Source organism: Micromonospora narathiwatensis (assembly GCF_900089605.1).
Taxonomy (GTDB): Bacteria; Actinomycetota; Actinomycetes; order Mycobacteriales; family Micromonosporaceae; genus Micromonospora; species Micromonospora narathiwatensis.
Genome location: NZ_LT594324.1, coordinates 1,314,686 through 1,370,543 on the forward strand (window position 1 = coordinate 1,314,686; position 55,858 = coordinate 1,370,543).

At 74.6% G+C, this 55,858-nt stretch carries 51 protein-coding genes and 3 pseudogenes (1 of these 54 only partly in view); 28 read left to right on the forward strand and 26 right to left on the reverse strand.

The features are described 5' to 3' along the window. Nucleotides 1-49: 49 nt before the first annotated feature. From GA0070621_RS05805 to GA0070621_RS05840, 8 genes are all read left to right on the forward strand, one after another. Nucleotides 50-466, forward strand: coding sequence for a 3-hydroxyacyl-ACP dehydratase FabZ family protein (locus GA0070621_RS05805; RefSeq protein ID WP_091192163.1), 417 nt, complete (start codon nt 50-52; stop codon nt 464-466). Continuing rightward, nucleotides 459-941 (forward strand): 3-hydroxyacyl-ACP dehydratase FabZ family protein, encoded by a 483-nt coding sequence (locus GA0070621_RS05810; protein ID WP_091192165.1) that lies wholly within the window; start codon nt 459-461, stop codon nt 939-941. Before GA0070621_RS05805 ends, GA0070621_RS05810 begins: the two co-directional genes overlap by 8 nt. A gap of 35 nt (nt 942-976) precedes the next feature. Then, entirely contained in the window at nt 977-1,234 is a 258-nt protein-coding gene (locus tag GA0070621_RS05815) for an acyl carrier protein (RefSeq protein WP_167666638.1), read from the forward strand. Nucleotides 1,235-1,317: 83 nt separating this feature from the next. Then, a complete protein-coding gene (locus GA0070621_RS05820; protein ID WP_091192168.1) occupies nt 1,318-2,130 on the forward strand; it encodes an alpha/beta fold hydrolase in 813 nt (270 codons plus the stop codon). 20 nt (nt 2,131-2,150) lie between these two features. Further along, complete coding sequence (locus GA0070621_RS05825) at nt 2,151-2,774, forward strand: 2-hydroxychromene-2-carboxylate isomerase (RefSeq protein ID WP_091192169.1); 624 nt, start codon at nt 2,151-2,153, stop codon at nt 2,772-2,774. Beyond that, the gene (locus GA0070621_RS05830) at nt 2,771-3,238 is read left to right on the forward strand and encodes a cobalamin B12-binding domain-containing protein (protein WP_167666639.1); all 468 of its coding nucleotides are present in this window, start codon (nt 2,771-2,773) and stop codon (nt 3,236-3,238) included. Before GA0070621_RS05825 ends, GA0070621_RS05830 begins: the two co-directional genes overlap by 4 nt. A gap of 17 nt (nt 3,239-3,255) precedes the next feature. Beyond that, a complete protein-coding gene (locus tag GA0070621_RS05835) occupies nt 3,256-4,548 on the forward strand; it encodes a methylaspartate mutase (protein ID WP_197673946.1) in 1,293 nt (430 codons plus the stop codon). A gap of 167 nt (nt 4,549-4,715) precedes the next feature. Further along, a complete protein-coding gene (locus GA0070621_RS05840) occupies nt 4,716-6,314 on the forward strand; it encodes an FAD-dependent oxidoreductase (RefSeq protein WP_091202059.1) in 1,599 nt (532 codons plus the stop codon). Between the two features lie 60 nt (nt 6,315-6,374). Here the strand turns inward: GA0070621_RS05840 and GA0070621_RS05845 are convergent, their stop codons facing one another. The 3 genes and pseudogenes from GA0070621_RS05845 to GA0070621_RS05855 all read right to left on the reverse strand — a co-directional run. After that, a complete protein-coding gene (locus GA0070621_RS05845; protein WP_091192173.1) occupies nt 6,375-6,806 on the reverse strand; it encodes a VOC family protein in 432 nt (143 codons plus the stop codon). 24 nt (nt 6,807-6,830) lie between these two features. Continuing rightward, nucleotides 6,831-7,274, reverse strand: a complete 444-nt coding sequence (locus GA0070621_RS05850) for a helix-turn-helix domain-containing protein (RefSeq protein ID WP_167666640.1) — start codon at nt 7,272-7,274, stop codon at nt 6,831-6,833. A 184-nt stretch (nt 7,275-7,458) separates the two neighbouring features. After that, nucleotides 7,459-8,679, reverse strand: a pseudogene (locus GA0070621_RS05855) (PucR family transcriptional regulator); the annotation flags it as partial. 83 nt (nt 8,680-8,762) lie between these two features. On the opposite strand from GA0070621_RS05855, the gene GA0070621_RS05860 reads away from it, so the two are divergent. Continuing rightward, nucleotides 8,763-9,845: a ferredoxin reductase gene (locus GA0070621_RS05860; protein WP_091192177.1), complete on the forward strand. Its 1,083-nt coding sequence runs from the start codon at nt 8,763-8,765 to the stop codon at nt 9,843-9,845. Between the two features lie 15 nt (nt 9,846-9,860). After that, a complete protein-coding gene (locus GA0070621_RS05865; protein ID WP_091192179.1) occupies nt 9,861-11,003 on the forward strand; it encodes a fatty acid desaturase family protein in 1,143 nt (380 codons plus the stop codon). A 40-nt stretch (nt 11,004-11,043) separates the two neighbouring features. On the opposite strand, the gene GA0070621_RS05870 is transcribed toward GA0070621_RS05865, so the two are convergent. Continuing rightward, entirely contained in the window at nt 11,044-12,219 is a 1,176-nt protein-coding gene (locus GA0070621_RS05870) for a glycosyltransferase (RefSeq protein ID WP_091192180.1), read from the reverse strand. A 10-nt stretch (nt 12,220-12,229) separates the two neighbouring features. Further along, a complete protein-coding gene (locus GA0070621_RS05875; RefSeq protein ID WP_091192182.1) occupies nt 12,230-13,294 on the reverse strand; it encodes a glycosyltransferase family 2 protein in 1,065 nt (354 codons plus the stop codon). Nucleotides 13,295-13,618: 324 nt separating this feature from the next. Here GA0070621_RS05875 and GA0070621_RS05880 point away from each other — a divergent pair, with 324 nt between their 5' ends. The 6 genes from GA0070621_RS05880 to GA0070621_RS05905 all read left to right on the forward strand — a co-directional run bounded on the left by GA0070621_RS05880 (nt 13,619) and on the right by GA0070621_RS05905 (nt 21,769). Next, nucleotides 13,619-14,995 (forward strand): glycosyltransferase, encoded by a 1,377-nt coding sequence (locus GA0070621_RS05880; protein ID WP_167666641.1) that lies wholly within the window; start codon nt 13,619-13,621, stop codon nt 14,993-14,995. Next, nucleotides 14,992-16,593 (forward strand): glycosyltransferase family 2 protein, encoded by a 1,602-nt coding sequence (locus GA0070621_RS05885; RefSeq protein ID WP_091192183.1) that lies wholly within the window; start codon nt 14,992-14,994, stop codon nt 16,591-16,593. Before GA0070621_RS05880 ends, GA0070621_RS05885 begins: the two co-directional genes overlap by 4 nt. Nucleotides 16,594-16,895: 302 nt before the next feature. Then, nucleotides 16,896-18,068 carry an alanine--tRNA ligase-related protein gene (locus tag GA0070621_RS05890; protein ID WP_091192185.1) on the forward strand — a complete coding sequence of 391 codons (1,173 nt, stop codon included), beginning with the start codon at nt 16,896-16,898 and terminating at the stop codon, nt 18,066-18,068. A 178-nt stretch (nt 18,069-18,246) separates the two neighbouring features. Next, the gene (locus GA0070621_RS05895; protein ID WP_091192187.1) at nt 18,247-20,064 is read left to right on the forward strand and encodes an acyl-CoA dehydrogenase; all 1,818 of its coding nucleotides are present in this window, start codon (nt 18,247-18,249) and stop codon (nt 20,062-20,064) included. A 150-nt stretch (nt 20,065-20,214) separates the two neighbouring features. Beyond that, nucleotides 20,215-20,673 (forward strand): DUF2690 domain-containing protein, encoded by a 459-nt coding sequence (locus tag GA0070621_RS05900; protein ID WP_091192188.1) that lies wholly within the window; start codon nt 20,215-20,217, stop codon nt 20,671-20,673. A gap of 178 nt (nt 20,674-20,851) precedes the next feature. After that, nucleotides 20,852-21,769: a serine hydrolase domain-containing protein gene (locus GA0070621_RS05905; protein ID WP_157739867.1), complete on the forward strand. Its 918-nt coding sequence runs from the start codon at nt 20,852-20,854 to the stop codon at nt 21,767-21,769. Between the two features lie 38 nt (nt 21,770-21,807). Here the strand turns inward: GA0070621_RS05905 and GA0070621_RS05910 are convergent, their stop codons facing one another. The 6 genes from GA0070621_RS05910 to GA0070621_RS31070 all read right to left on the reverse strand — a co-directional run bounded on the left by GA0070621_RS05910 (nt 21,808) and on the right by GA0070621_RS31070 (nt 28,106). Continuing rightward, entirely contained in the window at nt 21,808-22,119 is a 312-nt protein-coding gene (locus tag GA0070621_RS05910) for a hypothetical protein (protein ID WP_157739868.1), read from the reverse strand. A gap of 159 nt (nt 22,120-22,278) precedes the next feature. Continuing rightward, entirely contained in the window at nt 22,279-23,796 is a 1,518-nt protein-coding gene (locus GA0070621_RS05915) for an FAD-binding oxidoreductase (RefSeq protein WP_091192193.1), read from the reverse strand. 279 nt (nt 23,797-24,075) lie between these two features. Further along, on the reverse strand, nt 24,076-24,576 hold the full coding sequence (locus GA0070621_RS05920) for a GNAT family N-acetyltransferase (RefSeq protein WP_091192194.1): 501 nt from the start codon (nt 24,574-24,576) through the stop codon (nt 24,076-24,078). A gap of 49 nt (nt 24,577-24,625) precedes the next feature. Next, a complete protein-coding gene (locus GA0070621_RS05925; protein WP_091192196.1) occupies nt 24,626-27,154 on the reverse strand; it encodes an FtsX-like permease family protein in 2,529 nt (842 codons plus the stop codon). Between the two features lies 1 nt (nt 27,155). Then, entirely contained in the window at nt 27,156-27,944 is a 789-nt protein-coding gene (locus GA0070621_RS05930) for an ABC transporter ATP-binding protein (protein WP_091192197.1), read from the reverse strand. 30 nt (nt 27,945-27,974) lie between these two features. Continuing rightward, the gene (locus GA0070621_RS31070; protein WP_269455434.1) at nt 27,975-28,106 is read right to left on the reverse strand and encodes a hypothetical protein; all 132 of its coding nucleotides are present in this window, start codon (nt 28,104-28,106) and stop codon (nt 27,975-27,977) included. 139 nt (nt 28,107-28,245) lie between these two features. Between GA0070621_RS31070 and GA0070621_RS05935 the strand changes: the two genes are divergently transcribed. Further along, nucleotides 28,246-28,503 carry a heavy-metal-associated domain-containing protein gene (locus GA0070621_RS05935; protein WP_157739869.1) on the forward strand — a complete coding sequence of 86 codons (258 nt, stop codon included), beginning with the start codon at nt 28,246-28,248 and terminating at the stop codon, nt 28,501-28,503. On the opposite strand, the gene GA0070621_RS05940 is transcribed toward GA0070621_RS05935, so the two are convergent. The 3 genes from GA0070621_RS05940 to GA0070621_RS05950 form a co-directional block, all read right to left on the reverse strand. Further along, nucleotides 28,500-31,481: a BTAD domain-containing putative transcriptional regulator gene (locus GA0070621_RS05940; RefSeq protein ID WP_091192200.1), complete on the reverse strand. Its 2,982-nt coding sequence runs from the start codon at nt 31,479-31,481 to the stop codon at nt 28,500-28,502. The two genes, GA0070621_RS05935 and GA0070621_RS05940, sit on opposite strands and share 4 nt — an antisense overlap. Before the next feature lie 172 nt (nt 31,482-31,653). Then, on the reverse strand, nt 31,654-32,724 hold the full coding sequence (locus tag GA0070621_RS05945; RefSeq protein ID WP_091192201.1) for a flavin-containing monooxygenase: 1,071 nt from the start codon (nt 32,722-32,724) through the stop codon (nt 31,654-31,656). Between the two features lie 22 nt (nt 32,725-32,746). Continuing rightward, the gene (locus GA0070621_RS05950) at nt 32,747-32,944 is read right to left on the reverse strand and encodes a heavy-metal-associated domain-containing protein (protein WP_091202065.1); all 198 of its coding nucleotides are present in this window, start codon (nt 32,942-32,944) and stop codon (nt 32,747-32,749) included. A gap of 207 nt (nt 32,945-33,151) precedes the next feature. On the opposite strand from GA0070621_RS05950, the gene GA0070621_RS05955 reads away from it, so the two are divergent. Then, nucleotides 33,152-36,391 (forward strand): heavy metal translocating P-type ATPase, encoded by a 3,240-nt coding sequence (locus tag GA0070621_RS05955; RefSeq protein WP_091192203.1) that lies wholly within the window; start codon nt 33,152-33,154, stop codon nt 36,389-36,391. Between the two features lie 93 nt (nt 36,392-36,484). Here the strand turns inward: GA0070621_RS05955 and GA0070621_RS05960 are convergent, their stop codons facing one another. Further along, nucleotides 36,485-37,198 (reverse strand): polyamine aminopropyltransferase, encoded by a 714-nt coding sequence (locus GA0070621_RS05960; RefSeq protein ID WP_091192205.1) that lies wholly within the window; start codon nt 37,196-37,198, stop codon nt 36,485-36,487. Nucleotides 37,199-37,393: 195 nt separating this feature from the next. Here GA0070621_RS05960 and GA0070621_RS05965 point away from each other — a divergent pair, with 195 nt between their 5' ends. After that, nucleotides 37,394-38,398: a zinc-binding dehydrogenase gene (locus GA0070621_RS05965; RefSeq protein ID WP_197673989.1), complete on the forward strand. Its 1,005-nt coding sequence runs from the start codon at nt 37,394-37,396 to the stop codon at nt 38,396-38,398. A 123-nt stretch (nt 38,399-38,521) separates the two neighbouring features. Here the strand turns inward: GA0070621_RS05965 and GA0070621_RS05970 are convergent, their stop codons facing one another. The 4 genes and pseudogenes from GA0070621_RS05970 to GA0070621_RS05985 all read right to left on the reverse strand — a co-directional run bounded on the left by GA0070621_RS05970 (nt 38,522) and on the right by GA0070621_RS05985 (nt 40,854). Next, nucleotides 38,522-39,130 (reverse strand): class I SAM-dependent methyltransferase, encoded by a 609-nt coding sequence (locus GA0070621_RS05970; protein ID WP_091192208.1) that lies wholly within the window; start codon nt 39,128-39,130, stop codon nt 38,522-38,524. Further along, nucleotides 39,069-39,970, reverse strand: a pseudogene (locus GA0070621_RS30375) (sulfite exporter TauE/SafE family protein). Before GA0070621_RS30375 ends, GA0070621_RS05970 begins: the two are co-directional and overlap by 62 nt. Continuing rightward, nucleotides 39,967-40,528: pseudogene (locus tag GA0070621_RS30380) on the reverse strand (rhodanese-like domain-containing protein). Before GA0070621_RS30380 ends, GA0070621_RS30375 begins: the two co-directional pseudogenes overlap by 4 nt. A gap of 56 nt (nt 40,529-40,584) precedes the next feature. Next, a complete protein-coding gene (locus tag GA0070621_RS05985) occupies nt 40,585-40,854 on the reverse strand; it encodes a metal-sensitive transcriptional regulator (RefSeq protein WP_091192209.1) in 270 nt (89 codons plus the stop codon). A gap of 157 nt (nt 40,855-41,011) precedes the next feature. Here GA0070621_RS05985 and eccB point away from each other — a divergent pair, with 157 nt between their 5' ends. Further along, nucleotides 41,012-42,394 carry a type VII secretion protein EccB gene (gene eccB / locus GA0070621_RS05990; protein WP_091192211.1) on the forward strand — a complete coding sequence of 461 codons (1,383 nt, stop codon included), beginning with the start codon at nt 41,012-41,014 and terminating at the stop codon, nt 42,392-42,394. 56 nt (nt 42,395-42,450) lie between these two features. Here the strand turns inward: eccB and GA0070621_RS05995 are convergent, their stop codons facing one another. The 4 genes from GA0070621_RS05995 to GA0070621_RS06010 are packed head-to-tail and all read right to left on the reverse strand — an operon-like array spanning nt 42,451 to nt 47,222. After that, on the reverse strand, nt 42,451-43,056 hold the full coding sequence (locus GA0070621_RS05995) for a class I SAM-dependent methyltransferase (RefSeq protein ID WP_091192212.1): 606 nt from the start codon (nt 43,054-43,056) through the stop codon (nt 42,451-42,453). A gap of 49 nt (nt 43,057-43,105) precedes the next feature. After that, the gene (locus GA0070621_RS06000; RefSeq protein ID WP_091192214.1) at nt 43,106-43,708 is read right to left on the reverse strand and encodes a phosphatase PAP2 family protein; all 603 of its coding nucleotides are present in this window, start codon (nt 43,706-43,708) and stop codon (nt 43,106-43,108) included. Between the two features lie 31 nt (nt 43,709-43,739). Further along, nucleotides 43,740-45,893 carry a molybdopterin-containing oxidoreductase family protein gene (locus GA0070621_RS06005; protein ID WP_091192215.1) on the reverse strand — a complete coding sequence of 718 codons (2,154 nt, stop codon included), beginning with the start codon at nt 45,891-45,893 and terminating at the stop codon, nt 43,740-43,742. A 9-nt stretch (nt 45,894-45,902) separates the two neighbouring features. Next, nucleotides 45,903-47,222 carry an aminotransferase-like domain-containing protein gene (locus GA0070621_RS06010; RefSeq protein ID WP_091192216.1) on the reverse strand — a complete coding sequence of 440 codons (1,320 nt, stop codon included), beginning with the start codon at nt 47,220-47,222 and terminating at the stop codon, nt 45,903-45,905. 99 nt (nt 47,223-47,321) lie between these two features. Between GA0070621_RS06010 and GA0070621_RS06015 the strand changes: the two genes are divergently transcribed. The 3 genes from GA0070621_RS06015 (at nt 47,322) to GA0070621_RS06025 (ending at nt 49,898) form a co-directional block, all read left to right on the forward strand. Next, nucleotides 47,322-48,584: an MFS transporter gene (locus GA0070621_RS06015; protein ID WP_091192218.1), complete on the forward strand. Its 1,263-nt coding sequence runs from the start codon at nt 47,322-47,324 to the stop codon at nt 48,582-48,584. A gap of 111 nt (nt 48,585-48,695) precedes the next feature. Further along, nucleotides 48,696-49,088, forward strand: a complete 393-nt coding sequence (locus GA0070621_RS06020; RefSeq protein WP_091192220.1) for a DUF2267 domain-containing protein — start codon at nt 48,696-48,698, stop codon at nt 49,086-49,088. A gap of 72 nt (nt 49,089-49,160) precedes the next feature. After that, nucleotides 49,161-49,898, forward strand: coding sequence for a thioesterase II family protein (locus GA0070621_RS06025; protein ID WP_091192221.1), 738 nt, complete (start codon nt 49,161-49,163; stop codon nt 49,896-49,898). 14 nt (nt 49,899-49,912) lie between these two features. Here GA0070621_RS06025 and GA0070621_RS06030 read toward each other — a convergent pair whose 3' ends face one another. Both GA0070621_RS06030 and GA0070621_RS06035 read right to left on the reverse strand, forming a co-directional pair. Continuing rightward, nucleotides 49,913-51,148: a hypothetical protein gene (locus tag GA0070621_RS06030; protein ID WP_091192223.1), complete on the reverse strand. Its 1,236-nt coding sequence runs from the start codon at nt 51,146-51,148 to the stop codon at nt 49,913-49,915. A gap of 55 nt (nt 51,149-51,203) precedes the next feature. Beyond that, on the reverse strand, nt 51,204-51,722 hold the full coding sequence (locus GA0070621_RS06035; protein ID WP_091192225.1) for an NUDIX domain-containing protein: 519 nt from the start codon (nt 51,720-51,722) through the stop codon (nt 51,204-51,206). A 54-nt stretch (nt 51,723-51,776) separates the two neighbouring features. Here GA0070621_RS06035 and GA0070621_RS06040 point away from each other — a divergent pair, with 54 nt between their 5' ends. From GA0070621_RS06040 to GA0070621_RS06050, 3 genes are all read left to right on the forward strand, one after another. Next, nucleotides 51,777-52,514, forward strand: a complete 738-nt coding sequence (locus GA0070621_RS06040) for a class I SAM-dependent methyltransferase (RefSeq protein WP_157739870.1) — start codon at nt 51,777-51,779, stop codon at nt 52,512-52,514. Between the two features lie 107 nt (nt 52,515-52,621). After that, entirely contained in the window at nt 52,622-53,116 is a 495-nt protein-coding gene (locus GA0070621_RS06045) for a type II toxin-antitoxin system PemK/MazF family toxin (RefSeq protein ID WP_091192228.1), read from the forward strand. Nucleotides 53,117-53,127: 11 nt separating this feature from the next. After that, nucleotides 53,128-54,132, forward strand: a complete 1,005-nt coding sequence (locus GA0070621_RS06050) for a phosphotransferase enzyme family protein (RefSeq protein WP_091192229.1) — start codon at nt 53,128-53,130, stop codon at nt 54,130-54,132. A gap of 12 nt (nt 54,133-54,144) precedes the next feature. On the opposite strand, the gene GA0070621_RS06055 is transcribed toward GA0070621_RS06050, so the two are convergent. After that, nucleotides 54,145-54,795: a GGDEF domain-containing protein gene (locus tag GA0070621_RS06055; RefSeq protein ID WP_091202066.1), complete on the reverse strand. Its 651-nt coding sequence runs from the start codon at nt 54,793-54,795 to the stop codon at nt 54,145-54,147. 267 nt (nt 54,796-55,062) lie between these two features. Between GA0070621_RS06055 and GA0070621_RS06060 the strand changes: the two genes are divergently transcribed. Both GA0070621_RS06060 and GA0070621_RS06065 read left to right on the forward strand, forming a co-directional pair. Further along, entirely contained in the window at nt 55,063-55,323 is a 261-nt protein-coding gene (locus tag GA0070621_RS06060) for a DUF397 domain-containing protein (RefSeq protein ID WP_091192231.1), read from the forward strand. A 106-nt stretch (nt 55,324-55,429) separates the two neighbouring features. Then, a protein-coding gene (locus GA0070621_RS06065) for a helix-turn-helix domain-containing protein (protein ID WP_091202067.1) crosses the window boundary here: on the forward strand, nt 55,430-55,858 show its beginning. It continues 459 nt past the right edge of the window; the window shows 429 of its 888 coding nt (coding positions 1-429); it begins with the start codon at nt 55,430-55,432; its stop codon lies off the right edge, out of view.

Genomic DNA, 55,858 nt, shown 5'->3' on the forward strand with positions numbered 1-55,858 from the left:
TCGAGCCGACCCCGGTGCAATACCGCCAGCGGACCAGAGGAGGAGGGCCATGAGCCGCAGTTTCGCCGCGCCACTGGACGCGGTCGACGAGGTGGAGCCCGGCACGGACGGGGTCACCGCGACCAAGCGGATCGTGGCCACCGACCCGTACCTGGAGGGGCACTACCCCGGCTTCCCCATCTACCCGGGGGTGTTCACGCTGGAGTCGGTCTTCCAGGCGGCCCGGCGGGCGGTCGAGGCCGAGCGCGGCCCGGACGTCGGGGTGTCGGTGGCCGCCGTGCGGTCGGTGCGGTTCAAGGCGCCGCTGCTCCCCGGTGACGTGCTCACCGTCTCCTGCCGGCTGAGCGACGACCCGGACGACCCGGGGCGGGTCCGGGCGGTCGCCGACTGCCGCCGCCGCGACGGCGCGGCCACCGCGAAGGTCACCCTGGAGCTGCGGGTGGGGGCGGGGTCGGCCGATGCTTGAGTACGCCGACCTCACCGCGATCCTGCCGCACCGGCACCCGATCCTCCAGGTCGACCGGGTGCTCGAGGTGGAGCCCGGCCGCCGCATCGTGGCGATCAAGGCGGTCAGCGGCAGCGAGCCGTGCTTCGCCGGGCTCGCCGACGGCCTGCCGACGGCCGCGTACGCCTATCCGGCGTCGCTGATCGTGGAGTCGCTCGGGCAGGCCGGGGCGGTGCTGTGGATGCTCTCCGCCCGGGCCACCGGCGAGACCACGGAGGGCACCCTCGTGTTCGGCGCGGCCCGGGACTTCGAGTTCCTCGGCGCCGCGTACCCGGGCGACGTCATGCGCCACGAGGTGGTCGTGGAGTCGCTCAAGCCCAACAGCGCGGTCATGCGCGGCGAGACCTGGGTCGGTGAGCGGCGGATCGCCGTCGTCGGCTCGATGCTCGCGGTCGCCCGGCCGGACACCGAACTGGCCGCCGGGCCTACCGGCTGAGCCAGCAACCACACCCAGAGAAGGGAAGCAGCACGATGACCCAGGTCATGAGCAACCGGATGAACGAGTTGCGCGAGGTCGTCGCCGAGGTGCTCGAGGTCGAGCCCGAGGAGATCACCGAGACCAGCCACTTCGTCGACGACCACGACGCGGACTCGCTGCGGGCCATCGAGATCCTGGCCCGGCTGGAGAAGATGTACAAGATCGAGATCCCGCAGACCGAGCTGCCCAAGATGGAGAACCTGCGCGCCGTCCACGACGTCGTCAAGCAGTACGCCGGCTGGCAGGACTGACCCACACATGACCGCCCCGGTCCCGCCGCGGGGAGCCGCCACGAGCTGGCGACCCCGCGGCGGGCGAGGCTCGGAGGTACGCCGTGACCTGGTATCCCGTCGTCGAGGTGGAGCGCGACGGCGAAACCCTCGCCGTGCACCGTGGCCCGGGCAGCGGCCCGCCGCTGGTGCTCGTCCACGGCCTGGAGGACTCCTGGCACACCTGGCAGCCGTTCGTCGACGCGCTGCGCGGTGACGTCCCCTTCACCCCGTACGCCCTCGACCTGCCCTGGCGGGCCGGCGCCGCGTACGCCTGGGTGCACCGCACCGTCCCGGCGGCCCTGCTGCGGCACGCCCTCGCGCTGCTCCCGGAGCCGCCCGCCCTGCTGGTCGGCCACTCGTTCGGGGCGAACGCGCTGCTGGAACTCCTCGCCGAGGCGGACCGCCCGACACCAGAGGCAGCGGTGCTCCTCGCCCCGTACTTCCGACCTCCCGACGACCCGGTCGACTGGCGGCTCTACGACCGGGAACTCGCCCGGTTCCGCGCGGTGATCGGGGAGGGGATCCGGCTCAAGCTGGGCGAGCGGCGGCGCACGCTGGACCCGGAACTGGCCGACACCATGGTCGCCAAGGCCCTCGACCGGGTCGGCCCGCTCGGCTTCGTCGCCCTGCTCCGCCAGTTCATCACCACCACCGACCTGCCGCTCGACACCGTCACGGTGCCGACCCTGGTGATCAGTGGTGCCACCGACGCCGCGCTCGCCGGCGCCCGCACCGACGCGTTCCGCCGGGCGATGCCGGTGGCGACCGTGCACACCAGGTCCGACGGCGGGCACTTCTGCCACCTGGAGCAGGCCGCCGCCGTGACCGCCGAGATCCGGCGCTTTCTCGCGGTGCCCGTACCGACCGTCGCCTGAACCCGAGGAGACCCCCGACAATGCGTAAGCCGCCCCGGCTCTACTTCTCGTTCCGCAGCCCGCGCAGCTGGCTCGCCGTACGCCAGCTCACGGAACGCTGGCCGGAAGCGCCGGACGCCATCACCTTCGTGCCGCACTGGGTACCGGATGACGGGCTGCGCGCCGCGCTGGCCGAGGCGAACTCGGACTTCCTGGACACGCCGATCAGCCGGGCCAAGCACGAGTACCTGCTGGCCGACACCAACCGGCTGGTGGAGCGGTTCGGCTACCGGATGGTGTGGCCGGCGGACATGGACGTCGACTGGGCGGTGCCGCACCTGGCCTGGCTGTACGCCCAGCAGCAGGGGCGCGGCTGGCCGTTCTACCAGGCGGCGGTGCGCGCCCGCTGGGAACGTGGCGAGAACATCAGCGACCCGGTGGTGCTGGCCGGCATCGCGGCCGAGGCGGGGATCGACCCGGACGCGGCGAACGCCGCCGTGGCCGACCCGGTCCTGCGCGAGGCGGCCGTGCGGGCCCTCGCCAGCGCGTACGACGACGACATCTTCGCCGTGCCGTACTTCATGGCCGGCCGGCACCGGTTCTGGGGCCTGGAGCGCCTCGACGGGTTCCTCGACGCCCTGGCCACCGCCGGGGTACGCCGGTGACCGTGCCGGCACCGGCCCGCCCGGCCCCGGCCGGCGGTGGCCGTACCGTGCTGCTCGGCACGGTCTCCTCCGACGCGCACACCTGGAATCTGGTGTACCTGCAACTGCTGCTGGAGGAGGCCGGGCACCGGGTGATCAACCTCGGCGCCTGCGTGCCGGAGGAGCTGTTCGCCGCCGAGTGCCACCGACACGACCCGGACCTGGTGGTGGTCTCCAGCGTCAACGGGCACGGCTGCACCGACGGCAAGCGGCTGGCCGCCGTGCTGCGTGCCGACCCGGCGCTGGCCGACGTGCCGATCGTCATCGGCGGCAAGCTCGGCGTCGCCGGCCGGTTGACCGGTACGCAGGTCGACGAGCTGTTCGCGGCCGGCTACACCGCCGTCTTCGACGACGGCGCCGACCGGGACCGGTTCCTGGAGTACCTCGGCCGCCTCGAACTTCCCGTGGCCGGACGGGCGGCGTGAGCGCCGGGGGAGCCGGCGTGCCGCGCGGACCGTTCGCCGCGGCCGTCGCCGCCGCCCGGGCCCGGGGCGAGCTGGTCGTGCAGCCCCGGATGGGCTTCGGCGACCCGGCCGCGATGCGGGCCGGGCTGACCGCGGTGGCCCGGGCCCGGGCGACGACCGCGGGCACCGTCACGCTGGACAGCTACACCCGGGTCGGGGACCAGGCGGCGGCGGTACGCGCGCTGGCCGACGGGTCACCCCTGAACGGCTATCCGATCGTCGCGCATCCGGTGGAGGTGACCCGCTGGGTGCTCGCCGCCGCGCAGCGGTACGGCATGCCGGTGCAGGTACGACACGGTTCGGCGCTGCCCGAGGAGATCTTCGCCGCGCTGCTGCGTACCGGGGTGGACGCCACCGAGGGCGGCCCCGTGTCGTACTGCCTGCCGTACAGCCGGGTGCCGCTGCGCGACGCGGTCGACAGTTGGGCGCGCTGCTGCGCCGCCTACACCCGGCTGCGCGACGTCGGCGTCGAGCCGCATCTGGAGAGCTTCGGCGGCTGCCTGCTCGGGCAGCTCTGCCCGCCCAGCCTGCTGGTCGCGGTGACCGTGCTGGAGGGGATGTTCTTCCGGCAGCACGGGCTGCGCAGCGTGTCGTTGAGCTACGCCCAGCAGACCTGCCCGGAGCAGGACGAGGAGGCGCTGGCCGCGCTGCGCCGGCTGGTCGACGAGCTGCTGCCCGAGCTGGACAGCCACATCGTGCTCTACACCTACATGGGGGTGTATCCGCGTACCAGCGAGGGGGCGCTCGGGCTGCTCGGCGCCGCCGCCCGGCTCGCCGTACGCGGGGGAGCGGCCCGGCTGATCGTGAAGACCCCGGCCGAGGCGCACCGCATCCCGACGATCGAGGAGAACGTGGCGGCGCTGGAGCACGCGGCCCGGGTCGCCGCCGCCGAGCCGCCGGCCACGACCGGCGTCGAGGACACCGGGATCTACGCCGAGGCGCGGGCGCTGATCGAGGCGGTGCTGGACCTCGGTTCGGACGTCGGGGTGGGCCTGGTGCGGGCCTTCGAACGCGGCCACCTCGACATTCCGTACTGCCTGCATCCGGACAACGCGGGCCAGGCGCGCGGCTACATCACCGCCCGGGGGCGGCTGGCGTGGGCGCGGGCCGGCCGGATGCCGGTCCGGGTCGACCGGGCGGCCGGGGGACGGCCGGCGGAGATGACCAGCGACGGCCTGCTCACCGCGCTGTCGTACGTGGCCACCCGGTACGACCAGGCGGCACCGCCGGCCGTCGGGCCCGCGGAGTCCGTCCCGGCGCTGCCCCGCTGAGCCGCCCGCTCGCCGATCTGGATCCTCGACGGGTTGAACCGCAGGTCAGGGCGTCGTCACAACAGGTGAAACGCGCCAGATCGCTACGAAGGTGACGACTCCGGGTCGGAGGATCAGCGGGGGAGATGATCGCCTTCTCCGGGGCGTCTCTGGTGGGAGGCACTGCGATGATCAACAGGCGTGGCGTACTGCGGGCCGGCACCGTGGGGGCCCTGGGTACCGGGATGGTGGGCCTGCTGTCACCGCCCGCCGCCGCCGCGCCGCCGGCCGAGGCGGTGGAGCGGGTCAGCCGGCGGGACTGGGCGCGGCTGGCTGACGCACTGTCGCCGCGTTCCACCCTCTACCTGCCGGTGGACTCCGGCTACCCGCCGCTGGCGCTTCCGTTCAACCATCGGTACGCCGGGATCCGTCCTGCCGGAATCGTGGCCTGCGCCACCACCGGGGACGCCCGGGAGGCGATCCGCTGGGCCCGCTCGGTGGGGTTGCCCGCCGTACCCCGCTCCGGGCTGGGCCACAACTACGCCGGCTACTCCGCCACCACCGGCCTGCTGCTCAACATGGCTCGGATGAAGAGGATCGTCTCCGCCCCGCTGCCGGGCGCCCGCTCCCGGACCCGGAGCTACGGACCGATCAAGGTCACCCATGGCGCGGGTACCGTCACCGTGGGAGCCGGGGTCACCAACGCCGACCTGCACCCGTTGCTGGAGGACCTGGGCAGGTTCGTGCCGACCGGCCGCTGCCCCACGGTCGGGGTGGCCGGGCTGGTGCTCGGCGGTGGCATCGGCTTCAGCGACAAGATGTTCGGCCTGACCTGCGACCGGCTGGTCTCGACGACCGTGGTGCTCGCCGACGGCCGCGTGGTGGAGGCCAGTCAGGACGCGCATCCCGACCTGTTCTGGGGCTGCCGTGGCGGCGCGGGGAACAACTTCGGTGTCCACACCTCCTTCACGTTCCAGTACGAGCAGTTCCAGGGCAACGTCGGCTTCTACCAGTTGCGCTGGAGTCTGGACTCCGTCCTGCCGGTGCTCGCCACCGCGCAGCGGATCGCCGTGAACACCCTGCACGACAAGCGGTTCCACCTCCGCGTCGGTATCGGAACCCACGGGACCACCCGGGACCAGATCCACGCCAACGCCAACGTCAACGCCATCGGCCAGTACTACGGCCCCCTCGACGGGCTGCTCGCCATCCTGGCTCCGCTGCTCGCCATCGGCACGGCCGAGGAGCGCGCCGGCAACAGCGCGTCCGTCCGTGAGGTCACTCCGGGGCAGGCGAGCGTGCTGTTGAGCGCCACCACCCCGGTGGAGAAGTTCGCCGCCAAGTCGGCGGTTCTGCACTCCCGGACGCTCCTGACCGACGAGCAGGTCGGTGCCGCCGCCGAGCGGCTGCTGGACTGGCCGGGCAGCGACAACCCGGACGGGGCCGGGTTCGCGATGTTCGCCCTCGGCGGCGAGATCAACCAGGTGCCGTCGGGCGCGACGGCGTTCGTGCACCGGAACGGTGTGTTCATCCTCGCTGCCGAGACCTCCTGGGCGGACTATGACCCGCCCTGCGTCGCCACGGCGAACCTGCACTGGCTCCGCGAGTTCTACCACGACATCTACGGCGACACGCCTCCCCGGGACTCGTACCAGAATTTCCCGGATCCGACGTTGAAGGACTGGCGGCGGGCCTACTACGGCGCGAACTACGACCGGCTGGTCCGGGTGAAGCGGAAGTACGACCCGACCGACTTCTTCAGCTATCCCCAGGGGATCGGCTCCTGACCTCACCGCGAGCCCGCCCCGGACCGAACGGCGGCGCGGTGCGTCGCCGGCCGGTCGGGGTCAACCCATGGCGGCGGGGTCGAACCCGCGACGCTCGACCAGGACCAGCCAGTTGCCCGAGTTGTCGCGGGCGACCGCCTCCACCCCGTACGGCCGCTCGGCCGGCTCCTGGATGAACTCGACGCCCTTGGCGCGCAGTTCCTCGTAGGTCTTGCGGCAGTCGTCCACGTCCAGCCCGAGGCCGAACAGGCTGCCCTCGTCCTGGGCGCGCCGCAGGGTGGCCGCCACCTCCGGCGAGTACGGCGGGCCGGGCAGGGTCAGTTGCACCTGCAGTTCCGGCTGGGTCGGGTGGGTGATCGTGCACCAGCGGTAGGCGCCGCCGCCGACGGTGATGTCGGTCTGCTCGACGAACCCGAGCACGTCGAGGTAGAACGCCTTGGCCGCGTCGATGTCCTTGACCAGCAGGCTGATGATCGAGATGTTGGTAATCATGCGACCAGGCTAGGAAATGGCTGGTCAGGCCGCCTTCTCTTCGCTTGCGGAGCGGCGTCGCTCGGTGAGCCCCCACATCAGCAGGAAGCATCCCGGGATCCGCGGCGCCCCGGTCGCGGACCAGCGGCGCTGGAACTCGCTCGGTGTCTCCCCGACCAGATCACGGAACCGGCTGCTGAACGAACCGAGGCTGGCGTATCCGACGGCGTGGCAGATCTCGGTGACGGTGAGGTTGGTGGCGCGCAGCAGGTCCTGCGCCCGCTCGATCCGCCGGCGGGACAGGTACGCGGCGGGGGACAGACCGTACGTGACGGTGAAGAGCCGCTGGAAGTGGTACTTGCTGACCCCGGCCACCGTGGCGACGGCGGCCAGGTCCAGCGGCTCGGCGTAGTGCCGGTCCATGTGGTCCCGGGCCCGGCGCAGGTGGACCAGCAGGTCGGCCGGGGCGCGGCGCGGCGGGATGCTCATCGGGACCGAGGGTAGGCGGTCGGCGGCGTCCCGCGTTCCTCCGGGCGGCCGTGCCGGTTCATGTCGGCGACGGCCAGCCCGGTCACGGTCGCGCCTCCGGGTGGCTCGTCCCCCGTTGGCCCGGCCGGGGGCGGACGGTGGGGGAGAGCGCCGGCGGGACGGTGACCTGCGGGTCCGCCGTGGCGGCCTCCGGCGGGGCGGGCGGTACGGCCAGGGCGAGGATGAGGTCGAGGACGGTGGCCGGGTCGTGCAGCCGGTCGCCGTACAGCTCGCGCAGCTTGCCCATCCGGTAGCGGACGGTCTGCGGGTGCACGAACAGGTCGGCCGCCACGTCGTCGCGGCGGCCCTGGTGCAGCAGCCAGGACCGCAGCGTCTCGGCGAGCCGGTGCGCGGTGGCCGGGGGCAGCGACGCCAGCGGGCGCAGCGCCTGGGCGCGCAGGTCGGCCAGCCCCTCCGGGTCCATGCTGAGCAGCAGCTCGGCGAGGTGCTGCTCGGTGTCGACCGGGCCGGCGTCCGGCTCGCCGAGGCCGAGCGCCAGCGCCCGGGTGGCCCGCTGGTAGGAGGCGGCGACCCGGTGCCACGGCCGGGCCGGGCCGAGCACCGCCCGGTGCCCGGGCAGCAGCCGGGTGAGCTGCCGGCGCCGGCCGCCGTGCACGTCCGGCACCAGCAGGACGGCCAGTTCCTCGACCGGGTCCATCCCGGGCAGGTCCTCGCCGCTCTCCAGGGTGTGCGAGCTGAGCAGGGCGAGCACCGCGCGCAGGTTCCGGCGGGGCAGCAGTACGACGGTGAGCGTCTGCGGCAGCGGCCAGTCGGCCCGCTCGGCGCTGCGCCGCAGGATCTCCTCCGGCTCGCCGGCGAGCAGTTGCTGGGCGAGGCGCTCCAGGTTGCGACGTCGGGCCCGGCCCGCGCTGGCCAGTTCGTCCGCGTGCCCGGCGACGCTGGCCGCCGACAGCTCGTCGATGTACGCGAACATCAGCTCGGCGAACTCGGCCACCGTCCCGGCGGCCAGCCCGCTGCGTACGCTGGTGGTGGAGACCTCCCGCCAGGCCACCCGCGCACCCACCCGGTACGCGGCCAGCAGCGCGTCCATGCTCCGCCCGGAGCGGGCCTCCCCGCTGCCCAGGGCGTACGCGGCCTCCAGTGCGGGGGTCAGCGGGGTGCTCGGGTCGGTCGACTGCGCCCCCTCGATGAGCTGCAGGAACGTGCCGAGGGCGATGCGGACGGCCTTCTCGATCTTCTCCCGCATGGCGCCCTTCAGCGCGCCGGAGTAGGCGGGCACCTCGCCCGTGATCGCGCTGACCGTCCGCTCGGCCACCACGGGGAGGCGGTCACGGAGCCGGGCTGCGACCCGTTCGTCCAGTTCGAGGTGGCCAGCGTGACGCGTCGTCCCGGACTCGTCCAGCATCTTGTTCTCTCCGCACAAAAACCTGTGGTTGATTCACCTTTGTCGGACAAGATGTTATGCGATCACGTAGCCACCCTGGTCACATGACCACAACCGCCCGCCCGAGGGTCTCCTTCCGGCACCGGCTGCTGCGACTGGCCGAGACGGTCACCACCCCGCTGCTGCCGGAGGACTACCTCGACATGGTCGCGCCGCTGCGGGCCGGTGCCGCCCTGCGCGGCCGGATCGTCGCGGTACGCGCGGAGACCCCGGACGCCGCGACCGTGGTCATCGAGCCCGGCCGGGGCTGGCGTGGTCACCGTCCCGGGCAGTACGTGCGCCTCGGCGTGGACGTCGACGGGGTACGCCAGTGGCGGGCCTACTCGCTCACCTCCGTGCCCGGCGGCGCGGAGCGTCGGATCGCCGTCACGGTGAAGGCGATCCCGGACGGCAAGGTCAGCAACCACCTCGTCCGCCGGGTCCGGCCCGGCACGATCGTCCAGCTCGACCAGGCGCAGGGCGACTTCGTGCTGCCCGAGGCGACCCCCGAGCGGATCCTCTTCCTCACCGCCGGCAGCGGCATCACCCCGGTCATGGCGATGCTCCGCGCCGGCCTGCCGGCCCGGGCCGACGTCGTGCTGGTGCACTCGGCACCCACCCGGGACGACGTCATCTTCGGCACGGAGCTGCGGGCGCTCGCCGCACGCGGTGCGCTGCGGCTGGTCGAGCGGCACACCGAGACCGACGGGCTGCTCGGCGTCCACGAACTGGACGACCTCGTGCCCGACCACACGGGGCGCCGGACCTGGGCGTGCGGGCCGGTCGGCCTGCTGGACGCGGTAGAGGCGCACTGGGCGGCCCGGGGCGTGGCCGACCGGCTGCACACCGAACGGTTCCGGCCCACGGTGATCTCCCCGGGGGACGGCGGCACGGTGACCTTCACCCACGCCGGCGTGACCGCCACGGCCGACGGGGCCACCTCGCTCCTGGACGTCGGCGAGAACGCGGGGGTGCTCATGCCGTCGGGGTGCCGGATGGGGATCTGCTTCGGCTGCGTGCTGCCGCTGCGCCAGGGCGCGGTCCGCGACCTGCGCAACGGCGACCTCACCACCGCCGTCCCCGGGGACGGCGTGCTCATCCAGACCTGCGTGTCGGCGGCCGCCGGTACCTGCGACATCGAACTCTGACAGGAGGCCACCGGCATGACCGCGATCCAGAATAAGGCCGTCAACCCGATCGCCCACCTGACCGCCGAGGACATCGAGATCATCGGCAAGGAGCTGGACGCGATCCGGGACCGGGTGATCGCCGACCGGGGCGAGCGGGACGCCCGCTACATCCGCAGGGTCATCAAGACCCAGCGGACGCTGGAGATCAGCAGCCGGGCGGTGCTGCTCTTCTCACTGTTCCCGCCGGCCTGGATCCTCGGCACTGCCGGCCTCGCGGTGGCCAAGATCCTGGACAACATGGAGATCGGCCACAACGTTCTGCACGGGCAGTGGGACTGGATGCGCGATCCGAAGATCCACTCGACCACCTGGGACTGGGACCACGTCTCCCCGGCCGACCAGTGGAAGCGCTCGCACAACGAGCTGCACCACCGGTACACCAACGTGCTGGGCAAGGACAACGACCTCGGCTACGGCATCATGCGGGTCGACGAGGACCAGCCGTGGAGCCGGGGCCACCTGGGCCAGCCGTTCTACAACCTCCTCAACGCCTGCTTCTTCGAGTACGGCATCGCCGCGTACGACCTGGAGCTGGGCGAGAACCTGCGCAACGGCGGGCACAAGACCCCCGAGTTCCGGGCCCGGGCCCGGGCGGTTGGCCGCAAGATCCGCCGCCAGGTGCTCAAGGACTACGTGGTGCACCCGCTGCTGTCCGGCCCGTCGTTCCTGACCACGCTGGCCGCCACCTTCACCGCGAACCTGATCCGCAACGTGTGGAGCCACTCGGTGATCATGTGCGGGCACTTCCCCAGTGGGGTGGAGACCTTCGAGAAGACCTCCATCGAGGGCGAGACCAAGGGCGAGTGGTACCTGCGGCAGATGCTCGGCTCGGCCAACATCAGCGGCAGCCGGCTCCTGCACATCATGGCCGGCAACCTGTCGCACCAGATCGAGCACCACCTCTTCCCCGACCTGCCGAGCAACCGCTACGGGGAGATCGCCCCGCAGGTCCGGGCGCTCTTCGACCGGTACGGGCTGCGGTACACCACCGGCTCGCTGCCCAAGCAGGTCGCCTCCGCCTGGTGGAAGGTGATCCGGCTGGCGCTGCCGAACCGGCGCGGCAAGGCACCGGAGCGGCTGACCCCGGCGCCCCTGGTCGGCTCCGCCGGCGCCTGACCGCGCCGCGCGTCGGGTGGGCCGGGCGGCCCACCCGGCCTCACGGCTTGACCGACGCCACGTCCGCCGCGCGCCCCGGGCCCCGGCCGTCGGTCGTCGGCACCGCCGCGGCGCGCACGGCGTCGTACAACTCCTCCAGCCGCCCGGTCTGCCGGTGCAGGTCGAAGTGCTCGGCGACGTGCTCGCGGGCGGCCGCGCCGAGGCGGGCCCGCAGCGCCTCGTCGCCGAGCAGCGTGGCCAGGTGCTCGGCCAGCGCGGCCCGGTCGCGTTCGGCGCCGAGCAGGCCGGTCTCGCCGTGCCGTACCGCCTCGGGGATGCCGCTGTGGTAGGTCGCGACGGCCGGCAGGCCGGCGGCGCCGGCCTCCAGGATGGTGGTGGGCAGCCCTTCGCAGTCGCCGTCCGGGGCGGTCCGCGACGGCGCCGCCAGGAGCCGCGATTCGGCCAGGTGACGGCGGACCGCCTCCGGGCTCTGCGCGCCCAGGAAGGTGGCGTCCAGGTCGAGTTCGGCGGCGCGGTGCCGGGCCGCCGCCTCCAACGGCCCGCTGCCGATGAAGAGCAGCCGGGGCCGGCGTCCGGCGGGCAGCATCCCCGCCGCCTCGACCAGGTCGTCGACGCCCTTCTTGGCCACGAACCGGCCGATGAAGATCACGTCCCACCGCTTCGGCGTCGCCGGGGCCGGGGGCGGGATCGGCACGCCGGTGTGGTGCACCCGCACCCTGGCCGGGTCGGCGCCGAGGGCGACCGCCCGGTCGCGGATGAACTCCGACACCGCGATGATCAGGGCCGCCCGGTCGAACGCCTGGCGCAGGTGCCGCCGGGTGCGGGCACCCCGCGCCCCGGGCTGCGCCGGTTGCCGGGTGACGTCCTGCCCGTGCAGGGTCACCACCAGGGGTACGCCGAGCCGGTGCGCGCTGCCGCTGACCAGCCAGCCGTCGCCGCCGAAGTGCGCGTGCACCAGGTCCGGCCGCAGTCCCGCCAGCGCGGCGTCCAGCCGGGCCGACCGGCCGGTGAGCTTGAGCAGCAGCAACTCGGCCCGGCCGCGCGGATCGTCCGCGAAGGCGACGACGTCGCTGTCCCGGGCGACCGGGGAGGCCACCTTGACGGCACCCAGGTAGTGGGGCCGCCACCGGGTCAGCGCGTCGCCCTGGCCGCGGATGAAGGTCTCCGATCCGGGCAGCAGGTGGCTGCGCCAGATCACCGCCCTGGTCCCGGACATGACCGTGACCCTACTGCCGGCCGGCGCCGGCCACCGGGTCCGGCTCCCCGACCACGGACGGGACCGGCTCGGCGTGGGCGGCCCGCTGAGTGCCCGGTACGGCGTCGGCGCGGCGCGCGTCCGGCAGCGACGGCTGCCCGCCGCGGCGGCGGTTGAGCACCCGGTCGCGCAGCCGGTGCCGCAGGTCCGGCGGGATCAGCCAGATCTGCAGGTAGGTCACGTAGTCGATGACGCTCGGTCGACCGTGCCGGCGGGCCTCCGCGAGCAGCACCCGGAACACCCGGAAGCTGCGGGTGGTGGCCGCCATCGAGCTGATCACACTCATCGCCAGCGCCGCGTACGCCCGGGGCGTGAGCAGCGGGCGGGTGGCCCGCAGCCACTCGAACTGCGCCTCCCAGGGCGACTCCAGGCTGATCCGCGGCCGGTCCTCGTCCTGGTGCCAGACGACCAGCGGCTCGGCGGTCATCACCAGCTCGACGTCGGGGTGGCTGACCGCCCGCAGCGTCCAGTCCAGCTCCTGCTGGCGGCGCAGGCCGACGGTGAACGGCACCCGGCGCAGCAGCTCGGTGGGCGCCATGATGGTCGAGGTCTGGATGAAGCCGTCGCCGTGGAACAGCCCCCGTCGCACGGTCAGGTACTCGCTGACCGGCTCGCCCGGCTCCGGCAGCCGGCGCGGCAGCACGAACTCGGCCCGGGGCGTACGGTTGATCAACCGGCTGGCCACGACCGGCAGCGGCGCCCGGGCCGTACGGGCCGCCGCCAACTGCGTCGCGAGCTTCTCGGGCAGCCACTCGTCGTCGTCGTCGAGGAAGGCCGTCCACGGCGCCCGGGCCTCGCGTACACCGACGTTGCGGGCGTTCGGCGCGCCGCCGCGTTCGGGCAACGGCACGACCCGCAGCCGGTCGTCCCGCATCTCGGCCAGCGCCGCCCGGGTCGCCTCGTCCCCGCCGTCGAGCACGACGACGACCTCGATGGTGTCGATGGTCTGGGCCAGCGCGCTGCGTACGGCGCGGACCACCAGGTCCGGGCGGTCGCAGGTGGGAATGACCACGCTGACGTCAGGTGTACGGGTCATGAAAACCAGCTCACTAACACGTGATTTCGAGGTGTATTCGCCGTCGTCGAACCGGCCGGCGGTGGTGTCCGTCCGGGACCGGCTCGGTTTTCCAGAGGTCCTGAGAACGCTAATCGGCGCAACGTGTGCACCGGGTTAATAGCGGGTGCCATTTGTCTGCCGAGGAGGACGATTGTTGGTGTCCTGGCAGGTGAAGGCCAGTCGCCACGCGGGCGGCCGCCAGTTCCGGCACAATTTCGGCAGCGGCCGGGTCGTCTCTCCGCCGCGATAATCTGCCGTACACTCGCCGGGCACCGCCCGGACGAAGAATGGGAGAGATCGTTCATGCAGTTCGACGCCGCGTCGCGGCAAGGCATCCGCGGCCGGGTGGTCATGCTCGTCGACAACGGGGTCGAGGGCGACTCCCGGGTGCAGAAGGCCGCCCGCTCGGCGGCCGACGCGGGCTGGGACGTGACCCTGCTCGGCTGCGCCCGTATCGACCGCGAGCGCGACTGGCGACTCGGCGAGGCCCGCGTCCGGGTGCTGCCGTTGGGCGCGCCCGCCGGCCCGGCGAGGAACCGGGGGCTGCGCGGGCGGCTGGTCAGCCGGGGCGGGCTGCCCCTGCGCGCCGCCCGGCTGGCCCGCCGGCCGGTCGAGCACGCCCAGGTCGTCCTCTGGCGCGGGCTGCAGGGCGACCGGGCCTGGCGGCGGCTGGAGCCCGGGCTCTGGGGCTACGAGCGGCTCTTCGGCCCGGTCATCGACGAGCTGCGGCCCGACCTCATCCACGCGCACGACTTCCGGATGCTCGGCGTGGCCGCCCGCGCCAAGCTGCGCGCCCAGGCCGCCGGCCGGCCGACGCGGCTGGTGTGGGACGCGCACGAGTGGCTGCCCGGCGCCAAACCCCGGCGGGACAACGCGCGCTGGCTGCCCGCCCACCTCGGGTACGTGCGGGAGTACGTCGGGCACGCGGACGCGGTGGTGACCGTCTCCGACTCGCTCGCCGAGCTGTTGCAGCGCGACCACCACCTGGCCGAGCGCCCGGGCGTGCTGCTCAACGCGCCGGTGGCCGCCGACGAGCCGGCCGGCGACGGCGAGCCCGCCCCCGACCTGCGGCGGCTCTGCGGCGTCGACCGGGACACCCCGCTGCTGGTCTACAGCGGCGCGATGGCGGTGCAGCGCGGCCTGGACACCGTGGTCGAGGCGCTGCCCAGGCTGCCCGGCGTGCACCTGGCGATGGTGGTGGGCGACCCGGCGGCCCCGTACGTGCGAGGGCTGGTGGCCCGGGCCGAGCGGCTCGGCGTGCCCGACCGGGTGCACGTGGTGCCGTACGTGCCGCACCGGCAGTTGGTGGCGTTCCTGAGTGGCGCCGACGTGGGGCTCATCCCCCTGCACCACTGGCCGAACCACGAGATCGCGCTGATCACCAAGTTCTTCGAGTACTCGCACGCCCGGCTGCCGATCGTGGTCAGCGACGTGCGGACCATGGCGCAGACGGTCCGGGCCACCGGCCAGGGCGAGGTGTTCCGGGCCCGGGACGTGACCGATCTGGTGCGTGCCGTCCGAGCGGTGCTCGCCGCGCCGGACCGCTACCGGGCCGCGTACGAGGGGCCGGAGTCGCCGCTGCCCGGCTGGACCTGGGAGGCGCAGGCGCAGCGGCTGGACGCGCTCTACCGGCGGTTGCTGTCCCCCGAGGACTCGACCGTGGAGGCGCAGGCGAGGTGAACGTCCCCGACGTGAGCGTGGTGGTGCCCGTCTACAACACCATGCCGTACCTGACCCGCTGCCTGAAATCCCTGCTGGAGCAGACGATCGGCCTGGACCGGCTCCAGGTCGTGGCGGTCGACGACGGTTCGACCGACGCGAGCGGCGCCGAGCTGGACCGGTTCGCCGCCCGCCACCCCGGCGTGGTCACCGTCATCCACCAGGCCAACTCGGGTGGCCCCGCCGGCCCGTGCAACCGGGGCCTGGACGCGGCCACCGGCCGGTACGTCTTCTTCGTCGGCGCCGACGACCACCTCGGGCCGGACGCGCTGCGCCGGCTGGTGGAGGCGGCCGACGAGTGGGAGTCCGACGTGGTGCTGGGCCGCGTGGTGGGGGTCAACAGCCGGCACATCTACCAGGACATCTTCGCCCGTACGCAGGCCGACGTGGACCTGTTCGACTCGCCGCTGCCGCGCTCGCTGGCCAACACCAAGCTGTTCCGCCGCGAGCTGCTGGAGAAGTACGGCATCCGCTACCCGGAGGACCTGCCGCTCGGCAGTGACCTGCCGTTCACGCTGGAGGCGTGCTACCGGGCCCGGCGCGTCTCGGTGCTGGCCGACTACGACTACTACTACGCGGTCCGCCGGCACAGCGCCACCAACATCACCTACCTGAGTCGGCACGCGGACCGGCTGCGGACGGTGGAGGCGACCACCGCGTTCGTCGCCGAGCTGATCCCGGCCGGTGAGCAGCGGGACGCCGTCCTCGCCCGACGCTTCGACCACGAGATCGCCAAGCTGCTGGAGGACGATCTCCTCCGCCTCGACCCGGAGACCCAGCGGCTCGTCCACGACGGCATCGGACGGCTCGTCCGAACGCACCTCACCGACGGGATCGCCGGCCAGCTCAACGCCGAGACCCGGATCCGGCTGGCGCTGGCCCGTGACGGCGCGCCCGACGACCTCCTCGCCGTGATCCGACAGGACGCCCGGACGGGGGTGCCACCCACGGTCGTCGACGGCGACCGCCGGTACGCGGCCTACCCCGGTTTCCGCGACCCCGAGCGCGCCCTGCCGGACTCCTGCTTCGAGGTGACCGCGGTGCCCGACTGGTCCGCCAAGCTCGACGCCACGGCACTGGCCTGGGAGACCGACGAGCGCGGCGCGAAGGTGCTGACCATCACCGCGGTCAGCCCGCTGCCCGACCTGGCCGCGGTGGGCGCGGAACCGCTTGCCGTCAGCGCCGAGGAGATTCCGGCCGAGGTCAGCACCGTCGAGCGCGGCGAGCGTGGCACCACGCTGCGGATCCGGTTCCGGGTCGACGAGCTGCTCGCCGGCAGCGGCGTGACCGGGCAGCGCCGGACGGTCTCCGCGCAGGTCGGCGGCTTCGACCCGGGTCGGGCGGCGGGTGCGCAGACGGCCACCGGCGCGGCCGGCTCCGCCGCCGTCCGCGCCCCCCGGGTCCGGGCGACGGTGCCGCTGGTCCGGCGGCGCGGCGGCCGGTTGTACGTGGTCACGCCGGTGCTCGACGACTCCGGTCGGCTGATGATCTCGGTGGTGCCGGTGACCGCCTCGCGGGTCGCCGCCCAGCTGCGTCGGACCCTGCGCCGCGGTCGGTAGCCGCCCCGGTCGTCCGCCCCGGGCGTCGCGCCGTCACGACCGGTGGCCACCGCGATCGTCCGGCGGCCACGGCGTCGCCCCGCCGGGATATCGCTGGGCGACGCCACCGCCGACCGGGTACGGTCGAGGCCATGCAGATCAGGCGCACCACCGCCGCGGCCGCGCGAGCTTCCCGCTCGCCGGTTGCCGCAGCCTGACCGATTACTCCTCGCCGGCGACCGGAAACGGTCCGCCGGCGTCGTCGCATTCCGATCCTCTCCGCGGACTCTTTCCGGTCGCACCGACCCGGAAGGCCCCACGCCGTGACACCCGACCAGATCATCGACATGTTCCTCGACCACTACCGCCGCCGCGGCCACCGGGACGCGCCGGAGAGTTCCCTGATCCCACCGCCCGGCGACCCGGTGCTGTTCACCACCTCCGGCATGCACCCGCTCACCCCGTACCTGGCGGGGCGCCCCCATCCCGCCGGCCGACGGCTGGTCGACGTGCAGCGCTGCCTGCGTACCACCGACCTGGACGAGGTCGGCGACGCCACCCACCTGACCGTGTTCGACATGCTCGGCTCCTGGTCGCTCGGCGACTACGGCATCGCGACCAGCGTCCGCTGGGGCCACGAGCTGCTCACCGAGGGCTTCGGTGTCGACCCGGTGCGGCTGCACGCGACCGTCTTCGGCGGCGACGACCAGGTCGGCCCGGACGAGACCGCCTGGGCGACGTGGACGGACCTGGGCGTACCGGTCGAGGCGACCGGGGCGGAGAACTGGTGGTCCAACGGCCCGACCGGCCCCTGCGGGCCCGACTCCGAGATCTTCGTGTGGACCGGGGAGGGCCCGCCCACCGGTACGCCCACCGGCGACGACCGGTGGGTGGAGGTGTGGAACCACGTCCAGATGCGCTACCACCGGCACGACGACGGCCGGCTCACCGCGTTGCCGATGTCCAACATCGACACCGGCATGGGGCTGGAGCGCCTGGAGATGGTGCTGCGCGGCGCGCGGTCGGTCTTCGAGGGCGACGGGCTGCGCCCGTGGGTGGACGCCGTCCGCGACCGGTGGCCGCTGGAGGGCCCGGACCTGCGGATCGTCGTCGACCACCTGCGCTCCGCCGTGGTGGTGCTGGGTGACGGCGTACGCCCCGGCAACACCGGACGGGGGTACGTGCTGCGTCGGCTCGTCCGGCGGGCGCTCACCGTGCTGTGGCGGGACGACCCGGAGCGCGGCCTGACCGAACTGCCCCTCGACCCGTACGCGGACACCCTGCGCCGCTTCCGGCAGCCGGCCGGGGCGCAGCCGCTGCGCGCGGTGCTCGCGGACGAGGAGCGGCGCTTCCGTGGGCTGCTGCGGCGGGGCCGCCCGCTGGTCGACCGACTCCGGGCCCGTGGGCCGCTGACCGAGCCCGACTACCGCTGGCTGCACGACACCCACGGGCTGCCCCGCGACCTGGTCGACGGCCTGCTCGCCGGGGCCGGCTGACCCGGGTCGGCTGACCGTGCGGCGTGCCGCTGCCGGCTGAACGGGCGGGGCCGGGGCCGGCCGACTCGGTGGCGTCGGGGTGGGTGCGTCGACCGCCCCGATCAGCCAGGATGACCCCCGGGAGACCGTCGTCGGGCCGCGTCGCCGACCCGACGACGGTCCGGCCGGAAGGAGACCGGTGTCGTCGTCCACTCTGCTGTCCCGTCGTGACCTGGCGTTCCTGCTCTATGACTGGCTGGACGTGACCCGGCTGACCGAGCGACCCCGCTACGCCGAACACTCGCGGGAGACCTTCGACGCCGCGTTGGACCTCTCCGCCCGGGTCGCCGCCGAGCGGTTCGCCACCCACAACCGGGCGGCCGACCTCGCCGAGCCCACCTTCGACGGACGGCGGGTGCACACTATCCCGCAGGTCAAGGCGGCCCTCGACCGGTTCGCCGAGACCGGGCTGCTGGCCGCCACCATGGACTCCTCGATCGGCGGCATGCAGCTTCCGCACACGGTCGCCGCCGCCTGCCTCGCCTGGTTCCAGGCCGCCAACGTGAGCACCGCCGCGTACCCGTTCCTCACCCTCGGCAACGCCAACCTGCTGCTCACCCACGGCACCGCCGAGCAGATCGACACCTGGGTCCGGCCGATGGTCGAGGGACGGTTCTTCGGCACCATGTGCCTGTCCGAGCCGCAGGCCGGCAGCTCGCTCGCCGACCTCACCACCCGGGCCGAGCCGCAGGACGACGGGACGTACCGGCTGTTCGGCACCAAGATGTGGATCTCCGGCGGGGACCACGAGCTGGCCGAGAACATCGTGCACCTGGTCCTCGCCCGGATCCCCGGCGGCCCGCCCGGGGTGAAGGGCATCTCGCTGTTCATCGCGCCGAAGGTGCTCCTCGACGACGACGGCGCGCTCGGCCCGCGCAACGACGTGGTGCTGGTCGGGCTCAACCACAAGCTGGGCTACCGGGGCACGACCAACACCCTGCTCAACTTCGGGGAGGGGGTGCACCGCCCGTACGGGCGGCCCGGGGCGGTCGGCTACCTGGTGGGCGAGCCGCACCAGGGGCTCGCCCAGATGTTCCACCTGATGAACGAGGCGCGGATCGGCGTCGGCGCCGGCGCGACCGCCCTCGGATACGCCGGTTACCTCAAGTCCGTGGCGTACGCCCGGCAGCGCCCGCAGGGCCGCCCGGTCGCCGACCGGGACCCGACCACGCCGCAGGTGCCGATCGTGGCGCACGCCGACGTCCGGCGGATGCTGCTGGCACAGAAGAGCTATGTGGAGGGCGCGCTCGCGCTGATCCTCTACTGCGGCCGGCTGCTCGACGAGGAGAAGACCGGCCCCGCCGAGGCCGACCGCGCCCGGGCCCACCTGCTGCTGGACGTGCTCACCCCGATCGCCAAGAGCTGGCCGTCGCAGTGGTGCCTGGCCGCCAACGACCTGGCCATCCAGGTGCACGGCGGGTACGGCTACACCCGCGACCACGACGTCGAGCAGCACTGGCGGGACAACCGGCTCAACCCGATCCACGAGGGCACCCACGGCATCCAGGCGCTGGACCTGCTCGGCCGGAAGGTCACCATGCGCGACGGCGCCGGGCTGGAGCTGCTGCTGGAGACCGTCCGGGCCACGGTGACCCGGGCCTGGAAGGCTGAGGGCGAGGCGGCCGAACTGGCCGGCCGGCTCGGCGCGGCGGTCGACCGGATCGCGGTGGTCACCCGGCGGCTGTGGGGGAGTGGCGATCCGGAGCTGGCCCTGGCCAACGCCAGCCTGTATCTGGAGGCGGTCGGGCACGTGGTGATCGCCTGGATGTGGCTGGAGCAACTGCTCGCCGTCGACGCGCTGGGCGTCCCCGACGGGGCGGACGGTGACTTCCTGGCCGGCAAGCGGCAGGCCGCCCGGTACTTCTTCCGGTACGAACTGCCGCGGACCGGGCCGCAGTTCGACCTGCTGGACAGCCTGGACCGGACCACCCTGGACTCCCGGGAGACCTGGTTCTGACCTTCGGGCGGAGGCGCTGACGAACAGCGGCCGGTCACGGTCGCGTCATGCGACACGAGGCGTCCACGGCCCGGTGATGGGCGCGCGATGAGCCGGCGGTGAGGGTGGGTCCGACACTGGCACCGCCCTCACAGCGGGAAAGGACACAAGATGCGAAACGGGAAGACCTTCCGCCGGATGACCGTGGTGCTGGCCGCGGCATTCGCCCTGGCCGGCGGCGCCGTGGTCACGACCGGGTCCCCGGCGATGGCCGCCTGCTCCGACACCGGGTGCAACGGCCTGGACCCGCAGTCCGCCGGGTGCAGCAGCGGCGCCCAGACCATCGACGACTTCGTCGCCCCCAACGGCTACTACCTGGAGCTGCGCTACTCGCCCACCTGTTACGCCGTCTGGGTGAGGGTCAACTCGCAGGGGTACTGGGACTCGAGCACCAGCTTCTGGGTCGAGCGTAAGGACACCGGCGGCCGGTACTCGAACACCTTCGTCAGCGGCGAGTCGGGCTCGAAGTGGACGAAGATGTGGAGCTACCGGTACCTGGTCCGGGGCGGCGAGACGGTCAACAGCGCCTCCGTGGGGAACCTCGGTACGTTCTACACGGCCTGGCACTGACGGCGGTTCGGTGAGGCGGCTCCGCACCCGGTGGACCCGCCTCACCGGCCCGACGGCCGTCACGCCGATGGCGGTCATCGGCGTGAGTGTCGGCCGCCACCGATCCACCACCGATCCATCACCGGCCACCCTCCCGGGCGGGCCTTCCTCGGAGTCTTGCGCCGTTAACATCGGTCGCATGCCGGAAATCGAAGGGTTCTCGGGAGTCGTCACGCTCACTCGGGCCGGGCGACCGGTCACTTCCGTCACGGGCGGCGGCTGCACGCCGACCACACCGTTCCAGATCGCCTCGGTGAGCAAGAACTTCGCCTCGACGCTCACGATGATGCTTGTCGAGGAGGGCCTGCTCGACCTGCACGAGCCGCTGGACCACTGGTTGCCTGAGGCGCCGCGATCGTGGCACGCCCTGTCCCTGCATCACCTCCTGAGCAACACCTCCGGGATCGGCCACTGGACGGACGTGCCCGGCATGGACCCGTTCGTGCCGGCGACCCGAGACGAGCGGCTCGAGCTCGTGCTGCGTGCGCCGCTCCAATCCGAGCCGGGCAGGCAGTTCCGCTACTCCAGTCCAGCCTTCATCCTTGTCGGCGTCGTCGCGGAGCGGGCCACGGGCAGCCCGTACGGAAAGCTGCTCGCTGAGAGAATCCTTCAACCGCTCGGCCTCACCCGCACCGCGAGCGGCATCCGTCCGCCGGACGCCGCGCCCGGCCATCGCGCCGGGAAGCCCGTCGAGCCCTGGGACGTGGCGTCGATGATCGGGTCGGGCGACCTGTGCTCGACCGCCGAAGACCTGGTCGCGTACGCGCGGGCGGTGGAGGACGGTGGTCTGGTCTCGCCGGCTTCGCTGGCACTGATGCGAACCCGGCACTCGACCTTCATCGAGCCGGATCGCACTCCTGACGGCCGGCTGGAGGTCACCGGCTACGGATACGGTCACTACGTCGGCACCTTCGACGGCAGGCCGGCGGCTCTGCACACCGGTGACAACCCGGGCTACCGATCGTTGGTCGGCTGGCTTCCTGACGGCGTCGGGATCGTGGCCTTGTCCAACGAGGACTCCGTCAGGTGGGAGGACGTGCTCGCGCGCGTGCTGTAGGTGCCGGCATCCGCCCGAGGAGTCATCCGGGCGTCCGATCATGACGAAAACTCTTCCGCCTCCTTCAGCGCCGCCTTGTACTCCTTGGTGGCCAAGGTCAGTTTCTCCTGAAGTTTGAGCATGGCGTCTCGGCGTTCCTCGGCCGTGTCGCCGGGACCGACCTCAGCCAGCAGTGCCCGCACCGTCGGCGTGTTCATGGCCGGGGTGTACGGGTTGTCGGGATTCAAGAGATGCTCAACGCGGTTGAGCGCCATCTGGATCGTGCTCACCTTTTCGCGCGCCCGCAGAAGTCTGTCCTGTACTGCCTGTTCCTCGGGGCTGAGAGTTTCGACCTCTGAATCTGAATCCATGACCACCCATCCTTACTGTGCGGGCCGTTCGCGGACCGAACGGCGTGGCTGTCGCCGCAAGCCGTTGTGGGAGGTCGCGTCGCCGCTGGTCCGGCGCGGGTGGTCGCACAGGGCAACGCGCCTTCGTGCCCTGACCGGCGGGCCCGAGGGAACAGCCGGTCAGCATGTTGCGGGTGGGATGCTCTGCTCGTACTGGAAGACGTTGTGGGGGTCGTACCTCGCCTTGATCTTGCGCAGCCGGTCGAAGTTGGCGCCCCAGTAGGCGGTTTCCCATTCCGCCATCCCGATGTTCGGCACGTTGACGTAGGCGCCGTTCACGTAGGGGCGCAGCGACTGGCTGAACTCGGCGATCCAGGCCTGGGCGATCGGGGTGATGGCGTCGCCGCTGTCCGGCTTTCCGCGGGTGCCCCACCCGGCGCCCGGCTCGGAATAGAAGAGTGCGTTGCGATGCGGGAACGCCGAGCCGCCGCGGGGTTGGCTCGTTTGGGCCCCCGTGCCGAAGGCCTGGGTGAAGAAGTTGCTGTCATCCGAGGGGGCGTCCTCCATGAATGCGCGGATCAGGCTGATCGCCTCCTTCGGGAACGGTTCGGTGGTGAACTGCGAGAAGAACTTCCAGTTCGCGGGCTCGTTCTCGGTCGGTATCTGGAATCCGGCATATATGTCGCCCCAGCCCCCGGTCTGCACCGTGACCTCGGGGTTGCCAACCGACAGGATCGGGGCCAGCAGCCGCCTCGCCTCTGCCTCCGACCCCTCGGCGAGAACGCCGAACAGCAGGATCTGGGATTTGTGGATCTCGAGCTGGGTTCCGAGGCGGTTGTCGGCGAACGGAGCCCGGCGCTGCCAGGCGTCGAAGACCCCGTGCAGGTCGTTGAGGCCCTCCCAGGTGGCTTGCAGGTAGGCCACGCTCTTCAGCGGCGTCACCTTGTATGTGAGTGAGGTGACGATCCCGAAGTTGCCGTTTCCCGCCCCGCGGAGCGCCCAGAGCAGGTCCGGGTTGTTCCTCAGGTCTGCCTTGATCGCCCTGGCGCCGTCGGTACCCGACGCGACGACAATCTCCGCCCCTAACAGGTTGTCGCAGGCCATGCCGAGGTAGCGGGTGAGGAAGCCGAAGCCGCCGCCGAGGGTCGCACCGGACAGGCCGACGCTCCCCTCCGTTCCAGTCGTTACCGCGAGATTCTGCTTCCCCAGGGCGGTCACCGCCTCCAACTGGTTGAGCCCGGCGCCGACTGTCGCGGTGCGGGTGGCGGTGTCGATCCGGGCCGACTTCAGTTCGCTGACGTCGATCACGATGCCGTTGTCCACGTTCGACCAGCCCTCGAGGCTGTGGCGACCGCTCCGTACCCGCAGCGCGACGTCGTTCTGCCGCGCCCACGTGAGGGCGTTGACCACATCCTGGGTCTCCTGGGCGAAGACGATGACCAGGGGATAGTGAACGAAGAGTTCGTCCCAGCCGAGGCTGGCGCTCGCGTAGTCGGGGCTCTGTGGACGGACGATGCGGCCGGTCAGCTTTGCCGGCGGGCATTTGGCGCTGTCGGAGGAGCCCGAGCCGTCGGCCGCGAAGCCCGGGGTGCCGCCGGTCGCAATGCCCGGGATAGCGACCGCGCCTGCGCCAACTACCGCGCCCGCGCCCACGGCCGCCGTCGCTCTGAGCAGTTCGCGACGAGAAAGGTCGTGCATGGTCCGTGTCCTCTCGATCGGGTTACGCCGGTATTCGACCAAGAGAACATCTGTCGGCCCTCTGGTGCGCAACCCAGAGTATTGGGGCGACTTCTTTGGTGATCTGAAACTCTCTCTCGGAACCCGGTTGGGTGATGCCGGCTCGCCTTATGGGTGGCTGGACCGAAATGACGATCCGGCGGCGGTCGGTGGTGATGACCGGGATCAAATCGAAGGGCCAGAGCGGGAGGCGGGAAAAGGAGCGCGAGGGCCGAATCGTCGGCCCTCGCGCCAGTATCCCTACGCCGGCGCAGACGCCCCGTCGGTCTCCGGCGCCAGCAGCGGCAGGTAGCTCTCCGGACGCCAGCCGGCGATCACCTTGGTGAAGAGGCGCGCGTCGAGCCGTCGGTAGAACCGCTGTGCCGCCTCGTTCTCCGGCTTGACCTCCCACCGGATGACGAGCCCGTCGTCGGCCGCGACCCGGGCCAGCGCGAGCATCAGCGCCCGCCCGACCCCGGCGTCCCGGGCGGACGCCCGGACCCAGAGGTCGTCCAGCGCGAGGATGTCCCGCCCGGACCACAGGTGCACGCGGCGGAGCGCGGAGACGTAGCCGAGTGGCTGCCCGGCCCGCTCGGCGAGCAGGACGGTGACGTCGTCGCGGCCGAGCAGTTCGACCCAGCGGGTGGCGGTGGCGGTGACGTGCACGGCGTCGCCCTCGTGGGCGGCGATCTCCCGGACCAGGGTGTCCACGGTGCTGGCGTCGGCCGGGCCGGCCGGTCGGATAGTAATGGCTTGAGTCATGTCTACTCCTTACATGATGGCGGCTTCGGCGCCACCCGGGGGTGGCGGGTCAGGGGGTTCCGATGGCGGCGAGGACGTCCAGCCGGGCGGCGCGGCGGGCGGGCAGCAGGCCGGCGAGCAGGCCGGCGGCGAGGGCGACGGCCAGCACCACCAGCAGCCGGCCGGTCGGCACCGCCAGCACCGTCGGGGCGTCCCGACCCAGCGCGCGGACCGTGGCGGCGGCGAAGCCGACCCCCAGCACGATCCCCAGTACGCCGGCCAGCGCGGCGACCAGCACCGCCTCGGCCCGGATCATCCAGCCCAACTGCCGGCGGGTCATCCCCACCGCGCGGAGCAGCCCGATCTCGGCGGTGCGCTCGGTGATCGACAGGGCGAGGGTGTTGGTGATGCCCAGCAGGGCGATCAGCACGGCCAGCATCAGCAGCACCGTCACCAGGCCGAGCACCTGGTCGATCGCCTGGGTCCGGCCGGCCACCGCGGCGGCCTGGTCGCGTAGCTGCGCGGTCGGGGTGTCGGCGAGCGCCGCCTTGATCGCCCGCTCGGCGGCGGCCCGGTCCGTCCCGTCGGCGGTGCGGATCAGCACGCTCGCGTCCATCTCCTCGCTGTAGTTCCGGGCGAAGGTGTCCAGCGCGATGAGGTAGTCGGTGGCCAGCGCCCGGGCGTCCCCGTCGCGCAGCAGCCCGACGACGGACAGCGTGCGGGTGCCCGTACGGGAGAACGTCATGGACAGGTCGTTCCCGACGGCCAGGCCCCGGTCCCGGGCCACGTGCTCGGCCAGCACGATCCCGCCGCCGTCAAGCGCCGCCAGGCTGCCCGCGGTGAGGTGCAGGGACGTCACCCGGGGCAGCGTCGCCGGGTCCACGGCGGTGAGGGCGTTGGTCATGTCCCCGTCCCGCCAGTGGCCGTAGCGCAGCCGGGACGCGACGGCCACCTCGGGCAGCCGGCTGACCCGGTCGTACACGGCGGGGGAGAGGCCACCGAGCATCTCGTTGCGGGCGCTCTCCACCAGGTGGTCGGCGGTGATCACCTCGGCGTAGGTCTGCCGCACCGAACTCTTGACCGAGGTGCCGAGGACGGCCACGTAGCTGATCAGCGCGAGTCCCAGGGCCAGTGCCAGGGCGGTCGCCGCGGTGCGGCGCGGGGTGCGGGCCGCCGAGTCGGTGGCCAGCCGGCCGGGCACTCCGGCGGCGGCCAGCGGCCGGCCGACGAGGCGTACCAGGGCGGGGGTGATCGCCGGTCCGAGCAGCGCGAGCCCGCCGACGGCGCCCAGCGCCGCGACGCCGAGCAGCGGGACCGGTGCGTCCGCGGCGAGCACCGCCGCGGTCGCGGCCAGGCCCGCGGCGGCGGCCAGCGCGCCGGCGACGGCCCGGATCCGCCCGGTGCGGGCGGCGGCCGCCTGGCGCAGCGCCGCCACCGGTGCCACCGCGGCCGCGCGCCGGGCCGGCCCGACCGCCGAGCCGACCGTGACGAGGACGCCGACCGCGAAGGCCACCAGCACGGTACGGCTCGTCAGCACCAGCCCGCCCGCCGGCAGCGGTACGCCGAACACCCGGGCCAGGTTCCGAATGCCGGTCGCGGCGGCGACGCCGAGGGCGAGCCCGGCCGTCGAGGCGGTGAGCCCGACCAGCAGCGCCTCGCCGAGCACCGAGCGCAGCACCTGCCCGCCGGTCGCGCCGGCGGCCCGGAGCAGGGCGAGTTCCCGGGTCCGCTGGGTGACCACGATGGAGAACGTGTTGGCGATCAGGAACGCGCCGACCAGCAGCGCGGCGCCGGCCAGGGCGAGCAGCACGAGCTGGAGCCAGCTCAGCTGGTCGCGGACGGTCGCCGCGCCGGCAGCCGCGATGTCCCGGCTCGTGGCGACCTCGTAGTCGACGCCGACGGCGGCGCCGATCCGGTCGCGCAGTTCGTCGGGGGCGACGCCGGGCGCGGCGACGACCGCCACCTCGGAGACGCCGGTGCCGAGCCGGAGCAGGCGCTGCGCCGACGGGAGGGTGACCAGGGCGACGGTGCTGTTCGGCAGGCCGCCCCGGTCACCGAAACCGGCCAGGCCGACCACCCGGAGCCGGGCGGTGTCGGTCGCCCGGACGGTGACGGTGTCGCCGAGCCGGACGCGGTGACCGCGCGCGGTGTCCTCGTCGAGGACCACCTCGTCGTCCGCCGCCGGGGGCCGGCCGGCGCGGATGGTGAACGAACCCATCGGCGCGGGCGTCCAGGAGGCCAGCAGGGACGTGCCGCTCGGCACGACCGCCGTGCCGTCCACCTCCAGCAGGCCCTGGCCGCGGACCTGCGGCCGGGCGGCGGCCACCCCGGACACCGTGGCGATCCGCGCCGTCAGGTCGGCCGGGAGCGGGTCCCGGGCGACCTCGACGCCCATCGCGGAGTCGAAGGCGACCGCGTCCCGCACGGTCAGGTCGACGCCGGCGGTCGCGGTGCGGAACTGGTCGTCGAGCAGGCGGGTGGAGGTGTCGGTGAGGACCAGGCCGCCGGTGGCGAAGGTGACGCCGAGGACGACCGCGAGCAGGGTCAGCGCCAGCCGGGCCCGGCGGGCCAGGGTGGTACGCAGGGTCAGGCGCCACATGTCAGTTCGCTCCGGTGGTGGCGGGCGCGGACAGGCGCGCCATGCGGGACAGGATGGCCGGCGCGGTCGGAGCGTCGAGTTCGCCGTCGATCCGGCCGTCGGCGAGGAACACCACCCGGTCGGCGTACGCGGCGGCGTGCGGGTCGTGGGTGACCATCACGATGGTCTGCCCCAGGTCGTCCACGGCCTGCCGCAGGAAGTCGAGCAGCGCCTCGGCCGCCTGCGAGTCCAGGTTGCCGGTCGGCTCGTCGGCGAACACGATCTCGGGACGGGTGATCAGCGCCCGGGCCACGGCGACCCGCTGCTGCTGCCCGCCGGAGAGTTCCCCGGGTCGGTGCCGTATCCGGTCGGTCAGCCCGAGGGTGGTGACCAGGTGGGCCAGGCGCTCCGGGTCGGGCCGGCGGCCGGCCAGGGTGAGCGGCAGGAGGATGTTCTCCCGCGCGGTCAGGGTCGGCACCAGGTTGAAGGACTGGAAGACGAAGCCGACCCGGTCCCGGCGCAGCAGGGTGCGCTGCCGCTCGCCGAGCTGGCCGAGGTCCGTCCCGCCGAGCAGGATCTGCCCGCCGTCGACGGTGTCCAGGCCGGCCAGCGCGTGCATGAGGGTCGACTTGCCGGACCCGGACGGACCCATGATCGCGGTGAACCGGCCGGCCGGGATGGACACCGTGGCCCCGTCGAGGGCACGGACGGCGGCGGCGCCGCGCCCGTAGGTCCGTACGACGTCCCGGGCCTGCACGGCGACGGTGGTCGGGGCGGGGCGGGTCGGCTTGCGAGCGGTGCTGGTGGTCATCAGGGGATCTCCTGTGCGATGGAAGGTGGCTCAGCGGGCGGTGCGGCGGCGGAGCGGGACGCGCGCCGCCCGTACGGCGGCGGCGTGCCGGTCGCGGCGCAGCCGGCGGACCAGCTCGGCGCGCTCCAGCTCGATCAGGTCGGCGGTGAGCAGGTGGTTCATGGCGACTCCTCGGTCCGGTGCGGATCGGTGACAGGAGGAGAGTCGCGGGCCGCGCTGTCCGGACGCTGGCCGTCGATCCGGCCGGCCCGGACAGCGGACGGACAGCCGGCCGCCAGTGGCCACGGACAGGCTGGGCGGCATGGTGGAACGGAACGACCCGACGGCACCCGCCCCGGACCGGACGTGGGTGGTGACGGTGGTCCTGCCGCCCGGGATCTGCCGGCGGTGCGTGCGCGTGTTCAGCCGGCGGGTGAGCGACCTGCCCGGGGTGGTGTCGCTGGAGTTCGACGGCGACGCGGGCCTGCTACGGGTGGGCGGCGAGGTCGATCCGGCCGCCCTGCGCCGGGCCGGCCTCGCGGTCTGCCCCGCCGGCCCGGAATGCTGCCGCCCCGACTAGCGCGCGGAGTTCTCCAGACCGGTCGTCCGCCGGGTCGCGTCGACCGCAGGCCCACGCCCGCAGGCGGCCGCCGCCTCGGCGGTCAACGACCGGAGCCGACGCCGGGCCCATGGGAACTCCCGCTCTTCGAGCAGCTCCACCGCCCGGCGGCACTCGTCGGCCGCGGTGGCCGCGTCGCCGTCGGCGTACCCGATCCGGGCCCGGCCCCAGGCCGCCCAGGCCTGGCAGCGCGGGTTTCCGCTACGCCGGGCGGTGTCGTCCGCCTCGGCGAGCATCGCCGGCACGCCCTCGACCTCGCCCCGGTCCAGCCGGGTGTGTGCCAGCTGGACGAGGGTGAACGCCAGCGCGTGCGGGGACGGGTTGCGCCGGGCCTCCGCCGCCGCCTCCTCCAGCACGGCGATCGCCTCGTCGGGCCGGCCCGCCTCGCGCAGCGCGACGCCGAGGTGCGCCAGGATCCCGGCCGGCAGGAGGCGGTCCCCGGCCCGTCGGGTGAGGTCGAGACTGCGCCGCCACTGCTCGGCGGAGCGTGCGAAGTCGCCGGCCCGCAGGTCCAGCAGGGCCTCGACGTAGCAGACCGTCCCGTGCCACCAGAGGTCGTCGGTGTCGCCCATCTCGCGGCGGGCCTGGGCGACCATCGCCCGGTACCCGTCCGGGTCGCCGTCGTACTGGCCCTCCCAGGCGACGACGAGCCGCGAGGTCGCGGTGTTGCCCCGATCGCCCAGCCGCTCGAACTCGGCCAGGCTCTCCCGGGCGGCGGCCCGGGTCTGCGCGGTGGGGTAGTAGACGCCGAGCAGGCCGATGCGTTGCAGCGCGGCGGCCCGGGCGGCCGGTGCGGCCTCGCCGGTGGCGAGCAGCGCGGTCAGCGCCCGGATCCCCTCGTACCGGGGGCCGTAGTTCCAGAACCGGAAGAGCGCGTCGGCCAGCCGCAGGCCGGCGTCGACCCCGTCGGCCCGGTCGAGGCAGCGGTCGACGGCGGCCCGGAAGTTGTCGTGCTCGTCGCTGATGCGGGACCAGGCGTCGGCGTCGGCGCGTACGTGCGGGCCGTACCGTTCGGCCAGCTCGGTGAAGTGGGTGAGGTGCCGGTCGCGGGCCGTCGCGGTCTCGCCGGCCTCGGCGAGCCGGGCGGCGGCGTACTCCCGGATGGTGACCAGCAGTCGGAACCGCCCGGTTGCCGGGTCGGGCACCACGAGGGAGCGGTCGACCAGGCGGAAGAGCAGGTCGAGGACCTCGTCCGGGGCCAGGCCGGCGAAGGCGCAGACCCGCTCGGCGGCGGTCAGGTCCCAGCCGCCCCGGAACACGGCCAGCCGGCGCAGCAGCCGGCGCTCGGCCTCGGTCAGCAGGTCGTGGCTCCAGTCGAGGGTGGCCCGCAGTGTCCGGTGCCGGGCCTCGCTGGTCCGCGCTCCCGCCGTGAGCAGCGCGAAGCGGTCGTGCAGCCGGGCCGCGATCTCCACCGGCGGGAGCGCCTTCACCCGGGCGGCGGCCAGCTCGATGGCCAGCGGCATGCCGTCGAGCTGGCGGCAGATGTCCGCCACGATCGGCGCGGTCGCCGCGTCGAGGACGAACCCGGGGCGGACCGCCCGCGCCCGGTCGACGAACAGGGCCACCGCCGGGCTGTCGCCGAGTCGCGCGAGATCGGCCGGGCCGTCGGGTACGCCCAGCGGCGCCACCGCGAGCTGCGTCTCCCCGGGTACGGCGAGCGCCTCCCGGCTGGTGGTCAGCACGGTCACCGCCGGGCAGGCCGCGACCAGCCGCTCGACCAGTTCCGCCACCTCGTCGACGACGTGTTCGCAGTTGTCGACGAGCAGCAGCGCCCGGTCGGCGCCGAGCCAGGCGACCAGCGCCTCGGTCGCGGCCGGTCCCGGCCCGCCGGTGGCCACGTTGAGCTGGCCGGCGACCGCCTCGGGGAGATCGGTCCCGGCCGGCACGGCGGACAAGCGTACCAGGTGCACCCGGTCGGCCAGGGTGTCGTCGGCGTGGCGGACCGCCTCCAGCGCCAGGGTGGTCTTGCCGACGCCGCCCGGGCCGGTCAGCGTCACCACCCGCGCCTCGCGCAGCCGGTCCAGCACCCGGTGCACGTCGTCCTGGCGGCCGACGACCGACGAGAGCCGGCGGGGCAGGTCGCCGCGCCGCGGCGGATCGGGGACCGGCGCCGGGGGAGCGGCGGGCGGGCCGGCCGGCCGCGCCGGCGGCGGGGTGGCCGCCGGCGCGGGCACCTGCTGGCGCAGGATCGCCTCGGCGAGCGCCTGGAGTTCGGGCGCGGGGTCGATGCCCAGCTCGTCGGCGAGGCGGTGGCGCAGCGCGTGGTACGCGGTGATCGCCTCCGCCTGCCGCCCGCCCCGGTAGAGCGCCAGCATCAGCAGCCGGTGCAGCCGTTCGCGCAGCGGGTGGGCGACGACCAGGTGTTCCAGGTCGGCGACCGCCTCGGCCTGCCGGCCGGCCGCCAGCAGCAGCTCCAGCCGGTCCTCCACCGCGCCCAGGCGCAGCTCCGCCAGGCGGGCGGTCTCGGCCAGCGCCCAGTCGGCGTCGCCGACGTCGGCCAGGGCCGGCCCGCGCCACAGCCGCAGCGCCTCGTCGTAGCAGGCCAGGGCCGCGGCGGGCCCGTCGGCGGTGGTCGCGGTACGGGCCCGTTCCAGCAGCCGTTCGAAGCGGTACGCGTCCACCGCGTCGGACGCGACGGCGAGCTGGTAGCCGGGGGCGCGGGTGACCAGCAGGTCGCCGTCCGCCCCGGCGCTGACCAGGGCCCGGCGCAGCTTGGACACCCGCAGTTGCAGCGCGTTCGTGGCGTCGGCCGGGGGCTGGTCGCCCCAGAGCGCGTCGGCCAGCGCGTCGGCGGAGACCACCCGGCCCGGGGCGAGGACCAGCCGGGCCAGCAGCGCCCGGAGCGCCGGGGCGAGCGGCGTGGCGGGGCGGTCGGCCACCCGGAGCTCGACGGTGCCGAGCACCCCGAAGCTCACCACCGGCCCGCTGTCCCGGCTCATCGCACTCCCGCCCGCTGCGGCGTCGGCCCTGGGCCCGCCCCGATCGCCCGGCGGCTGCCCGGGCGGGCCCCATGGTACGTCCCGATCAACCTCGGCCGACCCGACCGAACGGCGGAGCGCCCACCAGCCGACTGCGGCGCCGGCCGCCGAGAAACCGGCGTGTGGAGCCGGGTCAGGCCGCGACGGCCGACGCCGGTGCCGGCAGCCGCCGGTCCTCGGCCAGCCGGGCGGCCAGCACCTCGGCGTCCCGGCCGACCCAGCCCAGCACCGCCGAGCCGCGGGTGCGCTGCCAGGGCAGACCCAGGAAGTACAGCCCCGGCCAGTCGGTCACGCCCTCCCGCTGGACGGGCGCGCCGGACGGGTCCAGCACCGGCACCTCCAGCCAGGGGTAGCGCGGGCGGAATCCGGTGGCCCAGACCACCGCGTCCACCCGCCGGCGTCCGCCGTCGGCCAGCAGCAGGGCGTCCCCCTCGACATCCACCACCCGGCCGACCCGGTCGACCCGCCGCAGCAGCCCGGTCACGTCGGTGCCGATGATCGGGTTCTGGGCCGCGATCCGCCCGCCCAGCCGGCTCTCGGCGCTCAGTCGCATGGTGCCCAGCCGGGAGAACCACCAGAAGATGTCCCGACCCAGCCACCGCTGCGGCAGCACCGGGCCGATGGCCGGGGCGGCGAGCACCACCCGCCGTCCGTGGTCGGCGAGTTCGGCGGCGATCTGCACGCCGGTGTTGCCACCGCCGACCACCGCCACGACCGGGCCGGGCAGCTGCTCCGGGTTCCGGTACGCGCTGCTGTGCAGCTGGGTGACGCCCGGGGCGAGCCGGTCGCTCACCTCCGGCACCCAGGGCGTGTGGAACGCCCCGGCCGCCACCACCACGCGCCGGGCGCGCAGCGTACCGGTCGACGTGTCGACGGTGAACCCACCCGCCGTACCGGGGCGGACCGAGGTGACCCGGCAGCCGAGCCGGACCGGCAGGTCGAAGTGCGCGGCGTACGTGGCGAGGTAGTCGGCCACCTCGTCCTTGCCGGGGTGCCCGTCCGGGTCGCCGGGGAACGGCAGGCCCGGCAGGGCGGAGAACCGGCGCGGGGTGAACAGGGTCAGCGAGTCCCAGCGTTGCCGCCAGGCGTCGCCCACCCGGGCGTACGCGTCGAGGATCGCGAAGGGTACGCCGGCGCGGCGCAGGTGGTGGCCGAGCGCCAGCCCGGCCTGACCGCCGCCGACGACCACGGTGTCCAGCTCCATCGGTCCGCCTCCCTGGTCCCGGTCAGGCGACCTGGTGGCCGGCCTCGGCGATGGCCGCCACGACCGCGGCCCGGTCGGCGTCGCCGTCGACCCGGACGGTGCGGGTCGCCAGGTCCACCGTCACGGCGTGGACCCCGGCGACCAGGCCGACCTCCTCCTGGATGGCCTCGACGCAGCGGCCACAGCTGATGTTCGGCACGGAGAGCACGAGCTGGTGCACGGTTCGCTCCTTCGTTCGGTGGGCCACCGCGGTGGCGGCCCGGCAGCTCGAACCGTGCCGGCGGGCGCTGTCCACGCCCTGTCGCGTACCCCCGACGGGGCGCGGACAGCGGGCGGACAGCGGCGGCCGGGAGCGTGGCGTCACCGGCCGGCGACGACGGCCGGACGAGCGGGCGCCTGCGACGCCCGGTACGAGAGGAGCAGTGCGATGACGACACCGACGGTCGTCTCCGGCACGCTGGACATCGGCGGGATGACCTGTGCGTCCTGCGTACGGCGGGTGGAGCGGGCGCTGAGCCGGGTGGACGGCGTCGAGCGGGCCGAGGTCAACCTGGCCACCGAGACGGCGACCGTGGTCTACGACCCGGCCCGGGTGAGCCTGCCGGCGCTGACCACGGCGGTGGGGCGCGCCGGCTACACGGCCAGCGTCCCCGCCGACGGGCCGCGCGGGCCGGCGGGCGCGCCGGAGGCCCCGGACACGGCCGACGCCGAGCGGGTCCGGGCCGAGGAACGGGAGGTCACCCGGCTCAGGCGGATCTGGCAGCTCACCCTGGCCACCGGTCTGGCGATGATGGTGCTGATGTACCTGCCGCTGCCCATCGACGCGATGGACTGGCTGATGCCGGCGCTGCTGGTCGTCGCGACCGTGGTGCAGTTCGGAGCCGCGCGGCCGTTCTACCGGGCGGCCTGGGCGGCGGCCCGGCACGGCGGCGTCAACATGCACACCCTGGTCGCCCTCGGCACCACCGTCGCGTACGCCTACAGCGCCTTCGTCACGCTCTGGCCGGCGGCGGCCGAACGGCTCGGCCTGCCGCTGCACGTCTACTTCGAGATCTCCGTGGTGGTCGTCGCGCTGGTGCTGACCGGCCGGTGGATGGAGGCCCGGGCCCGGCGGCAGACCGGCGCGGCGATCGGCGCGCTGCTCGGGCTGCGGCCCCGGACCGCCCGGGTGCTGCGCGACGGCGTCGAGACCGAGGTGCCGGTCGACGCGGTCGTCGTCGGCGATCTGGTCCGGGTCCGTCCGGGCGAGAAGGTGCCGGTGGACGGCACGGTCACCGAGGGCGCGTCCACGGTGGACGAGAGCATGCTGACCGGCGAGAGCATGCCGGTGTCGAAGACGGTCGGGGATGTGGTCATCGGCTCGACCGTCAACCGGACCGGCTCGGTGGTGCTCCGCGCCACCGCGGTCGGGCCGGACACCACCCTCGCCCAGATCGTCCGGCTGGTCCGCGAGGCCCAGGGCGCCAAAGCGCCGATGCAGCGGCTGGTCGACACGGTCTCCGGCTGGTTCGTCCCGGCGGTGATCGGGCTGGCCCTGCTCACCTTCGCCGTCTGGGCGGTCGCCGGACCCGACGGCGGGCGGCTGACCTTCGGCATCGGGACCGCGATCGCGGTGCTCATCATCGCCTGCCCCTGCGCGCTCGGCCTGGCCACCCCGACCGCGATCATGGTCGGCACCGGCAAGGCCGCCGAACTGGGCATCCTCATCTCCGGCGGCGACGCCCTCGAACAGGCCCGGCGGATCACCACCGTGGTGCTGGACAAGACCGGCACCCTCACCCGCGGCCGTCCCGACGTCACCGTGGTGCACCCCGCCGACGGCGTCGACGCCGACCGGCTGCTGGCGTACGCGGCGGCGGCCGAGATCGGCTCCGAGCACCCGCTCGGCGAGGCGATCGTCCGGCACGCCCGCGCCCGCGACCTCGCCGTCCCGGCGGCGGACTCGTTCGCGGCGGTGCCCGGGCACGGCGTCGAGGCGGAGGTGGCCGGCCGGCGGGTGCTGATCGGCAACCCGGCGCTGCTGCGCCGCCACGGTGTCGACGTCGCGCCGCTGTCGGGCGCGGCGGCCGAGGTGGCGGCGCGCGGCGGCACCCCGGTGCACGTGGCCCTCGACGGCCGGCTCGCCGGCGTGGTCGGGGTCGCCGACACCGTACGGCCCGAGGCCGCCGAGGCGGTCGCCCAGCTCCGGGCGCTCGGCCTGGACGTGTGGATGCTGACCGGCGACAACCGGGTCACCGCCGAGGTGGTCGCCCGCGAGGTCGGCATCGAGCAGGTGATCGCCGAGGTCCGGCCCGAGGAGAAGGCCGGCCGGGTCGCGGCCCTGCGGGAGCGGGGCGCGGTGGTGGCGATGGTCGGCGACGGCATCAACGACGCGCCCGCCCTGGCCGGGGCGGACCTGGGCATCGCCATCGGCACCGGCACCGACGTGGCCATCGCCGCCTCCGACATCACCCTGGTCGGTGGCGACCTGCGCGGCATCGTCTCGGCCATCGCGCTGTCCCGCCGTACGGTCACCACCATCAAGCAGGGGCTGGGCTGGGCGTTCGGCTACAACGTGCTGCTCATCCCGGTGGCCGCCGGGGTGCTCTACCCGGCCTGGGGGCTGCTGCTCGACCCGTCGCTGGCCGCCGCCGCGATGGCGATGAGCTCGGTCAGCGTGGTCACCAACGCGCTGCGGCTGCGCCGCTTCCGCCGGCCGGAGACCGCCGCCGCGCTGCGGCCCCGGCTGGTCGCCCGGGTCGGCGAGTGGGCGTACCTGGCCGGGGTGGCCGCGCTCGCGCTCGCCGTGGGCGCCGGCTTCACCGCGCTGAGCCGTACCGACGCCGCCGCGCGCGGCATGAACGGGGTACTGGCCTGGACGCAGGGCACCGGCATGCCGATGCGGCCGGCGATGAGCACCATGATGACCGCCGAGACCGAACCGGTGCCCGCCGAGGAGGCCGGGCTCCGGGTCGACCTCCGGATGCCCGCCGAGGTGCTGCCCGGCCGACCCGCCACCGTACGGATCCGGGTCACCGACGCGGCGACCGGACGGCCGGTACGCGACATCGGTCGCAGCCACGAGGCGTGGATGCACCTGATCGTCGTCCGCGACGACCTGGCCAGCTTCGCGCACGTCCACCCGCGGCCGGCGGGCCGGCCCGGCGAGTTCGACGTCACGCTCACCTTCCCCACCACCGGCCGGTACGTCGTGCACACCGAGTTCCGTCGCAAGGGTGAGCTGACCGACGTGCTGCGACGGCACGAGGTGGCGGTCGGCGACCCGGCCGACGTCATCCACCAGCCGCCGACGGTCTCCGGGCGGCAGCAGGTCGTCGACGGCGTAGGGGTGACCCTGGACGGGACCGCGAGGGTCGGCCGGAGCGGCTTCACCTACCGCTTCGCCGACGCGGTCACCGGCCGGCCGCTGAGCGGGCTGCGGCCGTACCTAGCCGCCGCCGGGCACGTGGTGATCATGTCGGCGGCGGGGGACAGCTTCGCCCACGAGCACGCCGAGACCGAGGACGCCGACGGCCGGCCGGTGTTCGCCCTGCCGGGGCAGACGTACGGGCCGGATCTCGACCTGCACGTCGACTTCCCCCACCCGGGCCGCTACCGGCTCTGGGGCCAGTTCCGCCTCGCCGACGGCCACGTGATCACCGTCCCGTTCACCGTCGACGCCCGCTGAGGCCGGGGCCGGTCACCACCGGCGTCGGCGGCATTCCCACCGCGCGCGGCTCCCGGTCGACCGACCGGGAGCCGCCCGCGCGGTCGGTTCCGGTCAGTGCCGGGCCACGTAGACGGTGTTCGCGGCCTCCCGACCCTGCAGCGGGTTGGGGAAGCGGACGACGTGCGCCACCGAGGTCGGAAACACCTCGGTCAGCACCCGCTGGAACGCCGAGTCGGGCGGGTCGTTGGACCAGAGCGCGAAGACGCCGTCGGAGTGCAGCAGCGCGGCGAGCCGGCGCAGCCCGTCCACGGTGTAGAAGGCGGCGTGGCTCGGGTGCAGCACCTGGCGGGGCGAGTGGTCCACGTCGAGCAGCACCGCGTGGAACCGCCGGCCCGGTGACTCGGGGTCGAGGCCGGCGCCGCCGGCGACGGCCGCGAAGAAGTCGGCCCGCACGAACCGGGTACGCGGATCGGCGGCCAGCCCGGCGGTGAACGGCAGCAGGTCCCGCCGGTGCCAGTCGATCACGTCCTCGATCGCCTCGACCACCAGCATCGAGCGCACCCGGGGATCCTCCAGCGCGGTCCGCGCGGTGTAGCCGAGCCCGAGACCGCCCACCACCACGTCCAGGGCGTCCCCGGTCAGCGGCGCGAGCCCGAGCCGGGCGAGTTCGATCTCCGCGACCGGGAACAGGCTGGACATCAGGAACTCGTCGTCGAGTTTCACCTCGTACACGTCGACGTCGAGCGACGGGTCGCGGCGCCGGCGCAGGCTGATCTCGCCGATCGGGGTCTCCCGCCAGGCCAGTTCCTCGAATCGAGCCGCCACCGCGGTGGTCCTCTCCGCCGGTCCGTGACCGGATGCTACCGGTCCGCCGTCCCGCGGCCGGGTCATCCGCGTTGCTCAGCCGTTTTTCGCCGGCGGCGGCATCGCTCGCCCCACCTCGGGTACGCCTACCGCCGCGCGGCGACCTGGACCCGTCGCCGGTCGAGGACGTCGGAGAGGGGAGCGGGCGTGGCGGAGATGCTGGCCGGGCGGCTGCACGTGGCCGAGCGGGCGTTGCGGATGGAGACGGTGCCGGTGCCCGAGCCGGGGCGCGGGCAGGTGCGGATCCGGGTCGCCGCCGCCGGGGTGTGCCTGTCGGACGTGCACCTGATCGACGGCACCCTCAGCCCGCTGTACCTGTCGGGCGACGTGGTGACCCTCGGGCACGAGGTCGCGGGCACCGTGGACGCGCTCGGCGAAGGGGTACGGGGCTGGCAGCCGGGCCAGCGGGTGCTGCTCCAGGCGGGGGAGCGGGACCGGTTCGGTCTCGTGCTCACCCGCGGCGTCGACTACGACGGCGGCTGGGCCGAGTACGCCCTGGCCCGCGAGGACACCCTGGTCCCCGTCCCGGACCTGCTCCCGTTCGAGCAGGCCTGCATCATCCCGGACGCGGTCTCCACGCCGTGGGCGGCGGTGACCGACACCGCGCGGGTACGGCCGGCCGAGGCGGCCGGGGTGTGGGGCGTCGGCGGGTTGGGCGCGCACGCGGTGCAGTTGCTGCTGCTGGTCGGCGCGGCCCCGGTGATCGCGGTGGATCCGCTGCCGGCGGCCCGGGACCGGGCGATCGCCTTCGGCGCGGACGTGGCCCTCGACCCGAAGGACGACGGATTCAAGGACGCCGTGCTGGAGCTGACCGGCACCCGAGGGCTGGACGTCGCGTTCGACTTCGCCGGCGTCAACGCGGTCCGCGAGCAGGCCATGACCGTGCTCGGCCGGCACGGCCGGCTGGTGCTCGCCGGCATCGCCAACCAGCCGATCAGCATCCCGTCGGACAGCCGGTTCAGCTACAACCGGCAGGCGGTGCTCGGCCACTACGGCTCGGAGGCCGAGCACGTCGGGCAGTTGGTGACGCTCACCGGGCTGGGCCGGCTCGATCTGTCCGCGTCGGTCAGCGACGTGCTGGCGCTCGCCGACGCGCCGGAGGCGGTGCGCCGGGTGCACGACAAGCAGGGCAACCCGATCCGGCTGATCCTGCGCCCGTGAAGCGGGCAACCCGACGGCCGTCGGCCGGGCCGCGCGGCCCGGACCGGGCCGTCCCTGACGACGGGAGCCTCACCACGCCCCGGCGGCGGGGCGGGTCAGTCGACCGGTCGGGCGCGGGGCGGGTCAGCCGACCGGTCGGGCGGCGACGACGAGCGTGTCGAGGGCGTCGGTGCTGCCGCCGTCGGCGGTGGGCACCGGCCGGCGGGTGGTCTCGGCCCGGCGGATCCGCAGCCCGGCGAGCCCGTCGACCACGGCCTCCGGGGTGAGCAGGATCCTCGGGTCCTGCGGGCCGCCGATACCGCCGGTGAGGTTGGCGAGGTCGTGGCCGACGACGACCAGGGTGCCACCGGGGCGCAGCGCGCGCCGCGCCGAGTCGAGCACCCCGGCCAGTTCCTCGGCGGGCAGGTGCAGGTAGCTGATCAGGACCAGGTCGTAGCTGCCGGGCACCGGCCGGTACGCGGTGACGTCCGCGACCCGCCACTCGACCGGTACGCCCCGGTGTGCGGCCAGTTCGCGCCCCCGGGCGACGGCCACCGGCGAGAAGTCCACCGCGGTGACCCGCCAGTCGTGCTCGGCCAGCCAGACCGCGTTGCGTCCCTCGCCGGCCGCCAGGTCGAGCGCGCTGCCGGGGGTGAGCCCCTCGACCGCCTCGACGACGAACCGGTTCGGCTCAACGCCCCACACCAGATCCGGCGTGTCGGCGTACCGCGCGTCCCAGGCGCTGCTGTCCACGGTGTCTCTCCCTTCGGCGGCGTCGCACCGCCGCCACCGTGACCGTACCGGCCGCTGCAAGCGCTCCCACGGCGGCCACCGCCAGTCCCCACTCCGTGGGGAGTTGCTGGGCGAGGACGAAGACGCCCATCACCACGACGAACCAGTCGAACGCCCGGCGCAGCAGGTCCGCCGGCACGCGCCCGGCGAGCCGACCGCCCAGGACGCTGCCGGCGACGGCGGCGACCGTGACCGCGATCGCCAGGCCCCAGTCGATGCTCACGGTGGACAGGTAGCCGGCCAGTCCGGCGAAGGACTTCAGGGCGATGACCACCAGCGAGGTGCCGACCGCGATCGGCATCGGCAGCCCGCCGAGCAGGGTCAGGGCGGGCACCACCAGGAAGCCGCCGCCGGCGCCGACCAACCCGGTCACCAGCCCGACCACGATCCCGTCCAGGATCACCCGGAGCACCGGCAGCTCGCGCGGAGCCGGCCGGCCCGCCGGCCCCGGATCATGGCGACCGCGGTGGCCAGCATCATGAGCGCGAACCCGGTGAGCAGGTACGCCGACGGGACGTACCCGGCCAGCCGGCCGCCCGCGTACGCGCCGGTCATCCCCGCGACGCCGAAGATCAGCCCGGTACGCCAGCGGACCCGCCCCGCCCGGGCGTGCGGCAGCAGGGCCACGGCGCTGGTGACGCCGACGACGAGCAGGGACGTCGCGATGGCCTCCTTCGCGGGCAGCCCGGCGACGTAGACCAGCAGCGGCACGGCGAGGATGGACCCGCCGCCGCCGAGCAGGCCGAGGCTGGCGCCGATCAGCACGGCCAGCCCGACGGTGAGCCCGACCGCCACGGTCATGACCGGGAACCGGTCAGCTGGCCGACGAGTGTCCAGGTCGCAGCTCGCGCCCCGGTTGTACGGCAGCCTGCTCAGCAGCATGCCCATCGCGCAGGTGTTGCTCACCGCCGCGAAGGTCAGCCCGGCGCCGATGAACCCGACGACCCACTTCAGCCCCGGTACGAACCCCGAGCCGAGGACGCTGAGCAGCACGATCGAGCCGGCGACGAGCCGGACCTGACGCTCCACGTCCCAGCGCCGCCGGCCCTGCGTGACCGGCGCGGCCGTGGCCTGCCTCGCCAGCATGCCGCCGTCCAGGACGGTGAGGTTGGGCGGGCCGGCCCCGGCGAGGGCCTGTCCGGCCTGACCGGCGCGGACGCCGGAGCGGCAGATCAGCACCACGTCCTCGGCCAGGTGGTTGCGCAGCTCGTCGCGATGCTCGCGGAGCAGGTCCAGCGGGACGTTGTAGGCGCCGGGGATGTGCGCCGTCTCGAACTCGGCCGGGGTGCGCACGTCGAGCAGGCGGGGGGACCGCCCGGAGTCGATCAGCTCACGCAGCGTGGCGGCGTCCGGGTCCACGGGCGTGTTTACCCGCCCGTGCCGCGATCAGGCGGCGCGGGCGGCGGATCGTGCGGTCAGGCCAGGGCGAGGAAGAGCTTCTCCAACTCCTCCTCGGTCATCTCCGGCTCCTCGCCCTGGTCGCGGGCGGCGCCGCAGTGCCGCATCCCAGAGGCGATGATCTTGAATCCGGCGCGGTCGATCGCCTTCGACACGGCGGCGAGCTGGGTCAGCGCCGCCCGGCAGTCCTCGCCGTTCTCCATCATCTCGATGACGGCGTTGAGCTGACCCCGGGCGCGCTTGAGCCGGGTCAGCGCCTCGTTGGTCATTTCGGGCCGAAGCTTCATCGCGTTACCTCCTGCCCCCAGCATGCCCCCCGGGGTACCCGCTCCGCCACCTCGCTCCGCCGCCGCGGCGATCGGGGCACTTCCCGGCCACGGAGGGTCCACGGGCCATCGACGGAGCGCTTATCCTGTGCCCCGACGATCCACCGGAAGGGACCCGATGCCGTCGCGGCAGGACCAGCTCCACTCGTACCAGTTCACCGTCCAGCGGGCGGTCGCCGCGCTGGTGATGCGGGAGACCGACCCCGCGCAGTCACCGTTCCGGCGGCTGGCCGGCGCGGGCCTAACCAGTGTGCTGGTCGCCGTGATCGCGCTCGGCGGCGTCGCCCTGTACGGCCTCTTCGCCGGCGGTGGCAGCTCCTGGCGCGACCCGACCGCCGTGATCGTGGAGAAGGAGTCCGGCGCGCGGTTCGTCTACCGGGAGGACAAGCTGCACCCGGTGCTCAACTACGCCTCCGCGCTGCTGATCATCGGGGCGGAACGGCCCAGGACGGTCCTGGTGTCCCGCCGCTCCATCGACGGGGTGCCGCGCGGACTGCCACTCGGCATCGCCGACGCCCCGGACTCGCTGCCGGCACCCGGGCGGCTGGTCGACGGGGCGTGGACGGTCTGCTCGGTCGGCGCCGGCGAGGCGGGGCGTACGGAGGCGCGTTCGGCCCTGTTGATCGGGCGGGACGCCACCGGCGGGCGGCCCCTCGGCGAGCAGGGGCTGCTGCTGCGCCACCCGGACGGCGCCCTGCACCTGCTCTGGCACGATCGGCGCTACCTGCTCCGCGACACCGACCGGGTGCTGGCCGCACTGGCCGCGACCCGAGAACGCGCCGTGCCGGTGGCCCCGGCGCTGCTCAACACCGTGCCGGCCGGCGCCGACCTGGCCCCGCCCCGGGTACCCGACCTCGGCGAGCCCTCCGACCGGGTCGCCGGCGCCACCATCGGCGACGTCTATCTGGTACGCAACTCCGGCGGCGGCCGCCAGTACGCGGTGGCCGAGCGGGGCGGGCTGGCCGGCGTCACCGAGCTACAGGCCGCGCTGTTGCTCGCCCGGACCGGCCAGGGCGACCCGAAGCCGATCACCCTCGGTCGCTTCGCCGCCCTGCCCAAGCTTCCCGACCGGGTGCCGACCGGGCCCACCGCGCCGCCGGCCGTGCCGCCCCGGCTGGCCACCGTGGACGCCGGCGCGCTCTGCGTCCGGGTCGGCGACGACACCCGCGTACGCGACGTCCGGCTGGGCGCCACCCCGCCGGACCTCTCCGCCGCCGCCCGCACGGCGACCGGCCGGGCCGGGCTCGCCGACCAGGTGGTGGTCGAGCCCGGCCGGGGCGCGGTGGTCGAGGCCACGGCGGCGCCCGGTGCCGGCGGCGGCGCGCTCTGCGTCATCACCGACCTGGGCCGGCGGTACGTGCTCGCCGGCGAGGACGTGCTCGGCATGCTCGGCTACACCGGCGTACGCCCGGTCCGGCTGCCGGCGGGCCTGGTCAGCCTGGTGCCGGCCGGCAGCCCGCTCGACCCGACCGCCGCCCGTACGGTCGCCGCCCCGGCCTGACCTCGTTCCCGGCATCCGGCGACCGGGCCGGAGGCGGCCGGCGGGTGCGGCGCGACTCAGCCGACGGGCTTACGCAGCACCGTCACCGCGAAATCGGCGTCGTCCCGCCACGGACGCAGGTCCCAGGTGGCGAAGCGGTGCTCCAGGTGGAGCCCCGTCGACACCGCGTCGGCGTCGAACTCGGTGAGCGGATAGCCCCGGTCGGTGCCGAAGCCGACCACCAGGATCCCGTCCGGGCGGACGTGCGCCGCGATCCGGGCCAGCACCGCCCGCTCGGTGCCCGGAGCGACGAACGCCAGCACGTTGCCGGCGCACACGGCGGCGTCGAACGGCTCCGGCTCGCCCTGGGCGGCCAGATCCAACTCGGCCAGGTCGGCGACCAGCCAGCGCGGACCGGGGTGGTCCGCCCGCGCCGCCCCGATCAGCGCCGGGTCGGCATCCACGCCGACGACGCGATGACCACGGGCGGCGAGTTCGGCCCCGACCCGGCCGGTGCCGCAGCCGGCGTCCAGGATCCGCGCGCCCGGCGGGACCATCGCGTCCAGCAGGCGCGCCTCGCCGGCCAGGTCCGCTCCCTCGGCGGCGAGTCGCCGGAACCGGTCGATGTACCACTGTGAGTGCCCCGGCTTCGTCTCGGTCACCCAGCGGGTCGGCTTACCCATTCCGCCACCGTAACTGATCTTGCGGCGGCGGTGCCACGAAGCGACGGGCTCAGGTGAGGGCGAGGAAGGTGCCGGCGGCGAGCGGGACACCGGCGACCGTACCGGCGACGACCTGCGGCCAGGTGTGATCCCGTAGCTCGACCCGTGACCAGGCGACCGTGGTCACCAGCAGCCAGCCGACGTGCAGGGCGGGGCCGAAGAGCAGCACCAGGACGGCCGTGGAGGCGGCGGCCACGGCGGCGTGGATGCTGAGCTTCCACCAGTGGTTCACCAGGGTGCAGGCCGCGCCGACCACGAAGATGACGACGATCATGGCGAACAGTTCGGCCGGCGCGCGCAGCACGGCGAGCAGGACCATCCCCACCGCCACGGAGGCCAGGCCGGTCAGCAGGGGACGGGCCCGCTGCGTACGGTCGCCGACGTGCCGGTCACTGAGCCGGCCCCGGCGTACGCCGTGGACGATCACGCCGACCGGGATGACCGCGCAGAACAGCAGCGCGGTCCCGCCCCACGCCAGGAACTCCCACGGGTCGTGACTGACCTGGGCCGCCACCACCAGCGGCATGGCGGTGACCAGGACGCCCGGTGCGAGCACCTCGGTGACCAGCCGGGCGAGTCGTCCGCCGACGGTCCGTTCCGTAGCTGTCCGCACCGGTTCATCCTGGTGTCCGGAACCATCAAGGTCAACCGGCCCTGGTGGCCGTGTCCGGGCCGACCGCCGTGCCACGTGGCGGCGGGGCCGGCGTGGCCGCACCGTCCTGGGGCGGCTCGGCGGTCAGCGACTCGGCCGGCACCGGCTCGACCTCGACCCGGCAGTCGTGGAACGTCGGTGCGCCGCCCAGGTCGGTGTCCCGCACGGCGGTCACCGCGTTGACGGTGGCCCGCCCCGGGCTCAGCCGCGCCCAGTACGCCTTGTAGGTGAACGCCAGCCCTGGTCGGGTCGCGTCGTCCACGGCGACCGCCGCGAGGAAGGCGCCCCGGTCGTTGCGGACCCGCACGGCGTCGCCGTCGACGAGCCCGCGCGTCGCCGCGTCGGCCGGGTGCAGGTGCACCCGGGGCGGCCCGGTCCGCCGTGCGTGCCAGGGCAGCGAGGCGAAGGTGGAGTTCATCAGGAACCGGCCGGCCGGGGCGACGAGCACCAGCGGGAACCGGCGGGCCAGCTCCGGGTCGGCGGCCTCCGCCGGCGGGGTGTAGCCGGGCAGTGGATCCACCCCGTACCGGACCAGCGCCGGGTCGTGCAGCCGGGCCCGGCCGTCCGGCGTGGGAAAGCCGCCGTCGGCGTACGGGGCCGTCCCGACCGCCACCCCGGTGGCCCGGGCGTACGTCCGCTCGCGCAGCTCCTCGAAGCTGAGCGGGGTGCCGTGGAGCAGTTGCCGGGCCAGGTCCTCGTCGCTGTCCCGCAGCCGGGGGTGGTCGATGCCCAGCGCGGCGGCGATCCGGCGGAAGATCTCGGTGTTCGGCAGCGCCTCGCCCGGCGCCCGGGTCACCGGCAGGTTCAGCGTCGTGTAGTGGTGGCCGTAGGAGGAGTGCAGGTCCAGGTGCTCGGGCTGCATGGTGGCCGGCAGCACGACGTCGGCGAAGTCGCAGGTGTCGGTCCAGCGTTGCTCCAGCACGACGGTGAACAGGTCGTCGCGGCGCAGGCCGGTGAGCAGCCGGGTCTGGTCGGGGGCGGTGGCGGCCGGGTTGGCGTTGAAGACCACCAGGGACGTCACCGGCGGGTCGGCCTCCCCGGTGAGCACGGCGGCGAGCCGGCTCATGTTCACCGACCGGGCGGGCGGGGCCGGCAGGTCCGGCGGGCGGACCACCGGACCCTCGTCGATCGGATGGTGCCCGCTGGTCGAGACGAGGGCGCCCCCGCCCGGGTACCGGAAATCCCCGGTGACCAGCGGCAGCGCGCAGACCGCCCGGATCGCCTGGCCCGCGCCCTGGTGCCGTTGCAGGCCCAGGCCGACCCGGACCGCGGTGGGCCGGGTGGTGGCGATCCGCTCGCCGAGACGGCGGACCACCTCGACCGGCAGGCCGCACTCGGCGGCGGCCCGCTCCACCGGCCATTCGCCGAGCCGGACCGCCAGCTCCGGCCAGCCGACGGTGTGCGCCGCGAGCCACCGCTCGTCGGCCGCGCCGGCGTCGAGGACGTGCCGCATCAGCCCGAGCGCCAACGCGGCGTCGGTGCCGGGCAGCGGGGCGACGTGCTCGTCGCTGCGGGCGGCGGTGTCCGTGCGCAGCGGGTCGACGGTGACCAGGTACGCGCCGCGCTCCCGGGCCTGCTGCACGAACGGCCACAGGTGCAGGTTGGTGGCGAGCGGGTTGGCCCCCCAGAGCACGATCAGCTTCGCGTCCACGATCGACTCGGGCTCGAAACCGACCGAACCGCCGTAGATCGAGCGTTGGGCGGCCCGCGCGGCGCCGGTGCAGATGGTGGTGTCCAGCCGCGACGCCCCCAGGTGTGCGAACAGCCGTGGGCCCATGCTCCAGCCCTGCACGTGCCCCATCGTGCCGGCGAAGTAGTAGGGCAGGACTGCCTCCGGGCCGTCCCGGTCGATGCTCGCGCGCAGCCCGGCGGCCACCCGGTTGACCGCCTCGGCCCAGGTCGCCGGCCGGTAGGAGAGCTGCCCGACCCCCTTCGGCCCGGTCCGCACGTACGGGGTGGTCAGCCGGTCGGGGCCGTTGACCGCGTCGAGGTAGCGGTTGACCTTGCCGCAGAGCGCGCCCCGGGTGAACGGGTGGTCCCGGTCGCCGCGCAGGGCGACGGCCCGGCCGTCCTCCACGGTGAGCTGCCATACGCAGGTGTCCGGGCAGTCCAGCGGGCAGGCGCCGGGGTGCGTGGTGCGGACCATGCGCGGAGCCTACCGACCAGCCGGTATGAGCCGGGACAGGGCGCGCAGCGCGGTCCGTACGGTGTCCTCGTCGGCGCTGAGGCTGACCCGCAGGCCCGGCGGGGCGCCCCGCCGGGCGGCGAACTCGTCGGCGCCGGCGACCGCGATACCCCGGCGGCGGGCGGCGGTGGTGACCGCCTCGGCGTCGTGGTCGAGGCGTACCCAGGCGAAGGGGGCCGGCCCGGGGGCGGACGCCCGGTCGCCGAGCAGCTGCCGGGCGATCGCGGCCCGGCCGGCCAGCTCGGCGGCGCGGGTGGCGGCGAGCCGGTGCGCGGCGCCGCCGAGCACCAGCTCGGTGGCGACCTCGGCGACCAGCGGCGCGGGCGCCCAGGCGAGGGCCTGGGCGGCGGCGCGCAGCGGCTCGGCCAGGCTCGGCGGGGCGTACCGGTAGCCGATCCGCAGCCCGGGTGCGAGCGTCTTGGTGATGCCGGTCAGGTGGACCGTCCGACGGTGCCAGGCGGCGACCGGCGGCGGCCGGTCGGGCAGCAGCGCGCCGAACGGGTCCTCCTCGATGACGGTGAGGTCGTGGGCGGCGGCGACGGCGGCCAGCTCCCGGCGGCGCTCGGCCGGCATGGTGACCCCGGTGGGATTGTGCAGGGTGGGGTGCAGGTGCAGCGCGGCCACCCGGCGGCGGGCGCAGAGCCGGTCGACCGCGTCCGGCCGGGCGCCGGCCGCGTCGCTCGGCACGGTGGCCAGCTCGACGCGGAGCAGCCGGGCGGCGGCGAGCAGGCCGGGATTGGTCAGCTCGGTGGTGACCACCACCTGCCGGGGCTGGGCGAGGGCCGCCAGGGCGGCGGCGAGGCCGTGCTGCCCGCCCGCGGTCACCTCGACCGTGCCGGGGTCGGGCCGCCAGCCGGCGTGCGCCATCCAGCGGGCGCCGGCGATGCGGTGCCGGACCGCGTCGGCGTCCTCGGCGCCGACCGCCAGGGGGTCGGCGGCGATCCGGTGCAGGATCGGTGCGACGGCCCGGTGCACCGGCCCGTGCCCCGGCGGGTGCACCGCGGCGACGTCCACCACCGGCGCGGCGGCGGGGGCAGCCGGGGCGAGCGCCGGCGTGACGAAGGTGCCCCGGCCGACCTCGCCGGTGACCAGCCCGCGCCGGGCGGCCACCTGGTAGGCGCGGCCGACGGTGGCGATGGTGACGCCGAGCCGCCGGGCCAGCTCCCGCTGCGTCGGCAACCGGTCGCCGGGGCCGAGCCGGCCCGCCGCGATGTCCGCGCCGATCGCGTCGGCGAGCGTCAGGTAGCGGGGCCCGGCCCCGGACAGCCCCGCCGGCTCCCAGATTGTCACCGTGACAATCTAGCCGCCGGGACGGCCGGCCACCGTCGGATTGTCACCGTGACAATCCGGTCCGCCCGACCTCCCGGGTACGCGGGCCAGGCTGCCCGCATGACCGTCACCTCTGCCGCCCTGTGGCGGCACGCCACCTTCCGCCGGCTCTGGCTCTCCGACGCGGTCAGCACCCTCGGCACCCACGTCACCACCGTGGCGCTGCCCCTCGCGGCGCTGACCGTGCTCGACGCGGGGTCGACCGAGGTCGCCGCGCTGACCGCCGCGACGACCCTGCCGTACCTGCTACTCGGCATCCCGGCCGGGGCGATCGTGGACCGGCTGCCCCGCCGGGCGGTGCTGGTCACCGCCGACCTCGCCCGGGCGCTCCTGCTGGCCAGCGTGCCGCTCGCCTGGGCGGCCGGGCTGCTCACCCTGGCCCACCTCGTCGCGGTGGCGCTGCTTGCCGGCTGCGCCACGGTGCTGTTCGACGTCGCGTACTTCGCCGCGGTGCCGGCGGTGGTGCCGGCCCGTCGGCTGGCCGACGCGAACGCTCACCTGGAGGCGACCCGGGCGGTCGGGCAGACCGCCGGCCCGGGGGTGGCCGGCGTCCTGGTCGGCGCGCTCGGCGCGCCGGTCGCCCTGCTCGTCGACGTGGCCAGTTTCGTCGTCTCGGCCGTGTTCCTGGCCGGTACGCCCCGGCTGGCCCGCCCGGCCGTCCCCGGGACCGGCGGCGTCTGGCGGGACGCCGCCGGCGGGATCCGGTTCGTGCTGCGCGACCCGGTCGTCCGGGCGCTGACCCTCTGCTCCGGGCTGACCAACCTCTGGCATGCCGGCTTCCTCGCCATGCTGCTGGTGTACGCGGTCCGCGAGCTGCGTCTGCCCGCCGTCACGGTCGGCCTGCTGGTCGCCGGCGCCAACGTCGGATACCTGCTCGGCGCGGCGGTGGCCGGCCGGACTCGTACCCGCCTGGGCGTCGGGCGGGCGATCACCGGGGCGGCCGTGCTCCAGGCCGGCGCGGCGCTGGTGCTCGTGCCGCACCCGCTCGGCATCGGCGCCGGGCTGGCGGTGAACGCCTTCGCCAGCGGTCTGTACAACGTCAACGCGGTCAGCCTCCGGCAGGCCGCCACGCCGCCGGCGATGCTGTCCCGGATGACCGCCACCAGCCGGTTCGTGATCTGGGGGGCGATGCCGCTCGGCGCGGCCCTCGGCGGCGCGCTGACCGGGTTGCTGGGCGCGCCGGCGTACCTCGCGCTGGCCGCGCTGGGGATGGCCGCGGCGGCCCTGGTCACCCGCTGGTCGCCGGTGTGGCGTACCCGGGACATCCCGACCCCGGACGACCACCCGGCCGACACCGACGCGGCGGTGGCCGCCGGGCGCTGACCGCCGTTTGCCTCCGTCGGGCGCGGGTAACCGACGATCGGCTCCAGCTCGCTGCGCCGAGCTGGAGCCCCCGCGGCTTCAGGTCGCCGCGCGGCGACGACAGGAGGCGGCGTGCGGTTTCCCCGATTCGTCGAGGCGGTGTCCCGCCGCGCCGAGCTGCCCACCGGGCAGGCCGCGACGATCTCCCGCGCGGTGCTGCAGACCCTCGCCGAGCGGGTGACCGCCGGCGAGGCGGACGACCTCGCCGCGCAGTTGCCGGACGAGCTGGGCGGCTACCTGGCCACCCCGACTCCCGGCGGCGCGACCGGGGGAGGGGCCGGCTTCCTGGGCCGGGTGGCCGAGCGGGCCGGCGTCGACCCGGCGGTCGCCGAGGTGGGCACGTACGCGGTGCTCGCCACGTTGCGCGAGGCGGTGACGGTCGGCGAGTTCCGGGACCTGGTGGCGCAGCTGCCGAAGGGCTTCGACGCGATGGTCGATCCGATTCCGCGACACGACGACCGGTGACCGCTCCCCGGCGAGCGGGCCGGGTCCTATTCTTTGCTCCGTTGTGAACTGCTGAGCGGAGAAAGGTCCACGGTGAACTGGTTCGTCTCCACCGGAAGCCGCCCCCCGGCGCCGGTGCGGTTGTTCTGCCTGCCCTACGCCGGTGGCGGCGCGAGCGTGTTCCGGCGCTGGCAGCAGGGGCTCGGACCGGACGTCGAGGTGCTGCCGGTGCAACTGCCCGGCCGGGAGAACCGGATCACCGAGGACCCCCGCTTCGACGTCGCCGACGTGGCCGCCGCCATCGCCACCCGCGCCGAACCCCCGTACGCCATCTACGGCCACTCGATGGGCGGCCGGGTCGCCTTCGAGGTGGTCCGGGAGCTGTGCCGGACGGGGGCGCCGCTGCCGTTGCGGCTCTACGTCGGCGGCGCCCGCGCCCCGCACGTCACCGCCACCGGCCTCTTCGACGGGCTGTCCCGGGTGGACGACGCGGAGCTGCTGCGCCGCCTCGCCGACGGTGGCGGCCTCCCCGCCGAGCTGCTGAACCACCCCGAGCTGGTGGAACTGCTGCTGCCGCTGCTGCGGGCCGACCTCGGCCGGGTGGACGGCTACCGCTACGTCCCCGGCGAGCCGCTACCGGTGCCGATCGTCGCGTTCAGCGGCGTACGCGACCGGGCGGTCGCCCGCGAGCACAGCGCCGCCTGGGCGGAGCACACCGCCGCCGGGTTCACCCTGCACGAGATCGGCGGCGGGCACTTCTTCCTGCTCGACCAGCTCGACGAACTGCTGGCCGCGATCCGCGCCGACCTGGCCGCCGTGGTCGCGGCGTAGCGACCAAGGCCCCGTCACCACCTTTGCGGTGGGTCCGCCAGCTCGTCGTCGGGCAGCTCCTGCGGCTGCGCCACCCAGGCGGAGTAGACGGGCAGGCCGTGCCACGGGCCGCCCGCGCTGTCGGTGGCCACCGCCACCACCGCGTACGGGTGGCCGAACCGCAGCTCCGCCACGCGTACGGTGCGCCGTGGCGGCAGCCCCATGGCCACGGCGAGCGCGGTCACCGCGGCGGCCTCGAAGCCGTACCGCCCGTACCGGGCCACCGCGGATTGGACCGCCTTGAACGGTGGCTCCGTCAGTCCGAGCAGTGTGCCGAGCGCCCGCGCGGCGGCGTCGAAGCCGAGCCCGGCCGGCGTCAGGTCGTGCCGGCTCTCCGCCGACCAGCACGGCAGCACCGCGCTGACCCGTTCCTCAGGGCTGAACGCGTGGACGGTCTCCTCCCGCAGCGCCCACAGGGGCGTGTCGCCCAGCGGCAGGTCGTACAGCGAGCGCCGGCCCGGCGCGATCCCGTCCGGGGCGGTGGCCGCGCCGGCCGCGATCCCCTGGGCGGCGGCGAGCACGTCCGCCGCCGGCACGTCCGGTGCGGCGGCCACCGAGACCACCAGCAGCCCGGCCTCCCCGTCGGCGGTGACCGCCGTCCGGGCCGGCGCGGCGTGCACCGCGACGTCGCCGGTCCGTGCGGTGGCCGCGATCCAGCACCGGTGGCCGTGTCCGGGGGTACGCAGCACCCGCTCCAGCCCGCCCGCCCAGGCGCTGCCCGGACCGAGCTGGTCGGCGGGCGCCACGTCGAACGGCTCCGCCCAGGACACCCGGGTGGCCAGCGCGCTGGCCAGGATCAGCAGGAGGTCCGGCGCGACGGTGATCGGGAACCGGTCGATCAGGCCGTCGGTGTGTTCCCGCGCCCACGCGTCGAGTGCCGCCTGGTCGGGCAGCGGGCCGGTCTGGGTCCGCTCCGGAAGGGTCGCGCGCCAGCCTGCCAGCCCCGCGGAGGGGGTCCGCTCCCACAGGGCGGTGGCGGCGGCGACCAGCGGATGCGGCGCCGCCAGCAGGGCGCGGGCCGCCGCGGCGGCGCGGTCCACGTCGGTGCCGAGCGCCTCCTCCAGGGCCGCGCGGGTCGCACCGGTGGCGGCGGGACCGGCGAGCGCGAGGAGCAGCCAGGCGCCGAACGGGGAGGCCACGTGGTGTGCGTTCCCGGCGGCGCGGTGCAGGCGCTCGGCGTACTGGGCGAGGGGTCCGTGGAGAGGATTCACCGCTCCACTGTGCCGGTTGCCGGCGGGAACGTCACGCCGGTCGGCGCGTCCGGCGTCACGACCACAGCTCGAACGGCTCGTCGATCTCCTCGCCGGCCAGGAACGCCGGCAACAGCTCGGGCAGCCGCCCCGGATAGCAGCGCGGCCGGGCGGTGACCACCTCGGCGACCGGCCACCAGCGGAACCCGAAGTAGTCCTCCACCTCGTAGTCGAGCCGTTCGGCATCGTCCACGTCGGGTCCCCGCCCGGGCAGCCGGACCGTGACCACCACCTCGTCCTGGAGGTGGCGCGACTGGCGGTGGATGAAGCTGGCCCGACGCCGCCAGGTCGGCGCGCCCACGTCGGCCGGGCCGACCACGATGCCGGTCTCCTCACGCAGTTCCCGCACGGCGGCGTCGAGGTACGTCTCCCCGGGGTCGAGCCCGCCGCCGGGCAGCTCCCACCAGGTGCCGAGGCGGGGGTGGTCCGGGTCGCGGGTGTGGAACAGCAGCACCCGCTCGACGACGTCGAGCACCACCACCCGGACCGCGCGGCGTTCGAGCACCGGCAGGTCGCGGGGCAGCTCCGGGGTCATCGTGTCCTCCCGACGGGTCGGCGGCGGGCTGCCCGCCCTGCGATGATGGCGGTCATGGCACAACTCTTCGGTGAGGTGGCCGGCGTTTACGACGAGGCCCGCCCAGGCTACCCACCGGCACTCGTCGAGGCGATCCGCGCGTATCACGGCGGGGTGCCCGGGGCGCTGGTCGAGGTGGGTGCGGGCAGCGGTGTCGCCACCCGGACGCTGCGCGGCCTGGGCGCGCCGATGACCTGCGTGGAGCCGGACCGCCGGATGGCGCGGGTGCTGGCGGAGCGGTTCCCCGAGGTCGAGGTGGTGACCGTCCCGTTCGAGGAGTGGACCCCGCCGCCGGGTGGGGTGCCGGCGCTGGCCTGCGCGCTGGCCTGGCACTGGCTGGATCCGGCCACCCGCAACCGGCGGGCGTACGACACGCTCACCCCCGGCGGCACCCTGGCCGTCTTCGGGCACCGCTACGCGTACGTCGACCCGGCGCACGCGGCGGCGCTGCACGAGGCGTTCGAGTCGGTGGACCCGCAGCGGTTCCGCGACCGCTCCGACGACTGGTTCCACGCCGACATCACCGACAGCGGCCTGTTCGCCGACGTCCGCTCGGTGCGGTTCCGCCGGGACGTGCCGCTGGACACGGCGGCGTACCAGCGGTTGGTGCGCACGTTCTCGCCCCAGCTACGGCGGCCCCCGGAGCTGCGGGAGCGGGTGCTCGCCGCGGTCGGCGCGGCGGTTGACGGGTTCGGCGGCACGGTCGTGCTGGACCTGCGTACCACCCTGGTCCTGGCCCGCCGCCCGGCCTGACCCGGTCGTCACCCGGCGTCGGCGGTGCCGGTCACCTCGGCGCGCCGGCCGGGTCGCCGTCCTCGGCGGGTGTGTGTCGGATCCGGCCGGGGGATAGGCTGCCGGCCGTGGCAGGTCTGTTGAGGAGTGTGGCGTCCCGGCTCGGCCGGATCACCGGGGGCGCGATCGCGCCCGCCCGTACCGCCGGACCGATCCCCGCCCAGGTGGCCCGACGCCGCCAGGTCGCCGTGCTGCAGCGGCGCGAGCTGTCGTACGCCCCGGAGCTGGACGGGCAGGCCGACCCGGGGGAGATCGTGTGGACCTGGGTCCCGTACGAGGACGACCCCCGCCAGGGCAAGGACCGCCCGGTGCTGGTGGTCGGCCGGCAGAGCCGTACGTTGTTCGGGCTGATGCTCTCCAGCCAGAGCGACCGGGACGGCCAGCGGCACTGGCTCGCCCTCGGCCCGGGCGAGTGGGACCGCGACAAGCGCCCGAGCTGGGTACGCCTCGACCGGGTGCTCACGATGCGTGAGGACGGCATCCGGCGTGAGGGCGCGGTGCTGGACCGGCCGCGGTTCGACCGGGTGGGCCAGGCCCTGCGGGCCGGCTACGGCTGGCTCTGAACGGGCGGCCCGTGGACGAGCGGCTCGCCGCCCGGGTCGCCGAGGACTTCGGCCTGGCCCTGGTCTCCGCCGTGCCGGTGGAGTTCGGCGCGGATCCCACCGCCGAGCTGTGGCGGGCGGGCACCGTGGACGGCCACGGGTACGCGGTCAAGCTCAGTGGCGGCGGCACCCCGGCCGGGCTCGTGGTGGCCGCGGAGCTCGCCCGGCGCGGCGTACCGGGTGTCCCGGCGCCGCTGGTCACCAGGGAGGGGCGGCTCAGCACCGTACACGAGGGACGCCGGCTCACCGTGGTGCCGTGGCTCTCCGGCGAGCGGGCCGCCGACGGTGGGATGCGCCCCGCCCACTGGCGTCGGTACGGCGCGGTCCTGGCCGCCGCGCACGCGGTGCCGCTGACCGACGAGCTGGCCGGGCTGCCCCGGGAGGACCACACCCACGCCGCGATCGCGGCGGCGGTGCGGGAGACCGACGGGCGGCTGCGCGGGGTGGACGGGTCGGCCGACCGCTGGACCCGGGAGGTGGCCGCCCACTGGCGGGCGGCCGCCGCCGACACGGCGCGGCTGCTGGACCGGGTCGACCGGCTCGGTGCGGAGCTGCGGGCCCGGCCGGCCGAGCTGGTGGTCTGCCACGGCGATCCGCACCTGGGCAATGTGCTGCTGGGCCCGGCCGGGGAGGTCTGGCTGATCGACTGGGACGACGCGGTGCTCGCCCCACGGGAACGTGACCTGATGTTCGTCCTCGGCGGAGGGCCAGCCTGGGCCTTCGACAGCCGGCTCGACGAGGCCGCCTTCCGGGCCGGTTACGGTCCGATGCGGCCGGACCCGGTCCGGCTCGCGTACCACCTCGGGGCCCGAACGCTCGACGACCTGTGGAGCTGGTCGGCGGAGGTGGCCGACGCCGGCCGGTCCGAGGCCGACCGGGTCCGCGCCCTGCGGATCGTCGAGGGGCTGCTGTCGCCGTCGGGCCTGGTCAGCCTCGCCCGGGGCGCGTTGCGCGACCTGGGTCGCTGGGACGGCTGACCGCCCGGCCGCTCAGCACTCGGCCAGCTGCGGGCTGTCCACGAGTTGCCGGGGGCGCCGCGCCGCGCCGACGCTCTTCGCCTGGTACATCGCCGCGTCGGCCCGGCAGAGCGCGTCGGTCAGCTGCGTCGGGCAGTGCACCGGGGCGAGCCCGACGGAGGCGGTCACCTGCACGGTGCGGGCACCGAGCGGGATCGGTGCGGCGAGCGCCTCGCAGAGCCGGCGGGTGGCGTGCTCGATCCATCGCCGGTCCACCGTGGGGCTGGCCAGCAGCCCGGCGAACTCGTCCCCGCCGAGCCGGGCGACCAGGTTGTCCCCGGCGAACGTGGAGAGCCGCTGCGCCACGCTGACCAGCACCTGATCGCCGGCGGCGTGCCCGTAACGGTCGTTGACCAGCTTGAAGTCGTCGAGGTCGAGCACGATCGCCACCAGCGGCTTACCGGCGGCGTCGGTCAGCAGCGCCGCGGCCAGCCGGTAGAAGGCCCGCCGGTTCGGCAGCCCGGTGAGCGGATCGTGGCTGGCCGCGTGCCGCTCGGCCGCCAACTCGGCCTGGAGCAGCTCGATCTCCGCCTCGGCCCGCAGGGCCCGGCGGCGCAGCTGCCAGGCGGAGACAAGGGCGCCGGCGGCGGAGATTCCGGAGGCGACGGTCATCGGATCCGGCACGCGCACTCCTTCACCGCTGCTGTCGGCCTCGCCGGGCGGCACCTGAACCGACCGGGCCAGACCCGTCTTTTTCCTGGTCAAAACCGGTAGCTGGGTGACCCACAGTAAACGGATGGGTACACCACTAGTGCGTTATCATGCTCGCTGTCCATTGCAGATGCAATAGCAGATGCACGTGCATCTTCATCCTCAGTCGACAGAATCCCGTCGCCACCTACCGCCCCTCCCCGCGGCATCGGCTGGCTCTTCCCACGGAGGGACGCCCCCATGCAGTTGCCACAGAACGGTGTGCCGACCACTGAGCTGCCACCGGTGCGGTGGCAGAAGAGCCGGCGAAGTAACCCGAGCGGCAACTGCGTCGAGTTGGCCGAGCTGCCCGACGGCGCCGGCATCGCGGTACGCAACTCCCGGCACCCCGAGGGCCCGGCGCTGATCTACACCGTGGACGAGATCGCCGCGTTCGTACTCGGCGCGCGGGACGGCGACTTCGACCATCTGATCACCGACTGGTGTCATCGGCGGAACTGACTCGGCCGTCCGGAGGGGTTCACCTCACTGAGGGTCCATGGCATGCTTACACGTCGGCCGGGCTGGGGCGTCCGGTCGGGACAGTCGGCAGGTGAAGGACGGCCAGGTGACGACGGTGTCCGCCGAGGGGGGCCCGACCAGCGGGCCGACAGTGCTTCGCATGCTGCTGGGGGCGCAGCTGCGCCGGCTCCGCGAGGGCGCCGGAGTCAGTCGGGAGAGCGCCGGCTGGGAGATCCGTTCCTCCGAGTCGAAGATCAGCCGGATGGAGCTGGGTCGGGTCGGCTTCAAGGAGCGCGACGTCGCCGACCTGCTCACCCTCTACGGCGTCACCGCCGCCGAGGAGCGTGGGCCGCTGCTCAAGCTGGCCCGCGACGCGAACAGCCCCGGCTGGTGGCACGGCTACGGCGACGTGCTGCCCTCCTGGTTCCAGTCCTACCTGGGGCTGGAGGCCGCGGCCGTGCTGATCCGCACGTACGAGGTCCAGTTCGTCCCCGGCCTGCTCCAGACCCCCGAGTACGCCCGGGCGGTGATCCGG

Coding starts and splice junctions, on each gene's coding strand:
- GA0070621_RS05805 (WP_091192163.1), top strand. CDS start 50: ATGAGCCGCAGTTTCGCCGCGCCACTGGACGCGGTCGACGAGGTGGAG.
- GA0070621_RS05810 (WP_091192165.1), top strand. CDS start 459: ATGCTTGAGTACGCCGACCTCACCGCGATCCTGCCGCACCGGCACCCG.
- GA0070621_RS05815 (WP_167666638.1), top strand. CDS start 977: ATGACCCAGGTCATGAGCAACCGGATGAACGAGTTGCGCGAGGTCGTC.
- GA0070621_RS05825 (WP_091192169.1), top strand. CDS start 2,151: ATGCGTAAGCCGCCCCGGCTCTACTTCTCGTTCCGCAGCCCGCGCAGC.
- GA0070621_RS05840 (WP_091202059.1), top strand. CDS start 4,716: ATGATCAACAGGCGTGGCGTACTGCGGGCCGGCACCGTGGGGGCCCTG.
- GA0070621_RS05845 (WP_091192173.1), bottom strand. CDS start 6,806: ATGATTACCAACATCTCGATCATCAGCCTGCTGGTCAAGGACATCGAC.
- GA0070621_RS05850 (WP_167666640.1), bottom strand. CDS start 7,274: ATGAGCATCCCGCCGCGCCGCGCCCCGGCCGACCTGCTGGTCCACCTG.
- GA0070621_RS05860 (WP_091192177.1), top strand. CDS start 8,763: ATGACCACAACCGCCCGCCCGAGGGTCTCCTTCCGGCACCGGCTGCTG.
- GA0070621_RS05865 (WP_091192179.1), top strand. CDS start 9,861: ATGACCGCGATCCAGAATAAGGCCGTCAACCCGATCGCCCACCTGACC.
- GA0070621_RS05870 (WP_091192180.1), bottom strand. CDS start 12,219: ATGTCCGGGACCAGGGCGGTGATCTGGCGCAGCCACCTGCTGCCCGGA.
- GA0070621_RS05875 (WP_091192182.1), bottom strand. CDS start 13,294: ATGACCCGTACACCTGACGTCAGCGTGGTCATTCCCACCTGCGACCGC.
- GA0070621_RS05880 (WP_167666641.1), top strand. CDS start 13,619: ATGCAGTTCGACGCCGCGTCGCGGCAAGGCATCCGCGGCCGGGTGGTC.
- GA0070621_RS05900 (WP_091192188.1), top strand. CDS start 20,215: ATGCGAAACGGGAAGACCTTCCGCCGGATGACCGTGGTGCTGGCCGCG.
- GA0070621_RS05905 (WP_157739867.1), top strand. CDS start 20,852: ATGCCGGAAATCGAAGGGTTCTCGGGAGTCGTCACGCTCACTCGGGCC.
- GA0070621_RS05910 (WP_157739868.1), bottom strand. CDS start 22,119: ATGGATTCAGATTCAGAGGTCGAAACTCTCAGCCCCGAGGAACAGGCA.
- GA0070621_RS05915 (WP_091192193.1), bottom strand. CDS start 23,796: ATGCACGACCTTTCTCGTCGCGAACTGCTCAGAGCGACGGCGGCCGTG.
- GA0070621_RS05920 (WP_091192194.1), bottom strand. CDS start 24,576: ATGACTCAAGCCATTACTATCCGACCGGCCGGCCCGGCCGACGCCAGC.
- GA0070621_RS05925 (WP_091192196.1), bottom strand. CDS start 27,154: ATGTGGCGCCTGACCCTGCGTACCACCCTGGCCCGCCGGGCCCGGCTG.
- GA0070621_RS05930 (WP_091192197.1), bottom strand. CDS start 27,944: ATGACCACCAGCACCGCTCGCAAGCCGACCCGCCCCGCCCCGACCACC.
- GA0070621_RS31070 (WP_269455434.1), bottom strand. CDS start 28,106: ATGAACCACCTGCTCACCGCCGACCTGATCGAGCTGGAGCGCGCCGAG.
- GA0070621_RS05935 (WP_157739869.1), top strand. CDS start 28,246: ATGGTGGAACGGAACGACCCGACGGCACCCGCCCCGGACCGGACGTGG.
- GA0070621_RS05940 (WP_091192200.1), bottom strand. CDS start 31,481: ATGAGCCGGGACAGCGGGCCGGTGGTGAGCTTCGGGGTGCTCGGCACC.
- GA0070621_RS05945 (WP_091192201.1), bottom strand. CDS start 32,724: ATGGAGCTGGACACCGTGGTCGTCGGCGGCGGTCAGGCCGGGCTGGCG.
- GA0070621_RS05955 (WP_091192203.1), top strand. CDS start 33,152: ATGACGACACCGACGGTCGTCTCCGGCACGCTGGACATCGGCGGGATG.
- GA0070621_RS05965 (WP_197673989.1), top strand. CDS start 37,394: ATGCTGGCCGGGCGGCTGCACGTGGCCGAGCGGGCGTTGCGGATGGAG.
- GA0070621_RS05985 (WP_091192209.1), bottom strand. CDS start 40,854: ATGAAGCTTCGGCCCGAAATGACCAACGAGGCGCTGACCCGGCTCAAG.
- eccB (WP_091192211.1), top strand. CDS start 41,012: ATGCCGTCGCGGCAGGACCAGCTCCACTCGTACCAGTTCACCGTCCAG.
- GA0070621_RS05995 (WP_091192212.1), bottom strand. CDS start 43,056: ATGGGTAAGCCGACCCGCTGGGTGACCGAGACGAAGCCGGGGCACTCA.
- GA0070621_RS06005 (WP_091192215.1), bottom strand. CDS start 45,893: ATGGTCCGCACCACGCACCCCGGCGCCTGCCCGCTGGACTGCCCGGAC.
- GA0070621_RS06015 (WP_091192218.1), top strand. CDS start 47,322: ATGACCGTCACCTCTGCCGCCCTGTGGCGGCACGCCACCTTCCGCCGG.
- GA0070621_RS06035 (WP_091192225.1), bottom strand. CDS start 51,722: ATGACCCCGGAGCTGCCCCGCGACCTGCCGGTGCTCGAACGCCGCGCG.
- GA0070621_RS06040 (WP_157739870.1), top strand. CDS start 51,777: ATGGCACAACTCTTCGGTGAGGTGGCCGGCGTTTACGACGAGGCCCGC.
- GA0070621_RS06060 (WP_091192231.1), top strand. CDS start 55,063: ATGCAGTTGCCACAGAACGGTGTGCCGACCACTGAGCTGCCACCGGTG.